Source organism: Chryseobacterium viscerum (assembly GCF_025949665.1).
GTDB classification, from domain to species: domain Bacteria; phylum Bacteroidota; class Bacteroidia; order Flavobacteriales; family Weeksellaceae; genus Chryseobacterium; species Chryseobacterium viscerum_A.
Map to the genome: position 1 here is coordinate 57672 of NZ_JAPDFT010000002.1, position 57413 is coordinate 115084.

Consider the following 57413-nt stretch of genomic DNA (forward strand, 5'->3'; position numbering starts at 1 on the left):
AAGGGATAACGTGTCATAACGTCTTTTTCTTTTCCGACTGTAAAACTTGTGATCCAGTTTTTATAGCGATAGGTAGCTTTGATCTGGCTTGTAAAGGAAGGAAGCAAATAAGGATTTCCAATCCAGTAATTTAACGGACTGAAATAAAACCGGAACGGATTAAGCTGTGAGAAAACCGGTCTTGTTATTTTTCTACTGTAAGAAAGGGAAAGTTCGCTGGACTTGTTAAAAGTATAATTTGCACTTAATGATGGCAGCCATTTCAGATACTTTCTTGCAACAACAGAATCTACAGTAATTGCATTGGAAATACTGTTTGTATTTTCAAATCTTAGGCCTGCATTGATCTGTAAGTTTCCCATTTTCTGCCTGTATGCCAGATAGCCTGCCAAAATTTTTTCTTTATATGAAAACACATTACTTCTCGTAGGATCAAAGACAAACCGGTTTCCGGCAGACAATGTATCATACCTGATATTGTTTTGGGTGTCTGAATTGCTGTATTTCACTCCCGCCTCAAGATCTGCATTATCCATTTTCTGAGAAACATCTATCTGAGCAGTATAGATATTTATTTTATTAATCAAGTCAGATTTCCAATAAGAAAGAAGATTTGCTGTAGCCTGATCTTTATTGATAAAATCATCATTCTGTTTGTTTTTAACTGAAAGATAGTTTCCTAAAAAACTGAGTTTAAATCCTTTACTTTGAAAAGAATAATCGGTGGTGATTCCATAATTATTCTGTAAATAATAGGTGGGATTTTCACTGACTGTATTCAATACTGTTTGGGTTTCACTTTTATCGGTAGTAAAAAGTGATCCGTTTCGGGCACGGTCATTGTTCCTGAAGTTACCTCTCAGATTAATCCCTAGTCTGTTTGTATCATTCAGCCTGAAATCAGCTCCCATCTGAATATTGTAGACCTTCCCGAAATCCTCCTGATAGGTATGGGTACGCATAATATTGGTATTTGCCAGCCGCTGCAAAGCCTGATAACTATAGGCTGAAATACCTTCATTATAGCCTGTCTGAAGGCTGTATGTCACTTTTCCCGTATGATAAGATGTATTGAATGTATTTTCCCTGTAGTTGAATTTATTAATATACACATTACCATTATAGCTGGCTTTCCAGCCGAGACTGGTATTCTTTTTTAATTTAATATCAATAATTCCTTTAAATTCTGCATCATATTTTGAAGAAGGATTGGTATTTACTTCCACAGATTCTACCATTTCAGGTGATAAAGACCGTAAATAGGCCTGCAGCTCCTGATTACTCATCACAACAGGTTTTCCATCAATAAGAACAGCCGGAGCAATTCTTCCGCCAATAAAAATTCCGTCTTCCTGATCTACTGTGACACCAGGTGTTTTTCTTAAAACATCAAGAAGATGGATAGAGGTTTTAAAGTCTTTGTTTCCGGCAACAGAGACAACCAGGTTTCCATTATTCAGTTTCATCCTTCGTGGAGCTGATTGAAGAATGACTTCTGAAATATTCGTGGTGGAAGATTTTGCTTGAGTCAGAGAATCCGAAACGTTGCTTTTTACAATTTCCTGTGCCTTACCAAAAATTGAGAGAAACAACAGGAGTAACAAGAGCCACAATTTGATAATCATAAATATTAAATTTTATGAAATCAAAAGTATTGGCTTGCTGCAACAGTATGGTTTTGAAATTGAAATTCCGCAGTACTGAATTATAAATTTGAACTCTGAAACCTTGGCTCAGTAAGGCTTTGAGACTGCTTATATAAAAGAGGGGTTGTATTTTTAATTTTCTTGAAGGTTGAAAAGAAAGTTGACTTGGAATTAAATCCGACTTCATACCCGATCTCTTCAATTTTCAGATAGGAACCATTTTCTATTTTTTCGCAGGCTTCATTGATCCTGTATTCATTGATGCAGGTCGCAAAACTTTTCCCCAAATTATCATTCAGCAATTGGGAAAGCTGATGGGCTGACATATTCATTCTTGAAGCAAGATCGCTCAATTTTAAATTTGGATTTTTATAGAGTTCTTCCGTATCCATTAACCTTTCTAATTTTGATACAAAACTATCCACCTGTTCTCCGGGAATCTTTTTATTGGAATATTTTTCTGTTTCTTTTACCGGAAGCTGCTGATATTTTTTATTAAATAAAATCAAAAAGTTGGCATATAGCACAAACGAGAACACAAGACTTCCACCTGCACAATAGATTTGTACCCAACCTGTAGAAATCAATTGATACGTTAAAAAGATAATCACATTACTCACCAGAACCGGAAGAACAAATTTGTTTGGACTTTTATGATTCTGTTTAACGAAAATATAATACTGATAGACCGCAAGAAACACAAATGCGGACCAAACGGTATAAATAAAAGTACCAAAATAGTGATCCCATGTAATGGGGAAGATCAGATATAATAACCCTACTACTCCTAAAATAAGGGTTAACATTCCAAACCATTTCTGACAGTTCTTCCAGTCAAACTGATCTTGTTTAAAGGAAGATTTCACGTAATAATATAAAGCTGGTCCGGTGAAAAATAGTGCAGATAGTCCTAAATGCGGAACAATTCTGGGCAGATCAGGATAAAAATAAATACATACAGAAATTCCTACCCTTGAGCTTAGCATTAAGAGAAGAAGCCCTAGAAAAAAATCGGGGAGGTATTTCAGTTTTTTAACAAACAGCAGATAAATGCCCAGCAGAAGTCCATTGAATGCTCCTACTGCACTGAAGAAAAATAACATCTGTTGTCCGAAAGTCATGATAATCCAGTTATTTATTTTTTATACAATGGGATAGTAATACTGCAGCTTCTTATAATGCCTGATTATTCAATCATTCGGCTTTGAGCTCCCAATAATTTCATAAAAGTAAAATTAATAAATTATTGAATCCAATTTCATCAATATATATTTTTTTCTAAGAAATATTGCAGATTAATATCTCTTTTCCATCTGCATATTCTTTACCCCATTCACATAAGTTTTTCAAAATCGGGATAACGTCTTGTCCTTTGTTTGTGAGTACATACTCAATTCCGGCAGGAGTAGTATCGGGAATTTCTTTTTTAATAATAATTTTATGGGTTTCCAATTCCTTTAGCTGTCTCCCCAGAACCTGTTCAGAAATATTAGGCAATTCTTTCTTTAAAAGGTGAAACCTGTTATTTCCCTCCGATATCGAATAAATAATTTGTGACTTCCAACGTCCACTGATGATACTTACTGCGGAATTCAGTTCACAAATACCAAACAAAAACTGTTCGTTTGCCGCATTGGTTGAAGTTTCTTTTCTCATAATTATCACTCACAATTTTGTTCGTCATTGTAATATACGAACAGCTTACAGAAATTTACATTAAAATTACAAAATTATGAGTACAAAAAACATCCTGTTGATTATTGGTCTTGTAATAAGCCTACAACTGCTCAAAGCGCAGGAGAAGTGGATTCTGAAATCCGAATTTATGTCAAAACCGGATACGATATTTGTTTTCAAACCTAAAACCTATAACGAGAAAGAGAAATATCCCTTAGTATATTTATTACACGGGTACAGTCAAAATTATCGTCAATGGTCACAAACAACTAATCTTCAGCAGTTGTCTGATCAATACAAAATGATCATCGTCTGCCCGGATGGGTTTACCACATGGTATATAAACAGCCCTTATGATAAAGGGGCAAGAGCTGAAGATTTCTTTTTTAAGGAACTGGTTCCCAAGGTTCATAAAAATTTCAATATTGACAAAAAAAATATTTTCATCAGCGGGTTGAGTATGGGAGGATATGGTGCTATCCGATATTTTTTGCTTCATCAGGATTATTTCAATACTGCAGGAAGCACAAGTGGCGCTTTTTCTCTGGATCCCAATATCATCAGAAATGCAAGCTTGCAATTCTTCAATACAACAAGGATTACTGATGACCTGAACAAAATATTAGGTTCACCGGAAGAATGGAGCCAGTATAATATTTCAATACTTTTGAAAACCTATAATAAAGGAAATCCTATTTTAATAGATTGTGGTTCGGAAGATATACTTTATCCTTCCACCATTGAAATCAGAGATATTGCTGATAGTCTGAAAATTCCCATTACATTTATTTCTCAACCGGGAAATCATAATACAGAATACTGGAAAAACTCCATTGAGTATCACTTTATTTATTTCAGACAACATTTTAAATAAAAAGAAACCCAAAGCAAGCTTTGGGTTTCTTTTATGGTATAAGCAAATATTATCTGCTTGCGATGTCGATGTAGTTTCTTTCCTGAGCACCTTGGTAAACCTGTCTTGGTCTTCCAATTGGGTCTCCTTTCAGTCTCATTTCTTTCCATTGAGAAATCCATCCCGGAAGTCTTCCTAATGCAAACATTACTGTAAACATTTCTGTAGGGATACCTAACGCTCTGTAGATGATACCTGAATAGAAGTCTACGTTTGGATATAGCTTTCTTTCTACGAAATATTCATCTTCAAGAGCTACTCTTTCTAACTGCATTGCAATATCAAGAGCTTTATCCTGAATTCCTAATGCTTTAAGGATATCATCAGCAGCTTTCTTGATGATTTTTGCTCTTGGGTCGAAGTTTTTGTAAACTCTGTGTCCGAATCCCATTAGACGGAAGCTATCAGATTTATCTTTAGCTTTAGCAACATATTTAGATACGTCACCACCATCTTTTTCGATCAGTTCAAGCATTTCAATTACCGCCTGGTTAGCACCACCGTGAAGTGGTCCCCAAAGTGCAGATACCCCAGCAGAGATAGAAGCGAAAAGACCTGTGTGAGCAGAACCTACCATTCTTACTGTAGAAGTAGAACAGTTTTGTTCGTGGTCTGCGTGAAGGATTAATAATTTATCTAAAGCATTTACAACTACCGGATCGATTTCGAAATCAGCGTTTGGTAATCTGAATGCCATTTTGTAGAAGTTCTCTACGTAGTTTAGGTTGTTATCCCCGTGGTTTAATGGTAAACCTTGAGTTTTTCTGTAAGTCCAAGCACAAAGGTGAGAGAACTTGGCGATCATAAGCTCTGCAGCATGATCCATTTCTTCTTTAGAGTTTACGTTAACTGCTTTTGGGTTGAAAGCTGTCAAAGCAGATGTCATAGAAGATAAAACTCCCATAGGGTGAGCAGAACGAGGAAAAACATCAATGATTTTTTTCATTTCGTCTGCGATGAAGTTATATTTTTTAATATTATTGTCGAATGAAGTAAACTGATCCTGAGTAGGTAATTCTCCATGTAATAAAAGATACATTACTTCAGTAAAGTTAGATTTTTCAGCAATCTGCTCGATTGGATAACCTCTGTAGAATAATTCTCCTTTATCTCCGTCTAAGTAAGTGATGTCGCTAATGGTAGCTCCTGTATTTTTGTAACCTAAATCCAGAGTGATCAAACCTGTCTGGTCTCTTAATTTTGAAATATCAATCCCTCTGTCTCCGATAGTACTATCCACGATAGGATATTCATATGAATTACCGTCGTAATTCAATATTACTTTGTTGTCTGACATTATTTATTTATTTTTTTTAAATATACCACTTTCCATAAAATACGGCAAACTAAAAATTTCGCTTGCCGTTATTTATAAATTCAATTAATTATCTTTTGATTTTAAAAGCTTCCAATCCTGGGAAAATCGCAGTTTCGCCTAAAGCTTCTTCGATTCTCAACAACTGGTTGTATTTTGCCATTCTGTCTGATCTTGAAGCTGAACCTGTTTTGATCTGTCCGCAGTTCATTGCTACTGCTAAATCAGCGATTGTAGAATCTTCAGTTTCTCCTGATCTGTGAGACATTACTGAAGTGAATTTGTTGTTCTGAGCCATTTGTACCGCAGCCATTGTTTCAGAAAGAGAACCAATCTGGTTTACTTTTACAAGGATTGAGTTTGCAATACCTTCTTTTACTCCTCTTGATAATCTGTCTACGTTGGTTACGAATAAATCATCACCTACCAGCTGTACTCTGTCACCGATTTTATCAGTTAACATTTTCCAACCTTCCCAGTCATCTTCCTGCATACCGTCTTCGATAGAGATGATTGGATATTTAGCAGCCAATTCTGCAAGATAAGATACCTGCTCTTCTCTTGATCTGTGAGCTCCTTTATCTCCCTCAAATTTTCTGTAATCGTAAGTTCCGTCTTTGTAGAATTCTGAAGCCGCACAGTCTAATGCCAGCATGATGTCATCACCAGGCTTGTACCCTGCTTTTTCGATCGCCTGAAGTAAAGTATCCAAAGCATCCTCAGTTCCGTTGAAAGTAGGTGCGAAACCTCCTTCATCTCCTACAGCTGTAGAAAGACCTCTTCCTTTAAGGATAGATTTCAGGTTGTGGAAAATTTCAGTTCCTTTTCTCAATGCGTGAGAGAAAGAATCTGCTTTTACCGGCATGATCATAAATTCCTGGAATGCGATAGGAGCATCTGAGTGAGATCCACCATTGATTACATTCATCATTGGAACAGGAAGCGTGTTTGCGTTTACTCCTCCTACATATTTATAAAGTGGCATTCCCAATTCTGCAGCAGCAGCTCTTGCTACGGCTAAAGAAACACCAAGAATAGCATTAGCACCAAGATTTCCTTTGTTAGCCGTTCCGTCAAGATCAATCATAATCTGATCGATATAGTTTTGTTCAAAAACTGGTTGTCCAACTAAATTCTCTGCAATTACTTCTTTTACATTTTCAACAGCTTTCAGAACTCCTTTTCCCTGATATTCTGAACCACCGTCACGTAATTCTACCGCTTCGTGTTCTCCTGTAGATGCTCCTGAAGGCACAGCAGCACGGCCCATTGCCCCACTTTCTGTAAATACATCTACTTCGATGGTAGGGTTACCTCTGGAATCTAAAATCTGTCTTGCTTCTATATAAGAAATTGCACTCATTTTTTATTTTTTTTAGTTTAGACAAATTTAATCAAAATTTAACTTTCAGGGGTATTTCGAGGGATTTTTTTGAAATAAATCCGAGTTAAATTTTAGTTAATTTATATTATGATAATTCCACAATTTCTTTGTGCTGGATTGAGGATTTAAAATAGGGAAAGAATGATAAAAAAACTCACCTCTTAAAATTTTAAAAGGTGAGTTTTTATTTAGTAATTATTACGCTATTCTTTTTTCATTGCATCAAAATTGAAACTGACATTTAAGAAACCAAAAAGATTATTGTTTTTAATGTCATATTTTAAAATCAACGGAATCCAAAGGTTTTTTAAAATTCTTATTCTTAAATCTGCATTGGCTAAGAACTGGTCATTTTTTTCATCTGTCATTATTCCTGAAACAATTCTTTTATATTCAAAATTAGGTTTAAGTTCCACAATAGATTTCTCCTTCGTTTCCCAAATTGAAATATTTAGTCCTAATTGTGACGAAAATTCTTTCCGTTTTATAACAGAAGTTGTGATACTGTCTTTTGCTTTAAACTGATTCCGGAAGTCTATTTCCAATTTACTTCCCTTCTTAGATTTTAATCCTTGCAGATAAACCAAATTGGCATCAAACTCGTCCAAGAACTTAGAATCCTTTTGAAAATTACTATGGAATCCTACAGTTAATAAAGGCCGCCTTTTTAACTTCCCTAATTCATCTTGAAAAGTATCTAAAAATTGTTTAGCATCTATTCCATCTTGCTCTTCCAGCAATATCTTTTTAAAATCTTCCGGCAAGTTATCTATTGGCAAGTAATACTGTTTTTCAATAGAAGCCTTTGCTAATTTCTCAATTTTCTGATAGTTTTCAGGAGTTGCTACATTTCTATATTTTTGTAAGGCAAAAATTAAAGCAGAACTTAATTTGGCAAAATATTTACCGGATTCATACTCTTCTCTGGCTAAACTGGCTATAGTTGTATCTCTTTTGTTAATGATTGCCCAATCGAAGCCATAATTAAATCCTTTAAATTTATAGTCATTATCGAGGTTTAATCCTATTTGTATCTGAAAATTTCTATAAAAGGTTTCTCGTTTACTTGCATAGTTATAGTCAATTAATAAAGTACTATCAACTTTTGATCTCAACGAAAAAATGTTTGCTTTAAATTGAAAAGATTTGTTTTCGCTTGTTAATCCTTTAAAAGAAGCCTGCATATAATCAGTCAATACATCTTTCCAGTTTCCCGATTTTGTTTCTTCAATCTTTTTATAAAAATCATCTGATTTTAAATCATTTTTAGTTAAGGCTCCATTCTGGGCACAAACCAATAATACATTAAAGAAAAACAGAACAATCCCTAATTTATGTATAAGTGTTTTCATGATTCCTTTTATTACTTTACTTTAAAATGATACGTCAATAAATACCCATTCCCTTTTCTATTGGCTGGATTTAAATCAGAGTCCTCACTAAGGACAATATCTCCATCAATTTTCACTCTTGTATTTCTATCTGCTGATAATGGATTCGACCCAATTATATAAAGATCATAATCTGCTCCCTCTTCTAATTCAAATTCTTCAGAAAAAGTTCCTTTTTCTGTTTGTTCAAAAAGTGGTTCTGTACTCCCTTTTTTAAAAATTTTATAGATAATTCCTAAAATTGAAGTGCCACCTGTTACTGTAATATTTAATGTTATAGTTTTCATGATATCAAGTTTTTTAAAGTTATTATTATTTATTTTCTGGGTGTAGGAGATAAAAGCCCGGCTAAAGCTCCTATGGCTCCAGATGAAATGGTAGCAAAAATAGTTACCAGCTGATTATCTTTGGGTTCTCCACCACTCCATGCAGAAATTAGAATAAGTCCTGCAATAATTCCAATAATTGCCAGACCAAGCATAATGACTATAATTCTATAGATCCAATAATCTGTACCTCTCCCATTCCGGATTTCCACATTTCTTAAGGCTTCTATGGGATTGGTTTTAAATTTCTCCTGAAGATCAGTGTTGTTTTTTAAAGCAGCTTCCAAATCTCCAATACTGTCGTTAATTAAAGTTTTCATGGCTGTTAATTTTATATATCAAATTTCCCTCTAAAAAACATACCTGTCAATTACACAAAAGGGTAATTTTTATACTATTATTTTAAAAACCAGGCAGGTTCCGGGGTTTTCAGATGAAATATGACATTCACCGGATAATTCATTCATTCTTCTTTTCATATTTCTGAGGCCATTTCCTTTTGGCAGGTCCTCCTGAATACCGATTCCGTTATCTGATATTTTCATAGAAAAGTTATTTTCTTTCTGTGAAAATGAAAGTTTCAATGTATCAGCATGGCTGTGTTTGTATACATTATTCACCGCTTCTTTTAAGCAGAGAAAAAGATTACGTCTCATTTCAGTAGAAACAGGAGTTTCCGCAGTGATATCTTCACATTCTGAAAGCAATATTATTTTTGTTTTCTTTAAAAAGTTTCCGGTATACAATATTGCATAATCAATAAAGCTTCCCAACGTATCATTTCCAGAATTCAAGCTCCAAAGCATTTCCCGCATAGAAATATTCATTTCTTCAGAGGTTTTCAAAAGTTCATCAATGTCGCTTTCCAAATCGTCATCTGTAGCTTTCTGTTTCAGAAATTCTGCCTGAAGTTTCAGGGCAGAGATTCCCGCCCCCAGATCGTCATGCATATCGTGGGAAATACGTTCGCGTTCCAGTTCGAGAACTTTTTGTTTTTCGAGTTCTTTCTGCAGGAGCTGGTTTTGGTGTTCGGCTTCTTTGAGCTGTTGTTCTTTCAGATATAAAAGCTGTTTTCGGTTGTACATTAATACGATGAAAATTGTAAAAGCAACCAAAAGCACCACTAAAAGTAATGCGATTAAAAAAATAAGTTTTATTTCTGAAGGTAAAGACTTCATTTTTTATTCATTGAGTTATATTTATGTAAAGCAATATAAAATAAACCACCGCATACAATATTGATTACATTTAATATTTGTTTCAGCAGTTTTAGAAATGGCTTATCAATTTCATTCAGCAGATACATGGGGATAATCCTGAAAAGAAAAAAACAACTCCATAAAAGTATCGAGGTTGAGATCCAAAAAACGGGATCGTCTGTAATTTTCGACTTATTAATATTATTTAATTTATAACTGCACCAATACAATACCTGTAATATATTGATAACACAATACGTAATAGCAATATTCAAATTATATTTATCAACATAAAAAAGTTCAATATTCAATATTGTTACTATTAAGACGATTGTAGATATTACAACAGCTATCTTCCTATTTTTAAAGTGTCGAAAATAAAAAATGATAAAATAGAAGCTATTGTAAAGATTCAAATAGTTATACTGAATTGATTTGGTTGAAATAATATTAATTTCTGAAAAAAAATCTACAACAAAATTTACGATGAGATATAACAAAAAATAGTCTTGAGAGGATATTTTTTTTCCTCTCAAAACTATGATTCCTTTTATCAACACCATAAAAGAAATGATATAGTAGGCTGTAATAAGCATTTTATGGCTCTAAACTTCCCTGATCATAATATGGGAAATCTGCACTAAGTAATTGTTTATTATTATCTGAAGGCATAGTTGCCAAATATATTGACTGTTTTCCTGCTCCAAAACTTACTGTCTTTTTTCTTCCAATGCATGGTATAAAGTCAAGTCTGGAAATACTTTTTTTAAGACATCCTTCCAGGTACATATGCATTCTATCAATATATTGTTTTACGAGAATCAACTCATAGCGTATAGAATTTGCTACATAAGCGTCGTTGGATGCATTAGTGAGTGTTCTCCCTAAATTCGTACTGTCAAATCTTCCTAATTGGGATGCATCTACCTCATAAAATCTATCCAGGTTAAAAACAAAATAATGTTTATCCAACTTAGTTGTATCTGATGCCTCATGGAAGGAAAGGCTTGCATATAAGTATCCTTCTATACTTTTTAGTGCTAATTGATTTTCAGGCATCATCCTAGAAAATTCACTAATTGTAGTATTTGTAAGTTCTCTAAAAGATATTTTCATTATTGTATACCCCTCATTCAAATGGTCCCTAACAAGGGTTTCAAATAATTGAAAATCTATGTACAATTCCTGGCTAATATCAGGAGCCCTCTGCTCAAACAACGCTCTATTTTTTAAGAATTCATCATCGCCTATAGGATGGGTTACGAAAAAGTCCACCCCATTCTTTGTAATATAATCCTTTATCCATTGCTCACGTTCCGTAAACTCCTTCATTTCATAGAAGTCTTTAATCGTTCCTTCCTTTTGCATCGCAATAATAGCAGCCTCCAGAGCACATTTAAAATCATGCAATTCTTTTTCCATTGTTTCTTAGTTTTTTGATTGGTTTAATTTATTAATAGCCTCCACTTTATTGTTGACGTGAAGTTTTCTGTAGATACTTCCGACGTGTTTTTTTACCGTATCAATGCTGATGCATTTTCTATCAGCAATTTCTTTGTAAAGGAGTCCTTCTGAAAGAAGTTCGAGAATTTCCTTTTCACGCTCAGTAAGCTCATCAAAACCTTTAATTTCCGGAAGTTTTCTTTCAAAATGTTTGAGCACTCTTCGGGCAATGGAAAAACTCATTGGAGCTCCGCCCTGGTATACATCGCGGATAGAAGAGAGAATTTTGTCCATACTTTCTCCTTTTACAAGATAGCCCATAGCGCCGGCTTTTAAAGAATTAAAGATTTTTTCATCATCATCAAAACTGGTACACATGATAAATTGTGTATCGGGCATCTCTTTTCGCAGCTTTTCTATGATTTCGATTCCGAGCATATCCTGCAGCTGGATATCCATCATCACAACATCCGGCGAAATGGCGGGGAGATTTTGCATAGCATCATTTCCGTCAAAGAACTGAGCAATTACCTTCATATCCTGTTGATAATTGATGACTTTCTTCAACGCGTTGTTGTAGTTTTTTTCATCTTCTACTATGGCAATGGAAATGCTCATGACTTTGTTTGTTTGTAGCAAATTTCAACAGAAAACAAATGGAAATCAATTACACCTTTGGGTAATATTAATCTTTGAGTTTGCAATGATGATTTCAGTCTTTAGTTTTTAATAAATTTAATCAATTTTTCATTTAAAAACAACATAAAGTTAATTATTAATAATAAATTAAAACAAAAAGAAAACAATTCAAATAAATAATTTAAAATTAATTATCATTTCACAATATAATCAAGAATAGGATAATCAATACTGCTTATTGTATTATGAAATTCTATTTGTTCAAATATTTGAATCAGATTTTTTCCTTTCTTCAGCCATACTCCAGGAATGTAAAGGGTTTGTTGGGGCCCAGCAGTACTCCAGTATCTGCCTGCATTTCTTCCATTGATGAAAACAATTCCTTTTCCAAATTTCCTCATATCAAGAAAAGTATCTCCCGTTTCATCAAGTGTAAATTCTGCTTCCTGAATTACGGGTGAATGATCTTCAATTTTTTTATTTTTAAAAGTATGTTCAGGAAATGTATTAAATGGTAAAGGAAGCATTTCCCAGTTTCCATAGATCTCAACCCCATCAATTTTCACAGGACTGATAATCCCTTTTAGGTTATGAACAATCTCTGCCCCGTAATTGATTCTGCCCATATTTTCAACCAGAATTTCCAACTGATCTCCGGATTTGATTTCAATATCCAGATCATACTTTTTGTTTACCCTGTTCAACTCTCCTTTCCATTTCCCATTGATGTAGATGTTTGCATAATCACGTAATCCTTTTATCTCAAGTTTTCCCTTCTGATCTTTTTCGAAATTTCTTCTGTAGAGAATATATCCGCTGCCAATATTCAGATCTTCAAAGGTGAGTGGCTGGTCACTGATAATTGGTTTTTGCCGATCAGTAAAATCAAAAAGACTATTTACTTTTGAAAATTTAATGGTGGGAATTGTGATGACTTTCATCGGCCTGGGAACATCAGGAAGTCTGCTTTTGTTTATTTTTTGAAAAACTTCTCTCAGTGCATTATATTTGGGGGTAGCCCATCCTGCTTCACTGATAGGAGCATCATAGTCATAGCTAGTAAGATCCGGTTGTATGTCATGGTCTTTATCATAATTGGCACCGCTTGTAAAACCGAAGTTGGTTCCACCATGAATCATGTAATAATTAAATGAGACTCCATTTTCCAGATAGAGTTTTGTCTGCTTTACCACCTCTTCTGTAGAAACTTTCACAAAAGGTTCTGCCCAATGATCCAGCCATCCCGGATAGTATTCAGCAACCATATAAGGACCCTTGCCTCCATTATATTCATTGATACTTTTCTTTAGAATATCAATGTCACTTTCTCCATTTGCTGTGGGTAAGGCACCTTCAATAGAGCCTCCTTTAAAAAGTGAACTCCCATCCGAGGTAAACAACGGCACTGAAATCCCGCTTTTCAAAAGCATCTCTTTTATCTTGTGGCTGTATTTTCTGTGCTCTTCCAAAGGAATATCTTTTCTCTGAGCCACATAAGACCCAAATTCATTTTCTGCCTGTACCATAATTACCGGACCACCATTATTGATCTGCAACGGTACAATTTGTTTTGCCAGCTGATTGATATATTTCCGGCATTCATCTAAAAAAGCTTGGTTATCCCTTCTTATTTCAAGGTCTTTATTTTTTTGCAGCCACCACGGATAACCTCCAAATTCCCATTCAGCACACACATAGGGCCCCGGGCGGATAATGACATATAATCCTACTTCCTGTGCCGTTTTTATAAACTTTTGTAAATTTTTTTCACCCGAAAAATTCCACTTCCCAGGAGATTCTTCATGATAATTCCAAAATACATAAGTAGTAACTGTATTTAAGCCCATTGCTTTCATCATCTCCAATCTGTGTTTCCAATATTCTGATGGAACTCTCGGATAGTGCATTTCTCCTGAATATACTGTAAATGGTTTAGCGTTTAAGAAGAAACTCCCATCTTTAATTTCAAATTTCCCTTTTTGAGAAAACATGGTATTCAAGGAGAAAAATAAAAGAATTATACATAAATAACGACTAAAATTTCTCATATTGTAAGGCATGATTTTTGTAAAAATTAAAATATAAAAATCATATTGAATATCAAATAATATAATCATGAAAAAAGGTCTTTTAGCATTAGGTGCCGTATCGGTGCTATTTGTAGTCAGCTGTAAAAAAAGTGAAAGCGGAAACAAAAGCATTATCAAAACAGACAGCTCAGAAACTGTAGTTACAGACAACAATGGAAAAATAGATTCGGTAACACAAAGTTCTTCTACTGTAGACATCAACGGAAAGAAAATTGAGAAAACAGATTTTGTTTATAAAGCTACTGATGGAACATTGGTAAAAGTAGTATTCAAAAACGATCCGAAAGAAAGTACAGTAGCCATTACCAGCAACAAGAAAACATTTACATTACCTAAGACAGAAACCAAAGGTGATGAAACGATTTACAAGAAAGATGATATGACAGCAAGGGTAAAAGGTGATAGCCTTCATCTTGAACAGGGTAATAATCTGATAGAATTGAAAAGAACAAAAATCTAAGATAGCAATGTCCCTCAATATAAAGGGACATTTTATTTTTATACATCTTAAATCTTTTTAAGCTATAATTTCTATCAACAAAATATGATTGCTTAAATTATTATAAATAAAAAAACCATCCGGAATCCGGATGGTTTTTTTTATATATCTGAATGAATATTATTCTTCAGTTTTTTCTTCAGTAGTGTCAGCTTTAGCTTCTTCTACTTTCTCTTCTACTGCAGGTGCTTCAGCTACTACAGCTTCAGCTACTACAGCTTCAGCTTTTTTAGGTGCAGCAGTTGATCTTCTGCTTCTTCTTGTAGCTTTTTTCTCTTCAGCATTAGGGTTGTAAAGCTCGTTGAAATCTACTAATTCGATAAGAGCCATATCAGCAGCATCACCTGGTCTGAAACCTGTCTTAATGATTCTTGTATAACCACCGTTTCTTTCAGCGATTTTAGGAGCTACAGTTCTGAATAATTCAGCAACCGCAAATTTATTTTGAAGGTAAGAGAATACTATTCTTCTGTTGTGTGTAGTATCTTCTTTTGCTTTTGTTAATAGAGGCTCAACATATACTCTTAAAGCTTTAGCTTTAGCTACAGTAGTGTTGATTCTTTTATGCTCAATTAGAGAACAAGCCATATTAGAAAGTAAAGCGCTTCTGTGAGAAGCTGTTCTTCCTAAGTGATTGAATTTTTTACCGTGTCTCATTATTAATTATTTATCAGCGTCTAACTTATATTTTGCAACGTCGAAACCGAAGTTAAGACCTTTTGAATGCACTAATTCTTCTAGTTCTGTCAAAGATTTTTTACCAAAATTTCTGAATTTCATCAAATCAGACTTACTGTAAGAAACCAATTCTCCAAGAGTTTCTACTTCAGCTGCTTTTAGACAGTTAAGGGCTCTTACTGAAAGATCCATATCTGCTAATTTAGACTTAAGAAGTTGTCTTGTGTGAAGAGTTTCTTCATCATATTGGATAGATGCTTTTACAGCTTCCGTTTCAAGCGTGATTCTCTCATCAGAGAATAGCATGAAGTGATAAATTAATATCTTAGAAGCTTCTGTTAAAGCATTCTGAGGGCTGATAGACCCATCAGTTTCTATATCTAATACAAGTTTTTCGTAGTCTGTTTTTTGCTCTACACGATAATTTTCAATGCTATATTGTACTTTCTTGATCGGCGTAAAAATAGAGTCGATAGCAATAGTTCCTACAGGAGCATTGTTTGACTTATTTTGTTCAGAAGGTACATACCCTCTACCTTTTTCAATATTGAAAGTAATTTCGAAAGTTACATCACTGTTTAGGTTGCAAATCACTAAATCTGGGTTTAAAACATCAAATCCATTGATAGACTTTCCTAAATCACCAGCAGTAATAACCGTCTGACCTGAAACTTTAGCAACAACCTGCTCGTTAGCCTGGCCTTCTGCTGCAGCTTTTAATCTTACCTGCTTAAGGTTAAGAATAATTTCGGTAACATCTTCGATTACTCCTGGAATAGTTGAAAATTCGTGCTCTACACCTTCTATTTTGATAGATGAAATAGCGTATCCTTCCAGAGAAGAAAGCAACACTCTTCTCAAAGCATTACCGATTGTAAGCCCGAAACCTGGTTCTAAAGGTCTGAATTCGAATTGACCTTTAAATTCATCAGAGTTAAGTAAAATTACTTTATCGGGTTTTATGAATTGTAAAATTGCCATATTATTGGGTTGAGCAAAAATTTGATTAAAAAATTATTTAGAGTAAAGTTCCACGATAAGGTTCTCCTTAATGTCCTCCGGAATCTGGATTCTTTCAGGAGCAGAAATGAAAGTACCTTCTTTCTTCTCATCGTTGAATTGTAACCACTCATAGTTTGACTTAGAAGCCAATGCATTGGTAACAACTTCAAGAGACTTAGACTTTTCTCTTACAGTGATTACATCACCAGCTTTTACCAAGTAAGAAGGGATATTAAGAATTTCTCCGTTCACAGTGATGTGTCTGTGAGAAACTAATTGTCTTGCACCAGATCTAGTTTTAGCAAAACCTAATCTGTACACTACGTTATCCAATCTTGATTCACAAAGTTGTAATAGAACTTCACCTGTTACTCCTTTGCTTCTGTGTGCTTTTTCAAATAAATTAGCAAACTGTCTTTCTAAAATACCGTAAGTATATTTAGCTTTTTGTTTTTCAGCTAACTGAACTGCATATTCTGATTTTTTAGCACCTCTTCTTTTATTAGGACCATGTTGTCCTGGCGGTTGGTTTTTTCTTTTCTCGAAGTTTTTATCATCTCCGTAGATTGCAGCACCAAACTTTCTAGCAATCTTAGTTTTAGGTCCAATATATCTTGCCATAATGGGTAAATTCTAAAAATTAAACTCTTCTTCTTTTTGGTGGTCTACATCCATTGTGCGGCATTGGAGTCACATCAATGATTTCGCTAACTTCAATTCCTGAATTGTGAATAGATCTGATTGCAGATTCTCTACCTGCACCTGGACCTTTCACAAACACCTTTACTCTTCTTAATCCAGCTTCGTGAGCTACAGCAGAGCAATTTTCAGCTGCCATTTGAGCAGCAAAAGGAGTGTTCTTTTTAGAACCTCTGAATCCCATTTTACCGGCAGATGCCCAAGAGATAACCTCTCCACTTTTATTTGTTAAAGAAATGATGATGTTATTGAAAGAAGCTTGAATATGTGCTTCACCAATAGCTTCAACTTTTACTTTTCTTTTTTTAACTACTTTACTTTGTTTTGCCATAATTCCTAACGATTATTTACTTGCCTTTTTCTTGTTAGCAACTGTTTTTCTCTTTCCTTTACGGGTTCTAGAGTTGTTTTTCGTTCTCTGGCCTCTTAAAGGTAATCCTAGTCTGTGACGTATTCCTCGTTGGCATCCTATGTCCATCAATCTCTTGATGTTCAATTGCACTTCAGATCTTAACTCTCCTTCTACTTTAACGTTTTCAGAGATATATGTTCTGATTGCAGCCAATTCATCGTCATTCCATTCGTTGACTTTCTTGTCTTCGCTGATACCGGCAGCTTTAAGGATTTCAGAAGAAGTACTTCTTCCTACTCCATAGATGTAAGTTAAACCGATAACACCTCTTTTGTTTTTTGGTAAATCAATACCTGCAATTCTCGCCATAATTTAATGTTAGCCTTGTCTTTGTTTAAATTTTGGGTTCTTCTTGTTGATTACGAATAGTACACCTTTTCTGCGTACGATTTTGCAATCAGCGCTTCTTTTTTTAATTGATGCTCTTACTTTCATTTTGATAGTATTTATTTTTTACAAATGCCAAATGGAAAGTGTTTTCCATTTGGCTAATTGTTTTAATATCTAAATGTGATCCTCCCTTTCGTTAAATCATAGGGAGACATTTCTAGTTTTACCTTATCACCAGGTAAAAGTTTAATATAGTGCATTCGCATTTTACCAGAAATATGAGCGATAAGGATATGCCCATTTTCAAGTTCTACACGGAACTGAGCGTTCGAAAGTGCTTCCGTTATAACGCCATCTTGTTCAATATGTTTTTGTTTTGCCATAAATTAATATCCAGTCGTTCTAGACAGTTTAGACTGCATTAAGCCATCATAATGATGATTCAGCAGATATGTATTAATCTGTTGAACGGTATCTAAAATTACACCTACCATAATTAATAGTGACGTTCCCCCGAAAAATAGGGCAAACGCATCTGTCTGAACAAAGCTTCCATGCACAATTGCTGGAAGGACTGCAAAGATAGATAAAAAAATTGCACCTGGCAAGGTAATTTTTGATAAAATATCATCTAAGTAATCTGCTGTCTCTTTCCCCGGTCTTACTTTCGGTACTAAACCTCCATTTCTCTTCAAATCATCAGCCATCTGGTTCACCGGAATTGTAATTGCAGTATAGAAAAACGAGAAGATAATAATTAATAGCGCAAACAATACATTGTACTGCCAGCTAAAAACATTCTTGAAACCTGCAAGAAAAGTGTTAGACTCATCGAATTTTGTTAATAATCCTGGTACGAACATCAATGCCTGAGCAAAGATAATTGGCATTACACCAGCAGCATTTACTTTCAATGGAATCCATTGTCTTGCGCCCTGCATAAGATTCTTGTTTACACCTCCTCTTGCTTGAGCTCTGCTTACATACTGAATTGGAATTTTTCTAACAGCCACAGATAAAATCACGGCTAGAAGAACAACTACCATCCAGAATAATACTTCAATAAGGATCATGATAGATCCCATTCCTCCTTTTCCGTTCTGCACGGCCATCTCCTGTACGAATGCTTCAGGTAGTCTTGAAAGAATACCTACCATAATAAGGATGGAAATACCATTTCCGATTCCTTTGTCGGTAATCTTTTCACCTAACCACATTGCGAATACTGAACCAGCAACCAAGATTACAATACTTGGCAACCAGAACATGATAGAATTTGGCTCTACAAAATATGCAGATTGGAACTGAGCATATGGTAAGAATAATTGAGTAATAGAAGTTAAATAAGAAGGTGCCTGTACCAGACAAACTCCAATTGTTAACCATCTTGTAATTTGGTTCAATGTATTTCTACCTGACTCTCCATCTTTCTGAAGCTTCTGAAGATAAGGAATAGCCATTCCCATCAACTGAACAATAATAGAAGCAGAAATATAAGGCATGATACCCAACGCCATTACGGAAGCGTGGCTGAAAGCTCCCCCCGTAAACGACGAAAGCAAGCCAAGGAGACCTGCTCCTTGCTTGTTACCGCCTTGATTTTTATAATGCTCTAAGAGATCTCCCACCTCTGCAAGGTTAATTGCAGGAAGTGAGATATAAGATGCGAATCTATACACAAGGATAATACCTAACGTAAAGAGAATTTTATCTCTTAACTCCTTTAGGCTCCATATATTTTTAAGTGTTTGTATAAATTCTTTCATTAGTAAGTATTATAAGGTAATTGCTTTTCCACCTGCCTTAGCAATAAGCTCTTCAGCAGATTTAGTGAATTTGTCAGCAGAGATTGAAACCGCTGATTTCAATTCTCCTCTACCCATAATTTTCACTAATTCGTTTTTAGAAACTATCCCGTTTGCTACTAAAACTTCTTTCGTGATATCTCCAGTGATGGATTTGTTCTCGATTAAAGTTTGAATAGTATCAAGGTTAATTCCTCTAAACTCTTTTCTATTTACGTTTTTGAATCCGAATTTAGGTAATCTTCTTTGTAAAGGCATCTGTCCACCTTCGAAACCGATTTTCTGAGAATAACCAGCTCTAGCTTTCTGACCTTTGTGTCCTTTTGTTGAAGTACCTCCTTTTCCACTACCTTGACCTCTACCAATTCTTTTTGAGTTGAAAGTAGATCCTGCAGCAGGTTGTATATTGTTTAAATTCATTTTAATTCTCTTTTATAAAATTATTTTTGAACTTCAAGTAAGTGGCTTACTGCAGCTACCATTCCTAAGATAGAAGGAGTAGCTTCATGTTCTACAACTTGGTGAAGTTTTTTTAATCCTAATGCTTCAAGCGTTCTCTTTTGGGTTTTTGTTCTACCAATAGCGCTTCTTACTTGTTTTACTTTAATTGTTGCCATTGTTTTAATATTAACCGTTAAACACTTTACTTAGAGAAATTCCTCTCATTCTTGCGATCTCTTCAGGTCTTCTGATATCCAATAACGCTTTGAAAGTAGCTTTCACCACGTTGTGAGGGTTAGAAGATCCTTTAGATTTTGAAAGGATATCGTGAATACCAGCAGATTCCAATACCGCTCTTACCGCACCACCGGCGATAAGTCCTGTACCGTGAGAAGCAGGTCTTAAGAAGATATCTGCACCACCGTATCTAGCAGTAGTTTGGTGAGGGATAGTGTGGTTCATTACAGGAACTTTCACAAGGTTTTTCTTAGCGTCTTCAACTGCTTTAGCAATTGCAGAAGCAACCTCTTTAGATTTTCCTAAACCAAAACCGATAATACCTTCTTCATTACCTACTACAACAATAGCAGAAAATCCGAAAGCTCTACCTCCTTTAGTTACTTTTGTTACTCTGTTAACAGCTACGAGACGATCTTTTAATTCTAATCCTCCCGGTTTTACTCTTTCTATATTATCTAGTCCTAACATATTTTCCGAAATTTAATGATTAGAATTTAAGTCCACCTTCTCTCGCACCATCAGCTAGAGCTTTTACTCTACCGTGATATACGAAACCGTTTCTGTCAAATACAATACTTTCGATTCCTGCAGCGATAGCTTTAGCAGCGATAGCTTTACCAACAGCAGCAGAAACTTCAGTCTTAGTACCTTTAGCGTCTACACCTTTTTCTCTAGAAGAAGCTGATGCTAAAGTTTTACCATTTTTATCGTCGATTAACTGAGCGTAAATTTCCTTATTACTTTTATATACAGATAATCTTGGCAATTCAGAAGATCCAGAGATTTTCCCTCTTACTCTTCTTTTGATTCTTATTCTTTTTTCTAATTTACTTAATGCCATAATACTTATAATTTATTAAGCAGATTTACCAGCTTTACGTCTAACAATTTCTCCTACGAATCTTACACCTTTTCCTTTGTATGGCTCAGGCTTTCTGAAAGAACGGATCTTTGCAGTAACCATTCCTAGAAGTTGCTTGTCGTGAGACGCTAAAGTAATAATTGGGTTTTTACCTTTTTCAGTCAATGTATCAACTTTTACTTCACTTGGAAGTTCTAATACGATACCGTGAGAGAATCCTAAAGCTAACTCAAGTTTTTGACCTGCGTGAGAAGCTCTGTATCCTACCCCTACTAGTTCTAGTTTCTTTTCGAAACCTTCTGATACACCAACGATCATGTTGGCGATCAACGCTCTGTATAAACCGTGAAGCGCTTTGTGTTGTTTAGAATCAGATGGTCTGTTTACATTAAGCTCACCATCTTTTTGTTCTAAAGTAATTCCTGCTGTAAGCTCCTGAGAAAGTTCTCCTTTCGCTCCTTTTACAGTTACTACACCGTTGTTTTCAGTGATTGTAACTCCAGCTGGAATTGTTATAATTGCTTTACCAATTCTTGACATTTTCCTCTGATTAAAAATTAATAAACATAGCAGATTACTTCACCGCCTACTTTCTCTTCTCTAGCTTTCTTGTCAGTCATTACTCCTTTAGAAGTAGAGATGATAGAAATACCCAAACCGTTTAGTACTCTTGGAAGTTCAGTAGAACCTTTGTACTGTCTCAAACCTGGTCTAGAAGCTCTTTGAATAGACTTAATAGCAGGTTTGTTAGTTTGCTTATCGTACTTTAAAGCGATTTTGATCACTCCTTGAACAGCGTTATCTTCAAACTTGAAGTTTAAGATATACCCTTGATCAAATAGGATCTTAGTAATCTCCTTTTTGATTTTCGATGCAGGAATTTCCACCACTTTGTGGCCTGCGCTTTGTGCGTTCCTTACTCTTGTTAGGAAATCTGAAATTGGATCTGTTACCATTTTTCTTTTATAAATTATTGGTTAAAGACAATCAGTATTGAAAAGACTTGAAGAGAAAAATATCAGACTTCAGAAAACTTCAGTCTGATATTATTGTTCTTTAGTATCCTGACAACTTAATTGTCCCGATTTTTAATTAGTAATTATTACCAACTAGCTTTTCTTACACCTGGGATAAGACCGTTGTTAGCCATTTCTCTGAAAGTTACTCTGGAAATACCAAACGTTCTCATGTATCCTCTTGGTCTACCTGTTAGTTTACATCTGTTGTGTAATCTTACAGGAGAAGCATTTTTAGGCAATTTTTGAAGTCCTTCGTAATCACCAGCTTCTTTTAAAGCTTTTCTTTTGTCAGCGTATTTAGCAACTAGTGCTTCTCTTTTGCGCTCACGCGCTTTCATTGATTCTTTAGCCATTTCTTAGTTCTTTTTAAATGGTAAACCGAAGTGAGTTAATAATGCTTTAGCTTCTTTATCTGTCTTCGCAGTTGTAACGAAAGTGATGTCCATCCCTTGGATTTTTTTCACTTTGTCAATTACGATTTCAGGGAAGATAATTTGCTCAGTAATACCTAAGTTGTAGTTACCTCTACCATCGAAACCATCTGCTTTGATACCAGAGAAATCTCTGATACGTGGTAAAGCAGAAGAAGTAAGTCTGTCTAAGAACTCATACATTCTGTGAGCTCTCAATGTTACTTTTGCTCCTACAGGCATTCCTTTTCTTAGTTTGAATGCAGCTTCATCTTTCTTAGAGATTGTACCTACTGCTTTCTGACCTGTAATGTTTGTCAATTCTTCTACAGCATAATCAATGATTTTCTTATCTGCAGTAGCATCTCCTAAACCTTGTGATACAACAATTTTCTCTAATCTAGGTACTTGCATGATAGACTTGTACCCAAATTCTTCCATCATTGCAGGAACAATTTGCTCTTTGTATATTTTTTTGGGTCTTGCTATAAATTCCATGTTAATTCAAATTATAAAGTTTCACCCGTTTTTTTGTTAACTCTCACTTTCTTATCTCCTTCGATTTTGTAACCGATTTTGATAGCTTTTCCGTCTTTACCAACTAAAGCTACGTTTGAGATATGAATAGAAGCTTCCTTTTCAGTAATTCCTCCTTGAGGATTTGAAGCTGAAGGCTTAACGTGTTTTTTAACGATGTTAAGTCCTGCAACGATTACTCTAGGGTCTTTTCCTTCTTTCTTAATCACTTCAATAACTTCACCAGTCTTACCTTTGATATCTTTCTTACCAGTAGTAATGATTACGTTATCTCCTCTTTTTATTTTTAACTTTGACATTTCTTTTAAAAATTTTAAAAATTAAAGTACTTCAGGAGCTAATGAAATGATTTTCATATATTCTTTGTCTCTCAACTCACGAGCAACCGGTCCGAAAACACGTGTTCCTCTCATTTCTCCCGCTGCGTTTAGTAATACACAAGCATTGTCGTCGAATTTGATGTATGAACCATCTTTTCTTCTTACTGCTTTTTTAGTTCTTACTACTACAGCTTTAGATACCTGACCTTTTTTAGCGTTTCCTGATGGTGTAGAATCCTTGATAGTAACAACGATTTTATCACCAACTGAAGCATATCTTCTTCTGGTTCCTCCCAGAACTCTAATAACTAGTACTTCTTTAGCACCTGTGTTATCAGCAACTTTTAATCTTGATTCTGTTTGTAACATTATTACTTAGCTTTTTCAATGATTCTTACTAATCTCCATCTCTTGCTCTTGCTCAAAGGTCTAGTTTCTTGGATCAAAACTGTATCACCTTCTGTGCATTCGTTGTTCTCGTCGTGTGCAGTATATTTTTTCGTTTTCAAAACGAATTTACCGTACATCGGGTGCTTTACTCTTGTAGTTTCACTAACAACAATAGTTTTTTCCATTTTATTGCTGGAAACCACTCCGATTCTTTCTTTTCTTAAATTTCTATCCATTGTAAAATGAAATTATTGTTTGTTAGTTAACTCAGTGTTTAGTCTTGCGATTGTTTTTCTCAAATCTCTGATTTGAATCGGGTTTTCAATTGGGCTGATTGCATGAGCTAATTTCAATTTAGAATATTGAGCTTTTGCTTCAGTTAATTGAGCTTGAATATCACCCGCGCTTAAATTTTTAATATCAGCATTTTTCATTGTATTCAAAGATTATAGAGGTTTAACAAAATCGTTAGCAACGATGAATTTAGTAACTACTGGTAATTTTTGTGCAGCAAGTCTTAAAGCTTCCTTAGCGATATCGTAAGGTACACCTCCGATTTCAAACATAATCTTACCTGGTTTTACTACAGCTACCCAGTATTCAACAGCACCCTTACCTTTACCCATACGTACTTCCGCTGGTTTCTTAGTAATTGGCTTATCTGGGAAGATTTTGATCCATAGTTGACCTTCTCTCTTCATATATCTTGTCGCAGCAATACGAGCTGCTTCAATCTGTCTTGCAGTGATCCAAGCTCCTTCCGTTGCTTTGATCCCAAAAGTTCCGTAAGCAAGTTGACTACCTCTCTGGGCATTCCCCTTCATCTTCATCTTGTGAACTCTACGGAATTTGGTTCTTTTTGGTTGTAACATAATTTCTAAATTTTAGATTTTAGATTTTAGATTTTAGATTTTTTTTAATTTTAAAAAAGTAACGGTAATTTAAAATTCAAAATTTCTAATCTAAAATTTTAATTATTATTGTTATTGTTGTTGTTTTTTCTAGGTCTTCTGTTGTCTCTGTCTCCTCCTCTGTTTCCTCTGTCTGACTGACCTCCTTTTTTCTGTTGTCCCACTAGTGGAGAAAGTTCTCTTTTACCGTAAACTTCACCTTTCATGATCCAAACTTTTACACCTAGTCTACCGTAAGTAGTGTGAGCTTCTGCCCAGTGGTAATCGATATCAGCTCTGAAAGTTGACAATGGAATTCTTCCTTCTTTGAAAGATTCTGATCTTGCCATTTCAGCACCATTCAATCTACCAGAGATTTGAACTTTGATACCTTCAGCACCCATTCTCATAGTACTTGCCATTGCCATTTTAACAGCTCTTCTGTAAGAAATTCTGTTTTCAATTTGCTTAGAAATACTATCAGCAACTAATACAGCATCTAATTCAGGTCTTTTGATTTCGAAGATGTTGATTTGAATATCCTTACCTGTAAGTTTCTTCAATTCTTCTTTCAATTTATCAACTTCCTGACCTCCTTTACCGATGATAAGTCCCGGTCTAGCAGTAGTAATTGTAACTGTTACTAATTTTAGTGTTCTTTCAATATAGATTTTTGAAATACCACCTTTAGATAATCTAGCCTCAAGGTATCTTCTGATTTTGTAGTCTTCAGCGATTCTGTCTCCATAATCGTTTCCACCAAACCAGTTAGAATCCCATCCTCTGATGATACCTAATCTATTACCAATTGGATTTGTCTTCTGTCCCATACCTTGATTAATTTTCTTTGTTACCTAAGATTAATGTAACGTGGTTAGATCTTTTTCTGATTCTATACCCTCTACCTTGTGGAGCTGGTCTTAGTCTCTTCAATTGTCTTGCACTATCCACGAAGATTTCTTTAACGATAAGGTTTGCTTCTTCAATATCAGCACCTTCGTTTTTAGTCTGCCAGTTTGCCATAGCAGAAAGAAGTAATTTTTCTAACTTGTTAGAAGCATCCTTCTTAGAATATTTTAGGATATAAAGTGCTTTGTCTACCTGCTCTCCTCTAATGATATCAGCAACTAATCTCATTTTTCTTGGAGAAGACGGGCAATTATTTAATGAAGCTTTTACAACGTCTTTGTTAGCTTCTTTTCTTGCGATTGAACTATCTTGTTTTCTTGATCCCATGATTATCTGCTTCCTTTATTTTTGTTACCACCATGACCTCTGAAAGATCTTGTTGGAGAAAATTCGCCTAACTTGTGACCAACCATGTTTTCTGTAACGTAAACCGGGATAAAAGATTTCCCATTGTGTACAGCAATAGTTTGTCCTACGAAGTCCGGAGAGATCATCGATGCTCTAGACCAAGTTTTGATAACAGTTTTCTTGTTAGCTTCTATATTTGCCTGAACCTTCTTATCTAAAGTATGATGAATGAACGGTCCTTTCTTAAGTGATCTTGCCATAATTATTTTCTTTTAGATACGATGTAACGGTTAGACACTTTGTTTTTCTTTCTAGTTTTGTAACCTTTAGACGGCATACCGTTTCTAGATCTTGGGTGACCTCCAGAAGAACGTCCTTCACCACCACCCATTGGGTGATCTACTGGGTTCATTACAACCGCTCTTGTTCTTGGTCTTCTACCTAACCATCTGCTTCTACCAGCCTTACCTGATACAGTTAATTGGTGATCTGAGTTGGAAACTGAACCAATCATTGCCATACACTCAGTAAGGATCATTCTTGATTCTCCTGAAGGCAACTTGATGATTGCATATTTACCATCTCTAGAAGTTAATTGAGCTGAAGAACCAGCACTTCTTGCTAAAATTGCACCTTGACCAGGCTTCATTTCAACACAAGAGATTACAGTACCCAATGGAATGTTTTTCAATTTCATTGCGTTACCTACGTTTGGTTCAACGCTTTCTCCTGAAACTACTTTCTGATCAACTTTGATACCGTTTGGAGCGATGATATATCTCTTCTCTCCATCTGCGTACTCTAATAAAGCGATAAATGCAGTTCTGTTTGGATCGTATTCTACAGATTTTACAGTTGCTTCAACGTTTGCTTTGTTTCTTTTGAAGTCAATAATTCTGTATTTCTTTTTGTGTCCACCTCCGGTGTAACGCATGGTCATTTTACCTGTTTGGTTACGTCCACCTGACTTTTTAATACCAACTGTTAGAGATTTCTCTGGTTTGTTGGTAGTAATTTCCTCAAAATTGTTTACAATTCTGAATCTCTGTCCCGGGGTGATAGGTTTTAATTTTCTAACAGACATTACTATTATTTATAATTAATAATTAATTTACAGCAAAAATATCGATAACCTCACCTTCAGCAAGTTTGATTACCGCTTTTTTCAATTTGTTTGTCTTTCCTACTTGAAGACCTTTTTTAGTGTACTTTGAAGAAACCTTCGGAGCATAAATCATTGTGTTAACGTCTGCTACTTTTACACCGTAAGCTGCTTCAACAGCTTTTTTAATCTGGATTTTATTCGCCTTAGGATCAACTAAGAAAGAATAAGAACCTCTTAAATCTGTAAGGTAATTAGCCTTTTCTGAAATAACTGGTTTAATAATAATAGACATGACTTATTTCTTTAAATTTTCCTGGAATTTTTCAACTGCACCTTCGAAGAAAATAATTTCACCTGCATTTACTAAATCGTAAGAACTGATCTCGTTGAAGTTCATTACTTTAGTTTTAGGTAAGTTTCTTGAAGATAAATATACATTCTTGTTAGCTTCAGGAAGAACGAATAAAGATTTTTTACCGTTAAGTTCCAATGCATTTAATACATTGATGAAATCTTTAGTCTTAGGAGCAGCAAAGCTCACATCTTCTAAAACTTTAATGCTGTTGTCTCTCATTTTTTGAGATAAAACAGATTTTTTAGCTAATCTCTTAAGAGCTTTGTTCAATTTGAATCTGTAGTCTCTTGGTTTTGGTCCGAATACTCTACCTCCACCTCTGAAAGTTGGAGATTTGATATCCCCGTATCTAGCAGATCCAGATCCTTTTTGCTTCTTAAGCTTCTTAGTAGAAGCAGTAATTTCGCTTCTTTCTTTCGATTTATGAGTACCTTGTCTTTGTGCAGCAAGATACTGTTTAACTTCTAAGTAAACCGCGTGCTGATTTGGCTCAATTCCGAATACTGTTTCGTCTAGAGTTACTTTTCTTCCGGTCTCTTTTCCTGATGTATTTAATACTACTAGTTCCATTTTCTGATAATTACATAAGAATTTTTAGCTCCCGGAACAGCACCTTTTACTACTAAAAGATTTTGTTCTTGATCAACTTTTAACACTTGAAGGTTTTGAACAGTTACCTGCTCACCTCCCATTCTTCCAGCCATTCTCATCCCTTTGAATACTCTTGAAGGGTCTGAACCAGCACCGATAGAACCTGGAGCTCTAAGTCTGTTGTGCTGACCATGAGTTGCCTGCATTACACCTCCAAATCCGTGTCTTTTAACAACACCCTGGAAGCCTTTACCTTTTGAAGTTCCTGTTACATCTACATACTCACCTTCGATGAATAGATCAACACTTACTACCTCTCCTACTTTTGCTTCAGTAAATCCATCGTGGAATTCTACTAATTTAGCTTTAGGAGTAGAACCAGCCTTTTTAAAATGACCAGCTAACGCTTTACCAACGTTCTTCTCACTCTTGTCATCGAAACCTAATTGAACAGCTGTATAACCGTCTTTTTCTAAGGTTCTGACCTGTAAAATCGAGCATGGACCAGCTTGAATAACTGTACAAGGAATGTTTTTTCCTTCTTCGTTAAACAAAGACGTCATACCGATTTTTTTACCAATAATACCTGACATTGTTTATATTATAATAAAATTTATCCTTTATTTATCACCATTTTTGGGAAGTCTGAAGTAATTTCTACTTTTGATATAGGCATACTACGCTCCTAAAATGAGTGTGCAAATTTATGAATAATTTTATAACTGACAAATATTTTGAGTAAAATATTTTGATTTTTAATCGATTAGGTGATTTTGAAAAAATCCAGAACAGATTTCTCAAAGATTTATTTTGATTTTTAAAAAGAAATCAAGATGAAGACCTTATTGAGCCATCACTTTTACCCCAACTTCTTCCAGCCCAGCCCTATCTTCAGCACAAATTCCATTATCAGTAATCAGATAATCCACCTGATCCAATCCTGAAATCTTTCCAAATCCTTTTTTATTCAGTTTGGAGGAATCTGCAAGAATTACAGTTTGATCCGCACATTCCATCATAATCTGATTCAGGTGAGCTTCCGCAGCATTGGAAGTACTAATTCCAAACTCCGAATCAATACCGTCTACTCCCAGAAAAAGCTTATTGCAGGAAAACTGTTTTAGAATTCCTTCAGAAATAGATCCCACTATAGAAGTAGAGCTTTTTCGCACTTCTCCACCCAGCTGTATAATATTAATATTAGGATTATTACAAAGCTCAATTGCTACCCTCAAAGAAGATGTGAGTACCGTAAGCGGCCCAAAGTTCACCAGCATTCTGGCAAGATAATGCATTGTTGTCCCGGAAGCTAATATAATACAGTCATTTTCCTGAATCAATGATAAAGCAGCTTTTGCAATAGCCTGTTTGGCTTCCACATTGATATTTTCTTTTTCACCAACATTTTTTTCATAAGCATATCTTACCTGCTTACTTGCTCCTCCATGATTTCTGAAAAGAAGCCCAAGACTTTCGAGATAATTCAGATCCTTTCGGATCGTAACTGAAGAAACATTGAGCTTCTCACACAGATCCTGCACAAGTACATGTCCTTTCTCATCAAGCTCTTTCAGTATTTCATCCTGCCTTGGTAATAGCTTTTCCATTTTATTCGTTTCATCAAAAATACCGTTTTTTTTTCACATCTTAAAATTTCATTTATTTTCTTTTTGCTTTCATTTTTAATTTATATATTTGAAAACGAAACATAAACGAAACATTTATGAAACGAAACGAAGAACTCAGTAAGTTAACCCAAGTAAAAGAATGGGACTTTATTGTCATAGGAGGAGGAGCCAGTGGTTTAGGTTCGGCATTAGACGCAGTAAGCAGAGGATTCAAAACTTTATTGCTTGAATCTCATGACTTTGCAAAAGCAACATCCAGCAGAAGCACCAAATTGGTACACGGTGGAGTTAGATATCTTGCCCAGGGAGATGTCGGATTGGTAAAAGAAGCATTAAAGGAAAGAGGACTCTTAGCAAAAAATGCAGCACATATCGTAAAAAATCAGTCTTTCATTATTCCAAATTACACATGGTGGGGAGGAATCTACTATAAAATAGGACTGTCCATTTATGATTTCCTTGCCGGAAAATTGAGTCTGGGTAAAACGAAGTATATCAGCAAATCAAAAACCGTTGAAAAACTTCCGACTATTGAACAAAATCACTTGATGAGTGGCGTTGTTTACCAGGACGGACAATTTGATGATGCCAGACTTGCGATCAACCTTACCCAAACTATCATTGAAAAAGGCGGAAGTGCGGTTAATTATGTAAAAGTAGTCAACCTTTTGAAAGATGCTTCTGATAAGGTAATCGGTGTGGTTGCAGAAGATCAGTTTTCTAAACAGCAATATCAGATTCATGGTAAAGTAGTCATTAACGCAACCGGAGTCTTTACGAATGATATCCTTAATATGAACAATCCTAAGCATGGTAAACTCGTTGTACCAAGCCAGGGAATTCATCTTGTATTAGACAAGTCTTTCCTGAAAAGTGATGATGCAATTATGATTCCTAAAACCTCAGACGGCAGGGTTTTATTTGTTGTTCCGTGGCATGACAGGGCTTTAGTAGGAACTACAGACACTCTTTTAAAGGATGAAAGCTTTGAACCTCGTGCATTGGAAGAAGAAATTAGCTTTGTTCTAAATACAGCAAGACAATATTTAGCTAAAAAACCTACTCGTGAAGACGTAAAATCTGTTTTCGCAGGACTACGGCCTCTTGCCGCTCCTAAAGATGGCAGCAAAAACACAAAAGAGGTTTCCCGAAGTCATAAGGTTATTACTTCAGAAACAGGATTGATTTCTATTATCGGAGGAAAATGGACTACCTACCGTAAAATGGCAGAAGATACCGTAGATGAAGCTATGAAAATTCACAGGTTGGGAAATAGCCAATCCAAAACCGAACATCTTTCCATTCATGGAAATGTAAAGCCAGAACAGGTAGACAGAACAAATCACCTATACGTTTACGGATCTGATATTCCTGCTATCAAAGCATTGCAGCAAAGCAATCCGCGTTATGCTCAGAAAATCCACCCAGATCACCCTTTCACAGTAGCAGAAATAGTATGGGCCGTAAGAACGGAGATGGCAGAAACTATTGAAGACATCCTGGCAAGAAGAGTACGCTTACTGTTCCTTGATGCAAGAGCTGCTATAGACAGCGCTCATAACGTAGCAAGAATCATTGCTGAAGAAAAAGGATATTCTGAAGAATGGGCTCAGCAGCAAGAAAATGAATTTATTGAATTAGCAAGAGGGTATTTATTAACACCCTATTCACCTAAAGTTATCAACCTAAATTAGCATTATATACATGAATGAAAAACTAATTCTCGCTCTAGATCAGGGGACAACTTCCTCCAGAGCGATTCTCTTCAACCACAGTGGAGAAATCAAATATGTATCGCAAAAAGATTTCGAACAGATATTCCCTACTCCAGGCTGGGTAGAGCACGATCCCAACGAAATCTGGTCATCACAAATCTCTGTAGCCGCAGAAAGTATAGCGAAAGCAGGTATTTCCGGACTGGAAGTTGCCGCGATCGGTATTACGAATCAACGTGAAACTACAATCGTTTGGGACAAAGAAACCGGGGAGCCTATTTACAACGCTATCGTATGGCAAGACCGCAGAACCTCAAAATACTGCGATGAACTGAAAGAACAGGGACACGCGGAAATGATCAAAGAAAAAACCGGACTTGTTCTGGATGCTTACTTTTCAGCGACCAAACTAAAATGGATTCTTGATAATGTAGAAGGAGCCAGACAAAAGGCGGAAGAAGGAAAATTATGTTTCGGAACTGTTGATACCTGGCTTGTCTGGAAACTTACCCGCGGAAAAATGTTTATCACGGATGTTTCCAATGCCAGCAGAACAATGCTTCTCAACATTCATACTTTAGAATGGGATCATGATTTATTAGAATTATTCAACATTCCGAAAACTATTCTTCCTACAGTAAAACAAAGCAGTGAAATATATGGTGAAACTGCTACGACCCTATTCTCTACCAAAATCCCGATTGCCGGAATTGCAGGTGACCAACAGGCTGCTTTATTCGGACAAATGTGTACCACTCCGGGAATGGTAAAAAACACTTATGGAACAGGATGTTTCTTATTAATGAATACAGGGACTGAAGCAGTTTCTTCTAAAAATAATCTTCTTACTACAGTAGCCTGGAAAATCAATGGAGAAGTTAATTATGCACTAGAAGGAAGTGTATTTGTAGGAGGTGCAGCTATTCAATGGCTGAGAGATGGTCTTAAAATTATTCATTCTTCTGATCAGGTGAACGAACTGGCTGCTTCTGTAGAAGATAACGGCGGTGTTTATTTCGTCCCTGCATTAACGGGGCTTGGGGCTCCTCACTGGGACCAATATGCTCGTGGTACTATTGTAGGAATCACCCGCGGTACCACTGACGGACATATCGCCAGAGCAACACTGGAAGGAATTGCATTTCAGGTTTATGATATTGTAAAAGCTATGGAAGCAGATTCCGGAAGAGCAAGCCTTGAATTAAGAGTAGACGGTGGCGCTTCTGCAAGTGATCTTCTGATGCAGATACAGTCTGACCTATTCGGTTTTAAAATCATACGCCCTAAAACACTTGAAACAACAGCATTAGGAGCAGCCTACCTTGCCGGCCTTGCTGTAGGATACTGGAAAGATGTAGCTGAAATTCAGTCTCAATGGATTGTTGATAAAGATTTCCATCCTCAGTTGGAAAAAGAACATGTTGATAAAATGGTACACTCATGGAGAAGAGCTGTATCACGTTCTCAAAGCTGGATAGAAGATTAATTAACTTATCAAAAAAAACTTATATGACCCCATTTATCGCAGAAGTTATCGGGACGATGCTTCTTATATTATTAGGCAACGGTGTTGTAGCCAATGTTGTCTTGAAAGATACGAAAGGAAATAATTCCGGATGGATTGTTATTACTACTGCATGGGCACTGGCCGTATTTGTGGGAGTAACCGTTGCAGGGCCAATAAGCGGGGCCCATCTGAATCCGGCTGTAACCATTGGTCTTGCGGCTGCCGGAAAATTTTCGTGGGATTTGGTTCCATCTTATATCGCAGCTCAAATGATAGGAGGAATGCTGGGTGCATTTTTAGTATGGCTGTTCCACAAAGATCATTTTGCGATTACTGAAGATGAGGGAGCTAAACTGGCATGCTTCAGTACAGGTCCTGCTATCAGAAAAACATCCTCCAACCTTATCAGTGAGATTATCGGAACGTTTGTACTGGTATTCTGTGTCTTTTACTTTGCAGACCCTAGTATTTCTTTACAGGCAGACCCTACAGCCAAAGTAGGCCTTGGTTCTATTGGAGCAATCCCTGTTACATTTGTAGTTTGGGCGATTGGTTTATCCCTGGGAGGAACTACAGGATATGCCATCAACCCTGCAAGAGATCTTGCCCCAAGAATCATGCACGCCATCTTACCTGTAAAAGGAAGCAGTGATTGGGGATATGCCTGGATTCCTGTTATAGGCCCAATTACAGGTGCTATTATTGCAGCAGTTATATATGGATTTTTAAAATAAAACAAATGATGAAAAAAATCTTAAAGGGAATCTTTCTTCTTGCTATAGGCACAGGAAGATTATTTTCACAGGAAAATGGTGAAACCAAGGAAACCAAAGAAGGAAGGCTTGATTTTACAGCCAACATTCAGAACAATCACTTATGGAGAGGGCTTATTATTACAGACAAGCCTGTTGTGATGGGAAATCTTTCATATGCTTTGGATGCGGAGAAGAAATGGAAAGTGGGAATATGGGGAGCTTCTGCATTAGCGGATGATAAGGACAACACTCATTATAAGGAGATCAATTACTATGTTCAGTATTCTGACGGGCGTTTTTATATTGGATTATGGGATCTTTATAACTCCAGAAACATCAATACTGCTGTGGCCGCTGATGATATCTTCAGCTATTCACAGAGAAGAACAGCCCATATTATTGATTTAAGAACAAATTATACTTTCGGACCTTCTTTTCCAATCAATATTGAAGCTGACATTATGCTGTATGGAGGAGCCAATGCGGGAGAAGTCATTTTGGAAGCTGATGGAAGTTATAAGAAAAACAGATATTCTACGTATGTTCAGGCAAGTTATCCTGTCATCAGTGGTCAGAAAGTAAACCTGGATGCTTTTGTAGGAGCCGGATTTGCTCTTAACGACAAAACCTTTTTGTATGGTAACGGCAAGAACAGCTTCGACATTGTCAATATAGGTGTAAAAGCAGGTAAGGTAGTTAAGATTACAGATCACTACAGTCTTCCTGTATCAATGATGGCCATGTGGAATCCTTCTAACAAATACGCCAGAATTCAGCTTGCAGCAACCGTTTTTTAATCTGAATGAAACTAAATTATAGAAAAACCACTCCTTTTGGGGTGGTTTTGTGTTACACTGCTCTTCCTCATTATATGAATTTAAAATAGGGTAAAAAAACCACCAATAACCGGGTTTTTACGGAGAACATTTTGCATAAATATCTTTATTTTTGAAAAAAAATTAATGAAAAAGATTTTCAGTTTAATGATCCTGTGCATCAGTATTTTTACGTTGGCACAACAGGTAAAAGTCCCTTTTACCGGACACAGAAGCTTTGATATTATGAAAGGTTATAGTGGCACCGGTACTCCCCACTATTATCTGGATATAAAATCGAATGGCGATGTTCATTTTGGATATGTTCAGGTGAATCAGGCTGACGGAGAAAAGACAGAAGAGGAAGTAAATGCCGGAAAATACGCCCCCAATAAAGTAATGAAAGTAGTTTTCAAGAAATATGAAGAGACTTTTCTTGTGAAATTCGACAAAGACAAGATTTATCTTACCGATGAAAGGGGAAATATTTTACATCTTGATGGCTGCTGCTCTTCCAGGGAGAGCATCGATAAAGAGACCTGCAAATGTGAAAGTGAACTTTACAAGTAGTAAAATAATATATAGAGAGAGTCGCTCCATCCGGGGCGGCTTTCTTGTTATGAAAAGCAATCCCGTCAAATTAATCACCGGGATTTTACGGTTTATATTCTCCTTAAATATCTTTATTTTTGAAAAAACATATAGCTACAATGAATTGTCGCTTCAAGAGTGATTCGTATCAATGAGACATTTTAAAATTTTATTCCTATTCCTTCTTTTTCTCGTTGTATCATGCAGCAGGAAAGAGGATCATCCTTACACATTTTATTACTGGAAAACCAATCTGAAGCTGGACCGCGAAGAAAAGAAAACATTAGATCAGGCAACCGTTCCTTATTTGTACACAAGATTTTTTGATGTAGATAAAGTGAACAGAAAATTTCAGCCGGTGGCTGCCATCACAAAAGACAAAAGTTTTCAAACGGATAAGCAGATTGTTCCCACGGTTTTCATTACCAATCAAATATTTCTTGGTATTTCTGCAGAAGAGATAAGGTTTCTTGCGGAAAGCGTCCATCTCTTAATTCAAAAGAAATCGAAAGAACACCATTTGAAAACCAACAATGAAATTCAGATCGACTGTGACTGGACAGCCGGAACCAGAAATGATTATTTTAAATTTCTGAAAGAGCTCAAAAAGGTCTCCGGAAAGGAAGTCACCTGTACACTTCGCCTTCATCAGGTGAAAGATAAAAAGCAGACCGGAATTCCTCCCGTGGAAAAAGTGTATCTCATGTGCTACTCCACTTCGTCGCCACTGGAAAATTCTGATAAGAACTCAATTCTGGATGTAAATATCCTAAAAAGCTATCTTTCAAAAATGGAAGACTACCCTATCAAAAAGATTGAAGTAGCACTTCCTATTTATTCCTGGGGAATTGTGACCAATCATTTGGGTAAGCATAAACTCATCAATGCTTTATCCAAAAGAGATCTTGAAAACCCAAATTTCAAAAAGATATCCGATCATGAGATTCAGATTTTGAAAGACGGATTTTACTTTGGTAGTTATTTAAACAAAGGTTTCAAAATAAAGGTAGAAGAAATCTCCGAAGAACAGCTTGAAGAGGTTATCGCTTTTTTACAGAAAAAAATCCCACATTTTAATATTATTTATTATCAATTAGATAGTAAATTTGTGTTAGATCGAAAATTTTAATCTCTCAGAGATAGAGGCACACCAACTGTCAAGACCAAACCATAAACTATTATAAAAAATCAAAAAAACACTGCGAATCCTATGAAAAAGTATATTCTTTCACTTGCGGTTGTATCACTTTTCTATACAAAATCTGACGCCTGTGCGTGGTCAGATCCTGATTATGATTACTTCAACCTTTTTACACAAAGCATTATCAAGGATAAGGCCTACCTTCCTTTTCTGCACAGTTATTCGAGCAGGTTCTATGGGGGGTACAACCCCTCTTTGATTCCTGATGATAATATTGAAACATGGAGAAAGTTCTTTAACAATCAGCTTAGCTATACCGAAACTCAGAATCTGGTATATAAAGTGAGCATGAACGACCTGAATGCCTTAAAGAATGGAAGCCCGACAAATCCACTCCTACAAAAGCTAGGAACAGGATTCTACCAAAAATATAAGGAAGGCCTTGATTATTTGATTGAAGCCAAGTATCTGGAACCTTATATGAGCATCAATTATGTTGAAAATGAGAATTCATTTTATTATGACAGAGATGCCAACAGGAAAAACGCCACAGCTCTTGATTATAATAAAACCATTGCTGCTTTAACTTCTTTGTACAATGCCGCGAGAAACCCGGAAATCAAACAACGTTACGGATATCAGCTGGTACGTCTGAATCATTATACAAGAAATTATGATTCTGCAGTGCAGGCTTTTAAAACCTATGTTGCTCCAATTAAATTGAAAGGTACAGTTTATTTCATGTCTCTGGACCAATTAGCAGGTGCACAAAGAGGACTGGAAATGAACAGTGATGCCAATTGGAATTTCTTTCAGGTATTCATGAACAGCAAAGACCGTAAGGAATCTGCATTTGTTTCGATGAAACTGTCTGATACGGCATCTTTCAGTAATATCATGAAAAGAGCCAATACCAACGAAGAAAAGAATATGGCTTATTTTCTTTTAGGATATGAAGATTTCAACAATCCTATTCCTACGATGGAAAAGATGTATGAAATTAATCCTGATTCTGAAATTCTGAAGGTCATGGCAGCCAGGAGCATCAATGAACTGGAAAGAAGCTATCTGCCTACTTATTATTATACGTCAGATGCAGCCAATAATCCATATATACAAAGAGGAAAAGCTGATAGCAATGCTGCTTCAAAAGATGCCAATACCACGACAAAAACTGAAGTAAAAGAGGAAAAACTTTCTTTCTGGCAAAAAATAGTAAGGTTCTTTAAAAATCTTTTCGGAGGTTCAAAATCTAAAGAATCTGCGGATGGAAAGAAAACAGATCAAAGCGATGATGAATTGCTGGACAATCCAAACAGGATTCCGTTCTATACTACTTCTGGCTATGGATACGATGATAAGATGAAGGACTATCTTGACGATCTTCAGAAGTTCACCGACAAAACCAAAGAAAAGTCTAAGGATGAATATTGGCAGATCGCAGATGCTTATCTTAAATTCCTGAAAAAAGATTACAAAGGAAGTACAGAAATCCTGGAAGACATCAAAACAACAAACCCTGAATATCTGGAAGAGATCAAAAGAATGAAAGTTCTGAATGACATTGTTTCCCAGCCAAGAATTGATGCTGCCTATGAAGATCACCTGATGAAAGATTATGCTGAATATTTCGTGGAGAAAAAGGTAGAGAAAGACACAGCCACTACTGATAATTTCGATTATTATGGTGAAGTGCCGTCTACTGCCGATTTTCTAAAGGATGTTATGGCAAACCGTTATTTCCTTCAGGGAGAAGATGGAAAATCATTCCTGATGAACAATAAGCTTTCGGATCTTCAGTACAACCCGAATTCTGGCCTTGTAAAAAGTGTGGAAGAATTTTACAGAAAGCCTAATAAAACTCAGTTTGAACAGCAGATTATTGTCAAAAACATGGACAGCGTAGGTAATATCGATGCCTTCTTCAGTACCATTTATGGGGACAGAGCAATGAGACTTGCCGATTTTGAAAAGGCGAAATCTTATTATGAAAAAGCAAAAAACTTTGCTGGTATCCCAAGACAGAATTATGAATGGACAGAAAAGAATGGACAGACCATCACAGCCAAACAATATGCTCCTGCTGAATACGACGGGTTCAAAAATATTTCAGATCTTGTATTCGGGCATAATGTTTGGGAAAGCTTCGGAAGTCCGGATACAGAAAGTATGAAAGCTGAGAGCTATACTGATTTCCCTTTCATTAAAACCAGCATGGACAAACTTGAATTAGCAGACGCATTGATTCAGCTGAAAAAGATAGGAAACGGAACGGGTGAAAAGGCAGCAAAAGCCAACCAGCTTATCGGAAACCTATTGTACAACACCTCTATTTTAGGATATTACCGTGAATTGTTTGTAATGGATATCGACAACAGCAACGGAGGTAAATATGACTTCTGGAGCACAGACAGAAAGAATCCTTACAAGTATTATTATAAGAATTTCCTTGACACTTCTTATATTGAACCTGATAATTTTGATCTGTCAATCAACTATTATCAAAAGGCGCTTAAACTTTCCACCAATAAGGAAGAAAAAGCAAGAATCTTATTCCAGATGGCAAGCGCTGAACAGGGTAAATACTATCAGTACGAAGCGAAGGCCCCAAAAGATTTTGATTATTCCGATCCTAAGTGGTCTGAAAAAGAAGATGCCCGCCAAAAGGAAATGGACAATCTTAAAAACCAGAAATACAGAACCTATTTTGCTCAGTTGAAAGCTCAGTATTCTGATACTGAAACAACGAAAAACCTGATGGGAAGCTGTAGTTATTTCAGCTATTTTATGAAATAATACAAACCAAAAAAAACCTCTGATGACTCAGAGGTTTTTTATTTGTATTTTGTTCAATTATTTTTTAACAAATTTAGTGGTAGTCTTTTCTTCTTTATCATTGTTGATTGTAATAAAGTATACACCTTTTACAAGCGTACTGACATTAATTTTACCATCACCTATATTTCCATTTGAAACCAACTGCCCCGGAGCATTGAAGATTTCGTAAGATGAATTTGCAGATACATTCAGAACATTTAATACATCTTCTACAGGGTTTGGATAAATCTTAACGGATTTCACATCACTTTTTGCTTCAGAAACAGCCATTGTACCGGATACTGTAGCTTGTTTCACTGCATAAAATACATTTCCAATAGCCGACACTCTCAAGTGAATCGTCTTGCCTGCCAATGATGCCGGGATGAAAACACCCGCCGATCCGTTATTCGGAACTGATGCTGCAAGAGTATTCCAAGTGGCTCCACTATCTTCTGTATAATCAATTTTAACATTGGCTGCATTGTATGGAGCGACTGCAGTTCCGGAAACCGTCCATGTAATAGTAGAGTTCACATTCGGGTTAAGTGATGTTGTATTGACAGTAAATGCTGCTGCAGATCCTACTACAATAGTTTGTTCCGCATAAGCAGTTTGTGCCTGTCCTCCAGGTTTATTATCCCTTACTGTAACACGGAATTTTGTAGTTCTTGCCACAGTACTTGCTGCTTCAAAATCTGTTGTATTTTTTACCGCACCTCCTAACACTGTTTCCAGTTTAGGGAAATATCTTGTAGGAGTTGCTGTTGCAGGCCAAGATCTGAAACTTGCCCCAGATGTTGTATTACCTATAGCTGCTGCTCCATCTCCAGTACCTGATGCTTTACCGATACCATAACCTAATGAACTTGAATTAACTTGTTCCCAGTTGTATGACAAGACATCTCCATCAGGATCCGTAGCTGAAGCTGTTAAAACAAAAGCAGTCGATCTCGGAATAGTATACGTTGTTCCCATTGGCGTTACAACCGGTGCATTATTTGTGATTGGCGTTTCTACATCGGCTGTTACTGTTACAAGATTGGTCTGTACCTGATCAATACTTACGGAATGGAAATAAACATCAGAATGCTTTTGAACATCCGTATTTGGACTAGTAATTCCTGCATATCCCATAATGGTAGATCCAGATCCCGGTTCTACACAAACACCTGTTCCTTCATTATAACTGTATGTATGATTGTCTCCTAACTGATGCCCCATCTCGTGAGCTACAAAGTCAATATCAAAAGCATCTCCGCTCGGTGGTAATTGAACCGTACTATTCAGAACCCATGTTCCACTAGCATAATGATCAACTCCCGGAGAAGTATATCCGCTACCTTTATAATTTTGGGGAGAGTTCCCACAGCTAGGATCATTAAGCGTAGATACATCATTACTTCCTATACAACCAATACAGCCAGCATTCCCGCCGCCGCCTGAGGCACCAAATAAATGTCCGATATCAAAATCTGCATCCGTAACACCATAAGCTCCCCCATGTAATGTATTCATCAGCTCATAATTCCACTTACACATAAGATCGGAAATACTATAAGGATCAGTAGCAGCATTGGTAAAAATAAGATTAGGAGCATTAATTGCGTTAAGATGCACATTAAATTCTTTTTCAAATACACCATTTACTCTGGATAAGGTAGCATTGATTTGCGTTAAAGCACCTGATACCCCACCAAAATAAGCCGTATACTCTCCTGTTACAGACATTGCCAATCTAAGGGTATGAAAAGTTTTGTTACCTGATTTTGCTGCAGCTCCGGAATTCATCAGCTTCTGAATATTAGCAACAGCTTCTTTATCCTCTTTTGTACTACATACAAATGCATGCCCATTTTTGCTTGTCTTTCCATGTACAGAATAATAAGATTTGTCAGCGGTTGCTGGTTCTATAAATTCATATTTCCCATCAGCACCAATGATCATAGATTGGAAATCATTTGGAGCAACACTAAATCTGATATACTTGCCAGGGTCATCAGTTCCTACTCCTACATAAGATCCAAGCTGATATTTGTTAGCCAAGGTTTCATCCATGACAGGAAAACTGTTTACTGTAAATTTTTCAATTTTCCCGTCCAGAGTAGGAATACTAACCGTTATGGGAGTACCTTCACCTATTTTAGGTGCTCTAAGAAGTTGAGTTCTTATCTGATCTATATCAAGTTTATAATAAACTGAGTGATCACTTCTCTTAATGACTTTCTGCTCTGGCAGCCCTCTGCTCCATTGTGCATTTGCTGATATTGCTAAAAATAATACCGGCAAACAAAATAATTTTGTTTTCATTTAATATTTTTTAACAAATTTAAATATTCGCTAAATAAAACACTAAAAAACAAACAAAAAATCAAATAAAACAGCAATAAAGCAATTAGAAAAGAAATAATATTGAAAAAATATTATAATTATTAAATTTTAAGAAATTTTTTCAATCAAAGTCCATTTACTTTTTTTGTTCCTGTTTCTGCATCCATTCTTCATGTCTTCTTTTAAAAAACTCATATTTATAATCCTGATTTCTCTGTGCAGCGTCAATAGAATGAGACATATGAATATCTGTATCTTTTTTGGCAAGCTGACCAAGTTTTTCATAGTAGATATGCAGCTGATCAAGTTCTGCCTCTGTAAGATCTTCAATATCCACAATGCGGTTACTGGCTTTTTCGTGGGAGGCCAAAAGCTCATTCAGCTTGATCTGTATTGCTTTTGAATCTTTATTCTGAGCTTTCTGAATCAGGAATACCATTAGAAAGGTAATGATTGTAGTTCCGGTATTGATTACCAGCTGCCAGGTTTCTGAATAGTCAAAAAAAGGGCCGGAAACCGCCCATATCACCACGATAATGAAAGCCCCCATAAAAGCATATGGACTCCCTGTAAATTTTACAGCCCAGTTTGAAAATTTCTCAAAAAAGTGATGATCTTTATGACCCATAGCTTCTGTTTTTAGAATAATAAATGTATAAAAATTAATCTGAAAACAGGAAAAGATAATGAATATGAGGTATATAAATATTTCGGATTGATTTCACCTCCATTCTCTTATTTCATTTTTCTGAATCTATGCCACCAGATCAGAAACCCCGTTACCGGCAATGAACAACCGATAAGAGAAACTATAAAGTAGAGAATAATACTTGGTAGTCCCATAATTTCTCCTGTATGTAATGGTTTTGCCAAAGCTGTAAACTGTTTGTTCAAAGGCTTGTCCGAAAACAGTTCTTTTGTTTTGAAAACTCCGGTTTTATCAAATGTCACTTCATCCGGGAACATTATTCCCAGAGAGTTTTGTCTATTGATTTTGATAACTACATATCTCGGATTTTCTTTATTAGGAAGCTCTATACTTGTAACAGCAGTATAAGGAAGATGATAGTCTGCCAGCTTCAAAATTTTATCTACAGAAGCGGAAGGAATGTCTTTCAGGTTTTTCTTTTCGTCCTGTTTCTGAAGCATATCTTCCAGAAGCCCTCCGAAAGCATCATCTCCACTGTCTTTTTCTTTTGAAATATTATCTATTGAGGATCCTCCCATACTTATGATAAGAGCATTCTTCACCCAGGGATAGGTCACATACAATCCGGTAATGGCAATAAAGAACAGTATCAGAAAGGTATAGAATCCCAATGTATTGTGCAGATCATAATTAACCCTTTGAAATTTTGCTTTGAACATGACGGTCAGCCCCTGTTTCAAAAACTTCAGTTTCTTCGGGAGCCAAAGAATCAATCCTGAAATCAGCAGAACACAAAACATAAGAACTGAAGCTCCTACAACCTGTCTTCCTGCATTTCCCATCATCAGATTTCTATGAAGATCAAGAACTATTTCAAAGAATTGATCCGAACTAGTATTGGGCTGCCCCAGAAGTTGTCCCGTGTATTGATTATAGTAAGTACTTTTATCCAGGTTATTTTCACGGTAACCAACCACATAGCTTTTCCCTTTATCGTCTGGAATCATCAGGGAAGTAAGTTCTTTATTCTGTTTTAATAATTCTGCCTGAATCAAGTCTGGATTCATAGCTATTCCTGAGCCTGGACTGATATAAATTTTATCTCTGTTGCTAAAATCACTGATCTGATTTTTGAAAGCATAAAGACAGCCGGTGAGACACATCACAAAAACAACACTACTTGATAAAAGTCCCAGCCAGAGATGAGTGATCCACATCAGGTATTTTATAACTGATTCGTTTTTTCTTCTTTTCCTGTAAAGACTTTTCAATAATACTTTCATTGTTTAACAGCAAAAACATTAAGACAGTATGACCGTCTTAATGTTTTAAATTAAAATTGATATGAATAAATTAAAAAAGTTAATACAAATTCGGGCAAGGAAGCATGAAGCTTATGATGGAAGTTATTGAGTCTAAAAGATTACTGGTTTAACTTTAATCTACATTCACCAAATTGAATAAGTTTTCTTAAAAGTAGTAAGAACTTTTGGCCCAATATCATATCTCTCTCCTTCTCCTGCTTCCAGCCCTCACTGGTATCAATGTCGTTTATTTTCTTCCTTTGAACTGAACTTCTTTTACGATTTCTTCAAACTTCGTAAAATGTTCAGGACTTAGTGCTTTCTGAATTGCAGCCTTTCTCTGGGTATCAAATCTCTCCCAGTATTCTTTGGCCAAATCGTTATTTCCGTGATATACATCATGAGCATCATTAAATGCTTTTTCAAAAGCATCATTCGCTGCATTTACTACTTTGAACTCATCTTCAGAAAGCTGTGCTTCCGTTTTGATTTTTTCTAACAATGCATTGTCATATCTCGGTCTCTTTCTGGAATTTTCATCCACAAACTTATTGAACTTTTCCATCTGAGGAGCATCCAAAACGGTAGCCATTTCAATAGACTGCTGTGCTCTCAGTTCTTCATTTTTTATACCTAAAGCTACGCGGTCCATATTACCACCCTGAGCTTTTGCCGCCTGGAAGTTCTGCTCCTGAAGCTGCTGATATTTTGCAGTGATCTCATTGAAGTTCTTTTCCTGTTCAGCAGTAAGCTTCACTTCTGTTTTAAACTGGTTATAGTCTATTCCTTTCTTTTTATCTCCTGAGCATGACATTGCAATGGCACTAAGAGCTAAAGCAAAGAATATTGTTTTGATACTTTTCATAATGAATGATTTTGTTGATTAGAATTTATAGTTTACCTGTACAGCAAAGTTTCTAGGCTGAATCTGATCGATATATCCACCTCTGAAATAAGAGCTATACCCTACACTATCAAAAATATTATTAAAGAATACTCTTACTCCCATTCCATTTTTTAGGGTATATCCTGCCTGAGCATCTACTGTAGTGTATTCCGGCATATCGAAAGGTTTGTCTCCAGGTTTCACACTGTTCAGGTGACCTGCTGTAAATGTTTTCTGAGTCCATTCGTCAACCGGTCTTTTTCCAACATAATAAATTCCTGCTCCTACATCAAGTCCTGATAAAGTACCTTTATTGAATTTATAATTCAGCCAACCGTTTGCAGTATGTTTAGGCGCGTTCATTGGTGCAGATCCGTTCATGTAAGCAGGACTGTCCTGATACTGAGCATCCAGATATGCCCATCCGGACATTACCTGAAGGTTCGGCAGAATTCGTCCGATCAATTCTACTTCCACTCCTTTTCTTCTAAGGTTTCCTGCAAGACCGTACATTGTTTGTTTGTCTATCACAACAGGGTTGTAATTTTCATCAAGAATAGTGAAAGAAAGGTGATCTGTTTTGATGTCAAATACTGTTACGTTAAATCTTAAACGCTCATTAAACCAGTCTGATTTAATACCAGCTTCCCATTGTTTAGTCATTGACGGGCCTACTCTTCCACCGTCTAAAAGGAAATTATTAGAGGATCTTAAAGATGTTGTTGTTGTATATGATCCAAATACATTAACATTTGGAAGCGGAGAAACAATCAATCCAAAATTAGGATTCCATGTATCTACAGATTCATTGGCAGAACCATTAAGTCTGCTGTAACGAAGTCCCAAATGAGCTTTCACATATTTCCCGATCGTCATCACATCCTGAGCCATTGCACCGATACTTGGTGTCAATACTGCGTTTGATCTTCCCAGATTTTTATAGATGACATTTACAGGAAGTTGGTTCGGAATGTTTCCGTTCACTACGTCTACAATATCAAGAGGGTTGGCCGCATAAGTTGTATTTCCGATTTTTGTAGCACGTGCAGTAATTAAATTCCCTGGTGCAATAGAGTTTTTGTATGCTTCAAATGTTGTAGAAGAAGTTTCTGTTTCTCTCCAGTCAAAACCAACCTGGAATGTGTGTTTAATAAATCCTGTCTTTATCTGCTCTCCAATAAAGTCTAACTGTAATACTTTGTTGATATCTTCTCCCTGTGATTTTCCTATAGTACGCTGTCTGATATTATAGTTGGTTTCACCAGCCGGCAGTGACACAGATGAAGCTTCAGAGTCTGTATTGCTTACGGAATTCACGAAAGCTGCTCTAACTTTTAATTTATCCGTAAGGTTACGTACAATTGTGGTCGCAAAATTGTATGTTTCAGTTTTTGAATAATCAGATGTATATCCTAAAAACTTACCTTTTGGCATATGATAGAGTGCTTCAACAGTTCCCGGTGCAAGGTTTATTGTTCCTCTGTCCGGTGTTCTTTTATCATGAAGATAATCCATTTCCACATTGATTAATGTTTTATCATCCGGACGGAAAGCGATGGATGGGTTTACATAAATCCTTTCTCCCTGTACATGACTTCTGAATGAATTATTATTCTGGTATGCTCCATTGAATCTCACAGCTACTTTTCCCTGAGAATCTAATACTCTCTGGAAGTCTACTGTAGGTCTGTAAAAATCCCAGCTTCCGTAACGGAATCCTACATTCGTCTGATCAATAAACTGAGGTCTTTTTGTTACAACATTGATCACTCCTCCTGCAGATCCCAAACCATTTCCTATTCCCTGACCAATAGCAGCAGATCCTTTAATAACCTGAATACTTTCTACTCCCTGCATATCAGTGATCATCCCTGCAGTACGGAAATCTGAATCCAGCTGAACTCCGTTTTTCAGTACAGGAACTCCACGATATCCTCTGATGGACATACTTTCGTTTCCTCCGCCATAGCTTGAAAATAGGGTTACCCCAGGAACGTTTTTGGCAACATCAGTGACTGTAAGTGCTCCTAATTCTTCAATTGCTTTATGAGAAATCACAGAAATACTCTGAATCTGATCTCTGGTTTTCAATGGCAATCTGGTAATTGCGTCCAGACCTTGCGGCTGTTTCTTTTTTTCACCAAACAGTTCTACTTCTTCAATTTTCTTGTGTTTAACTGAATCATTTACTTTCTGCGCATTGGCCAGAACTCCACCCAACAATAGCAGAGAAAAGGATACTACTTTATTCATCTGATAATTTTTAGCAAAATTATTATTTTTATTAATTCTAAATAAATAAACAAGCGTGACATATGTCACCTGAAAAAGAACTATTAATATCAGATCATTAATCATATCCAGCGACCCTTTGCAATCTCCAAACAGATCTATAGCATCATTAAGGGTTGTCCTCCCAAGGCCTTTTATGGTTACAGAAAGTACAATCAAAAAAAAGCAGATTTGTATATCGACAAATCTGCTTTTCTTCTCTTGATTGAACATTTTAGGTTTTATGCATAAAAAAATCCGTCCCTTAAAAAGGAACGGATTTGTATAATCATTGCAAAGTATGCAGTTATCACACTTTAATTTCAACGTCTACTCCTGAAGGAAGTTCTAATTTCATTAGAGCATCAACAGTTTTAGAAGAAGAAGAGTAGATATCCATTAGTCTCTTGTGAGCTGATAATTGGAACTGCTCTCTTGCTTTTTTGTTTACGTGCGGAGATCTCAACACTGTGAAGATTCTCTTATTTGTTGGCAATGGAATTGGACCGTTTACAACAGCACCAGTAGCCTTTACCGTTTTTACGATTTTCTCAGCAGACTTGTCTACCAAGTTGTAATCGTAAGATTTTAGTTTTATTCTGATTCTTTGTGACATTTCTTTAATTTAAAAATTAACCTTTTGCTTTAGCTATGATTTCTTCAGCAACGTTTTGTGGAGTAGCTTGGTATTTCTCTAATTCCATAGAAGAAGTAGCTCTTCCTGATGAAAGTGTTCTTAGAGTTGTTACATATCCAAACATTTCAGAAAGTGGAACAGAACCTTTGATTACAACAGCACCGTTTTTCTCTTCCTGACCACTGATAGTACCTCTTCTTTTGTTAAGGTCACCAATGATGTTACCCATATATTCTTCCGGAGTTACAACTTCCAGTTTCATAATTGGCTCCATAATTACTGGCTTAGCAGCACGTCCCGCTTCTTTAAATCCTAATTTAGCAGCCATTTCAAATGAAAGAGCATCAGAATCCACCGCGTGGAAAGATCCGTCTTTAAGAACAACTTTAATACCTTCAACTTCGAAACCAGCCAAAGGACCGTTCTTCATTGCAGCTTTAAAGCCTTTTTCAATTGCAGGAACAAATTCTCTAGGAACGTTACCACCTTTGATCTCATTGATGAATTCTAAACCAATTTTACCTTCTTCAGCAGGTCCTAATTCAAATACAATATCAGCAAATTTACCTTTACCACCAGATTGTTTTTTGTAAACTTCTCTGTGTTGAGCAACTTTTGTTAAGTTTTCTTTGTATTCTACCTGAGGCTGTCCTTGGTTAACTTCAACTTTGAATTCTCTCTTCATACGGTCTACAATGATATCCAAGTGAAGCTCACCCATACCAGAGATAATCGTTTGTCCAGAAGCTTCGTCAGTTCTAACCGTAAACGTAGGATCTTCTTCAGCCAATTTAGCTAAAGCGTTACCCATTTTATCCTGGTCAGCTTTAGTTTTAGGCTCAACAGCAATACCAATTACCGGATCAGGGAAAACCATCGATTCAAGAACGATTGGGTTTTTCTCATCACACATTGTATCACCAGTTTTGATAGACTTGAATCCTACCGCTGCACCAATATCACCAGCTTCAATATATTCTACTGGGTTTTGCTTGTTAGCGTGCATCTGATAGATTCTAGAGATTCTTTCTTTATCTCCTGAACGAGTGTTCAAGATATAAGAACCAGCATCTAGTCTTCCTGAGTAAGCTCTGAAGAATGCTAATCTTCCCACGAATGGGTCAGTAGCAATCTTAAATGCTAATGCGGAGAAAGGCTCGTCTACAGACGGCTTTCTTGTAATTTCAGCGTCAGTTCTTGGGTCAGTACCTTTGATATCATCTTTATCCAATGGAGAAGGCAAGTATTTACATACTGCATCCAACATAAACTGTACTCCTTTATTCTTGAATGAAGAACCACAAGTCATTGGGATAATAGATAAATCGATAGTAGCAGCTCTCAATGCAGCATTGATTTCTTCTTCTGTAATTGAATCCGGATCTTCGAAGAATTTCTCCATCAAAGTTTCGTCATATTCAGAAACAGCTTCTACTAATTTCTCTCTATATTCAAGAACTTCATCTTTCATATCTTCAGGAATTGGCACTACTTCGAAAGTAGCTCCTTGTCCTGCTTCATCCCAGATGATAGCTCTGTTTTTAATTAAGTCAACAACTCCTTTGAAATCTTCTTCAGCACCGATTGGTAAAACGATTGGAACTGCGTTAGATCCTAACATTTCTTTAACCTGGTTTACCACGTTAAGGAAGTCAGCACCTTGTCTGTCCATTTTGTTTACAAATCCCATTCTAGCAACTTTGTAGTTGTCAGCAAGTCTCCAGTTTGTTTCAGACTGAGGCTCTACTCCATCTACTGCAGAGAATAAGAATACCAATCCATCCAATACTCTTAAAGATCTGTTTACTTCTACAGTGAAGTCAACGTGTCCCGGTGTATCAATGATGTTGAAGTGGTAAGGCTTAGTTTCAGGTAAAGCTTTTCCTTGATCTGTTGGAAAGTTCCAAGAACAAGTGGTAGCTGCAGAAGTAATGGTAATACCTCTTTCTGCTTCCTGCTCCATCCAGTCCATTGTAGAAGCACCATCGTGAACTTCTCCAATTTTGTGGTTTACCCCTGTATAGAATAGAATCCTTTCTGTAGTGGTAGTCTTACCTGCATCAATGTGAGCAGCGATACCAATATTTCTTGTAAATTTAAGATCTCTTCCCATTTCAGATTAGAATTTGAAGTGTGAGAAAGCCTTGTTAGCTTCCGCCATTTTGTGAGTATCAGATTTCTTTTTGAAAGCAGCACCTTCTTCTCTTGAAGCCGCTACAACTTCGTTAGCTAATTTCAAAGCCATAGACTTATCATTTCTAGCTTTAGAATATTTGATTAACCATTTCATTGCCATAGAAATTTTTCTATCAGCTCTGATTGGCATAGGGATTTGGAAGTTAGCTCCACCTACTCTTCTAGAACGTACTTCTACGTGAGGCATTACATTTGTAAGTGCATCTTTCCAGATTTCAAGTGCAGTTTTTTCGTTATCTCCTTTTTTAGTTTCTACGATCTCTAATGCATCATAGAAAATTTTGAATGCGATTGACTTCTTACCGTCAAGCATTAAGTTGTTTACGAATCTCGTTACCAATTGATCATTAAATTTCGGATCTGGTAACAACGGTCTTTTTTTCGCTTTTGTCTTTCTCATTGCTTTTGTACCTTATTTAATGATTATTTTTTCTTTCCTTTTGCAGGAGCAGCAGCTGCTTGTCCTGGTTTAGGTCTCTTAGCTCCGTACTTAGATCTTCTCTGAGTTCTTCCATTTACACCAGCGGTGTCTAATGCACCTCTTACGATGTGGTAACGTACTCCCGGTAGGTCTTTCACCCTTCCGCCTCTAACCAATACTATCGAGTGCTCCTGTAGATTATGTCCTTCGCCCGGGATATAGGCATTCACTTCTTTACCGTTAGAAAGTCTTACCCTTGCAACTTTTCTAAGTGCAGAGTTAGGTTTCTTAGGTGTAGTTGTATATACTCTCGTACATACACCACGTCTTTGTGGACAAGAATCAAGGGCAGCCGATTTGCTCTTCTTGGCAAGCGTGGCTCTTCCTTTTCTTACTAATTGTTGAATAGTAGGCATTTAATTGCTTTTTATTTTAGGGTGCAAAAATAGTAATATTTTTTTAATCTGCAAACACTTATATAAAAATTAAAATCAAATACTTACAGGAAAATACAACCCGTTTCAGTACAACAATCAAAGAAACTTAATATATAAAAGGAAAAGGGTTTGAAAAAATAGATTTCACATTTTAAAAAAACTGTATTAAATAATTATGAAATTTACCTTATTAAAAAATTATCTATAAATTTTTAATCCAAAACAGATTCCGAAAACCTCATCCGATATATCCAAACTATATTTAAAAACTTTCTTATAGTTATGATCTATTAATAATCAGAGGAGTTAGGCACGATATTTCGTAAATTTGGGATATACAAAATGATAAACTTATCAATCACCATAACAAGTCTTCATACCACTGAAGCAGTGATTGTATCTGATCTTAAAAAAAATAAATATATACATATGAAAAATGCTAGTATTATTGGCCTTAAAGAAGCCGATTGCAAAAAAATCTCAGAAAAATTAAATGCACTTTTAGCTAATTATTCCGTATTCTATCAGAATACAAGAGGTTCTCACTGGAACATTAAAGGAGAACAGTTCTTCACCCTTCATCCAAAATTTGAAGAGTTGTACAACAGTCTTGTTTTAAAGATTGATGAAATTGCAGAAAGAATCCTGACATTAGGAGCTACTCCAGCACACAATTACTCAGATTATTTAAAGATAGCAACTATTAAAGAGAGTAAAGAAGTAACTGACGGTACCAAGAGCGTTGAACAGATTCTAAGTTCATTCAAAGTAGTCATTGATCTGCAGAGAGAACTTTTAGATATTACGGATGAAGCAGGAGATGAAGGTACTAATTCGCAAATGAGCGATTATATTACCGAACAGGAGAAAGAAGTTTGGATGTACAATTCTTACCTTGGAAAATAACTCCATCAAAAGCATTGAAATATTTCAAAAAAATCGCCTTACATTTAGGCGATTTTATTTTTTATTTTTATATTTGCGTTAAAATTACACATATTATGAACGACGTAAGACTGAACTCTATCCTGGATAATGATTTTTATAAAATAACCATGCAGAATGCAGTGGTAAAACTATTCCCAAGTTCTATTGTAAAATATGAATTTATCAACAGGGGGAAGCACCACTTTCCGGAAGGATTTGACGTTGCTTTAAGAGAAGCTGTTAATAAAATGGCTGAACTTAAACTTACGAAAGACGAAAAAAAGTTCATGGCAAGAACATGTCCTTATATAGATCTTCCTTATCTCGATTTTTTAGAAGGGTATCATTATGATCCGTCTGAAGTAAAAATTCATCAGGAGGGAGGCGACCTATCCGTAATTGTAGAAGGGCTTTGGTACAGAACGATTCTTTGGGAAGTTCCATTGCTGGCATTGATCAGTGAACTGCATTATGAAATGAACCACATGGAAAGAGATTCCAATGAAGTGGTAATGAGTAAAACAATAGAAAAAGCTGATTCATTAGGCAGACTAGGAGTAACTTTTGCAGAATTTGGAACGAGAAGAAGACATTCTTATAAAGTACAGAATCTGGTAATGGAGGCTTTGACTCAAAAAAGGGACTCAACTTTCATCGGAAGTTCTAATGTTCATTTTGCTATGAAGTATGGTGTAAAGCCCATCGGAACCCATGCTCATGAATGGTTTATGTTCCATGCTGCCGAATATGGATTCAAAATGGCCAATGAAATGGCTCTGGAACATTGGGTAGACGTTTATAGAGGTGATCTTGGAGTTGCTTTGTCTGATACATACACCACAGATGTTTTCTTCCAGCAGTTTGACAAAAAATTTGCAAAACTTTTTGACGGTGTACGTCATGACAGTGGTGATGCTTTAGAATTTGCAGACAAAACCATTGCTCATTACCAAAGGAATGGTATCAACCCTATGTTTAAATACATTATTTTTTCAGATGCATTAAATCTTGAAAAAGTAGAGGAAATTACGAATTACTGCAAAGGAAAAATTGGTATCTCATTCGGAATAGGGACCAACCTTACGAATGATGTAGGACTAAAACCAATGAACATTGTAATGAAGCTTATCGGGGTACAGGCTCCAAACAAAGAATGGATTCCTACGGTAAAACTTTCTGATGAACACGGTAAATATACAGGAGATCCAAAGATGATTGAACTGGCAAAAGAATTTTTAAGAATAAAAGATTAGTAACCTCATCAAAACAAATAGATAATAACCTCGTAACTATCGAGGTTTTTTTGTACGATATTATCATTTGAAATTCAATTTTCAGAAATCTAAGGTTTTATTATATTTATCAAAATAAAACAAGATGAAATCAAGAACATTACTAACCGCATGCCTTCTCATATCAGCATTATCCTTTGCTCAGGAAAAGAAAGCAGAAAAAACAAAATTCAATCAGGAACTGGCAACTTCTTTAGGAGCTGACAAATATGGAATGAAGCCTTATACCATTGTTATGCTAACAACAGGTTCTGCTAAAATTGAAGACAAAGCCAAAATGGGTGAACTTATGAAAGGCCACATGACCAATATCGGTAAACTGGCAGATGAAGGTAAAATTGTAGTTGCCGGACCTTTCCTTGAAAAGAATAAGGAAAACTACCGTGGTATGTTTATCTTCAATACCAAGTCTAAAGAAGAAGCTGAACAATGGGTAAAAACAGATCCCGCAGTACAGGCTGGTATTTTTAGTTATGAAATTTTCCCTTGGTATGGCTCAGCAGCTCTGCCTTTGTATCTTAAGCATCATGATGAGATCTCAAAAGAAAATCCTTAAACAAAATAAAGTACCAATTCTACTTGTGCTTTTCTCTCTATTGGCAATGGCGAGCTGTGCAAAACAGCAGTCCTTTTTTCAGTTTACAACTGAAAAGGTGGACAGAGATATTGTTGATGATCTGAAAAGATTAAAAGCCCCTCCCCCTCCTGGATTACTTTATAATGATACAACATATGAAGTATGGAAAACCTGTTCCGGAGAATGGGGAGGAACAGTTTATTTTAAAAATAAAAAAACAGGAAAAATATATTGCGCAGAAGCAACCTGCCCAGTTTCTGTAAATAAAATTAATAATAACTATTATATCTCCAATTCTCTCTCACACCTCTTCGGAAGTTCGGATATTCTAGAAATTACCGATCCTGAAACAATGGAACAGGTTACTAAAATCCCTGTCTCCCCTTCTGACATCATTATGAGAAAAGAATCTCACTCCTCAAAAGGAACAAAAAAACTGATAGATACCAGTGGAGTTATTATTATGTCAAGTTTTGTATATAAACAAAAGCTATATTCAATCTTATTAAACCACAGAACTAAGCAAGCTACAATTTCAGAGCTCCGGGACAATAAATTCTATACAATACAGGAAATTGATAAAGATTTTTTTTCTGATAATCCATTTATTATAAAGGAATCAGAAACTTATCAGAAGATTTATCTTCAACAACCTAAACCAGCTATTATTGAAATTAAAAATAACAAGATCAGAATTATATTATACAGCCAAAAAAAATAAAGAGGTAACCTTCATATAATCTCCAGGAAACCTCTTACATATTTCTCTTTACATGGAAATAAATATACAATTTATTTTTTAATCCATTACATTTCAAATAATTATCTATAAACAATAAGAAAATTTAAATCAATATCTCTTGTTTCAATGAATTAATTTAATTACTTTAGCTTATTAACAACGCAACTTATTTATCTAATTATAAGTGAGTTATCAACAAACCAATACCGTAATTAAAAATTAATCTCATGAAAAAAATGAATTTTACAAAACTTTCGAGAACAAAACTCAAAGATGTATTTGGAGGAACCCTTTATCCGGCAGAATGTCCTGGTGGATGCCATGGTGAAGGTATGATCAGATGTCCTGACGGCACTACCACAATGACTAATTTTATATGCATGGGAGGCACCTGCCAGCCGGCAGCAATGTGTAAACCACTGGTTCTTGAACCTTTTCCAGATCCGATTATAATCACTCCATAATCTGAATGAACAATACATAAAGTGAGCTTTCCGGCTCACTTTTTTATTATCTTTAAATAAACAAAAACTATCATGAAAACCATTGAGGAAGTTCTAAAAAAACTGGATGAAATTATCATCTGGTGCAAAGAAAACAAAAGCCCGGCAGGATATTTTGCCTGTACGTATCGGATCATGACTGCGCAGGTTCTGAAAGGAATTCAGCAGAAAAAATTTGAAGATAATCCAAGAATGACATTACTGGATCTTGCTTTTGCTCAAAGATATCTTCAGGCATGGGAAAATTATAGCAAAGGAGAAAAATGTACAAACTCATGGTATATTGCCTTTGAAGCTGCCAAAAATAAAAATCTCCTGATATTACAGCATATTTTCCTCGGCATGAATGCTCACATTAATCTGGATCTCGGGATCTCTGCGGCATCTGTTATGCCTTACCGGAAGATAAATCCGTTGAAAAAAGATTTTGAAAACATTAATAATGTCATTGCTTCCATTAATCAGAATGTACAGGATTCTCTGAACAAAATCTGTTATCCCGTAGATCTTATTGACAAACTTTCTAACGGAAAAGATAATGCTGTGCTAGATTTTGCCATTTCCAAAGCAAGAGACACTTCCTGGGCAACGGCAGTCATTGCTTCCAACACGCCTAATTTCTTAAGAGAGTCTGTAATCGGCATTGTGGATTATGCAGCCGCTAAAGTCGCTACCCAGATTCTGAATCCAAAGATTCTCACTCCTGCCCTTTTGAAACAACTTAAAAACTGTGAAAGCAGTGATGTGGTAAAGAATATTGAAATTTTAGAATCTACAAAAAACTCATAAAAAAAGGCCGGGATCTTCCTCACGGATCCCGGCCTCATAATGAACAAAATAAAAGAAACTATATTGCTTCCTTATGCTTTTTGCGATAGGCATAATGGAAAATAATTGGCAGTATTGTAAATGACAGCAGCATACAGACAATCAATCCTCCAACAATCATAATGGCTAAAGGTTTCTGAATTTCAGAGCCCATTCCGTTTGACATCGCTGCAGGAAGAAGTCCCATAGATCCCATTAAGGCAATCATTACTACCGGACGGATTCTGCTTTTGACTCCCAGAGAAATAGATTCTTTGAGTGACATTCTGTTTTGCAGATTCTCTTTCATTACCCCAATCAGAACGATACCGTCTATGGTGGCGACTCCGAAAAGGATGATGAAACCGATTCCCGCTGAAATTCCGAAGATGGTTCCCGTAAACCAAAGGGATAAAAATCCTCCGATGAATGCAAATGCCAGTGTAATGGAAGAAATTAACGTGTCTTTTATGTTCCCGAAATTGAAGTACAACAGCATTAGAATAAGCACTAAAGAAATCGGTACAACCATAGCCAGCTGTTTGGCGGCTCTTTCTTTACTTTCAAATTCTCCGGCCCATGTCATTTTATGATTTTTCGGAAGCTTTACTTCTTTATCTACTTTCGCTTTTGCTTCTTTGATGGTACTTCCAAGATCACGCCCTTCAATATTGAACCCAACTCCGATATATCTGCCGTTTCCTTCACGGTAAATAAATGATGGACCAGTGTGATAATCAATGGTTGCAATTTCTTTCAGCGGAACTTTTTTATTATCCTGAGTTGGGATGAGAATATTTCCCATCTTTTCAGGTGTATCCCTGTATTGTTTCTCAAACCTAAGCATTACGTCAAACATTCTTTCTTCTTCGTAAAACTTCGTGGCAGCCTGCCCTCCGATTGTCATTTCGATGACAGCCTGTGCATCAGCTGTGGACACTCCATATTTTGCCATTTTGGAATCGTGAAGTTGTATTCTCAACTCCGGAAGCCCGATATTTTTGAAAACATTCACATCTGATATTCCGGGAACTGTTCTGATGGAATTGGCTACTTTATTAGCGTAATTTTCAAGTTCAAAAAGATCATTTCCAAAAATTTTAATGACCAGCGGAGCTTTTACTCCTGCTACATATTCTTCCACATTATCCTGAATCGGCTGGCTGAATCCGAAGTTGATTCCCGGATATTTTTCAAGGGAAACCCTCATTTCTTCAAGAAGTTCTTCTTTGGATATTTTTTTCTTCCATTCATTTTCAGGTTTCAGCTGGATATTAAATTCAATATTAAAAAATCCGGTGGGATCGGTTCCGTCATTGGGACGGCCTGTCTGGGTCATGACAAATTTTACTTCATCATACTTCATGAGAATCTCCTTCATTTCCTTAGTTAACCTTACAGATTCATCCAGATTGACACTGTTTGGAAGTGTTGCCCTTACATAGATTGCTCCTTCGTTCAGTTTAGGTAAGAATTCGGATCCATAATTGGAAAATCTCCAGCCACAAATGGCAAGCAAGGCAACGAACCCAATGATAAATCCTTTTTTGTGACGGTCACTGAATTCATAAATTCTATAAATATTGACTCTGAAGAATCTTGAAATAAAGTTTTCTTTCTCTTCAATATTTTTCGTCAACAAAAGTTTACACATGGCCGGAACGTAGGTCAAGCTTAAGATCAATGATCCTAACAATGCATATCCCAGCGTAAATGCTAATGGAGAGAACATTTTTCCTTCTACTTTCTGGAAAGAAAAAATCGGCATCAGGGCAACAATAAGAATCAACAGGGCAAAGAAAATATAACTTGCCACACTTCCTGCGCTTTTCTTGATTATTCCCAATTTTGAAATCTTATTGAATCTCCGCACTCCTATCGCCCTGGCTTTGAGTTCGAGGGCAACAAAGACATGTTCTACAATCACCAGTGTTCCTTCCAGAAGCAATCCGAAATCCAGTGCTCCCATGGAAATCAGGTTGGCTGGAAGTCCTTGGATTTTCAACATAATAATTGCAAACAGGAAAGCCAATGGAATTACTGACGCTACAATGAAAGTTGTTCTCCAGTTGTAAAGAAATATAAATACAATGATGGAAACAAGAATAACTCCTTCAATAAGGTTTTTGGAAACGGTATGAACGGTAGTATTCACAAGCTCTGTACGGTCGATGATCGGAACAATCTGTACGTCACCGGGAAGTTCTCCCCCATTCAGTTCTTCTATTCTGTCTTTCAGCCTTGCAATCACTTCACTTGGGTTTTCACCACGAAGCATGATCACAATTCCTTCTACAACATCATTTTCTTTGTTATATCCTACCTGTCCTAGTCTTGGTTTCGCGGAAACTTTTACTTCTGCAACATGTTTCACCAGAATAGGCGTAGAACCTTTTACCTCGATCTGAATATTCTCAATATCTTCTTTTTTCTCTAAAAGACCAATCCCCCGCACTACATAAGCCTGATCACCTTTTGCTACAACATCTCCTCCTACATTGATATTACTCTTTGAAACTGCTTCATACACATCCAGGGGGGAAAGGTCGTAATTGTGTAATTCCGTAGGATTAATTTTTATTTCATAGGTTTTCTCTTC

Annotated in this window: 66 protein-coding genes (2 of these 66 cut by a window edge); 15 read left to right on the forward strand and 51 right to left on the reverse strand. The window is 36.1% G+C overall.

Annotated elements, in window-relative coordinates; translation table 11 throughout:
- From OL225_RS14385 to OL225_RS14395, 3 genes are all read right to left on the reverse strand, one after another.
- On the reverse strand, positions 1 to 1625 hold the 5' portion of the coding sequence (locus OL225_RS14385) for a TonB-dependent receptor domain-containing protein (protein WP_264518734.1). 550 nt of this gene lie to the left of the window's left edge; only the first 1625 of its 2175 coding nucleotides appear in the window; the start codon lies at positions 1623 to 1625; its stop codon lies off the left edge, out of view.
- Between the two features lie 80 nt (positions 1626 to 1705).
- A complete protein-coding gene (locus tag OL225_RS14390; RefSeq protein ID WP_264518735.1) occupies positions 1706 to 2767 on the reverse strand; it encodes a helix-turn-helix domain-containing protein in 1062 nt (353 codons plus the stop codon).
- Between the two features lie 157 nt (positions 2768 to 2924).
- Positions 2925 to 3302, reverse strand: a complete 378-nt coding sequence (locus OL225_RS14395; protein WP_047376594.1) for a winged helix-turn-helix transcriptional regulator — start codon at positions 3300 to 3302, stop codon at positions 2925 to 2927.
- Positions 3303 to 3378: 76 nt separating this feature from the next.
- On the opposite strand from OL225_RS14395, the gene OL225_RS14400 reads away from it, so the two are divergent.
- Positions 3379 to 4197: an alpha/beta hydrolase gene (locus OL225_RS14400; RefSeq protein ID WP_047376593.1), complete on the forward strand. Its 819-nt coding sequence runs from the start codon at positions 3379 to 3381 to the stop codon at positions 4195 to 4197.
- Between the two features lie 49 nt (positions 4198 to 4246).
- On the opposite strand, the gene OL225_RS14405 is transcribed toward OL225_RS14400, so the two are convergent.
- The 9 genes from OL225_RS14405 to OL225_RS14445 form a co-directional block, all read right to left on the reverse strand.
- Positions 4247 to 5533 (reverse strand): citrate synthase, encoded by a 1287-nt coding sequence (locus tag OL225_RS14405; protein ID WP_264518736.1) that lies wholly within the window; start codon positions 5531 to 5533, stop codon positions 4247 to 4249.
- 88 nt (positions 5534 to 5621) lie between these two features.
- On the reverse strand, positions 5622 to 6914 hold the full coding sequence (eno, locus tag OL225_RS14410) for a phosphopyruvate hydratase (protein WP_047376592.1): 1293 nt from the start codon (positions 6912 to 6914) through the stop codon (positions 5622 to 5624).
- A gap of 224 nt (positions 6915 to 7138) precedes the next feature.
- The gene (locus OL225_RS14415) at positions 7139 to 8287 is read right to left on the reverse strand and encodes a hypothetical protein (RefSeq protein ID WP_264518737.1); all 1149 of its coding nucleotides are present in this window, start codon (positions 8285 to 8287) and stop codon (positions 7139 to 7141) included.
- Between the two features lie 11 nt (positions 8288 to 8298).
- Positions 8299 to 8613: a hypothetical protein gene (locus OL225_RS14420; protein WP_047376590.1), complete on the reverse strand. Its 315-nt coding sequence runs from the start codon at positions 8611 to 8613 to the stop codon at positions 8299 to 8301.
- Between the two features lie 29 nt (positions 8614 to 8642).
- Positions 8643 to 8972: a hypothetical protein gene (locus OL225_RS14425; protein ID WP_264518738.1), complete on the reverse strand. Its 330-nt coding sequence runs from the start codon at positions 8970 to 8972 to the stop codon at positions 8643 to 8645.
- Between the two features lie 69 nt (positions 8973 to 9041).
- Entirely contained in the window at positions 9042 to 9830 is a 789-nt protein-coding gene (locus OL225_RS14430; RefSeq protein ID WP_047376588.1) for a sensor histidine kinase, read from the reverse strand.
- A 618-nt stretch (positions 9831 to 10448) separates the two neighbouring features.
- Positions 10449 to 11273: a hypothetical protein gene (locus OL225_RS14435; RefSeq protein ID WP_047376586.1), complete on the reverse strand. Its 825-nt coding sequence runs from the start codon at positions 11271 to 11273 to the stop codon at positions 10449 to 10451.
- A 6-nt stretch (positions 11274 to 11279) separates the two neighbouring features.
- The gene (locus OL225_RS14440; RefSeq protein ID WP_264518739.1) at positions 11280 to 11912 is read right to left on the reverse strand and encodes a response regulator; all 633 of its coding nucleotides are present in this window, start codon (positions 11910 to 11912) and stop codon (positions 11280 to 11282) included.
- A 215-nt stretch (positions 11913 to 12127) separates the two neighbouring features.
- Positions 12128 to 13981, reverse strand: coding sequence for a glycoside hydrolase family 35 protein (locus OL225_RS14445; protein WP_264518740.1), 1854 nt, complete (start codon positions 13979 to 13981; stop codon positions 12128 to 12130).
- Between the two features lie 67 nt (positions 13982 to 14048).
- Here OL225_RS14445 and OL225_RS14450 point away from each other — a divergent pair, with 67 nt between their 5' ends.
- Positions 14049 to 14483, forward strand: coding sequence for a hypothetical protein (locus OL225_RS14450; RefSeq protein WP_264518741.1), 435 nt, complete (start codon positions 14049 to 14051; stop codon positions 14481 to 14483).
- 159 nt (positions 14484 to 14642) lie between these two features.
- Here OL225_RS14450 and rplQ read toward each other — a convergent pair whose 3' ends face one another.
- The 29 genes from rplQ to OL225_RS14595 form a co-directional block, all read right to left on the reverse strand.
- Positions 14643 to 15179, reverse strand: coding sequence for a 50S ribosomal protein L17 (rplQ, locus tag OL225_RS14455; protein ID WP_264518742.1), 537 nt, complete (start codon positions 15177 to 15179; stop codon positions 14643 to 14645).
- A 6-nt stretch (positions 15180 to 15185) separates the two neighbouring features.
- Positions 15186 to 16181, reverse strand: coding sequence for a DNA-directed RNA polymerase subunit alpha (locus tag OL225_RS14460; RefSeq protein WP_264518743.1), 996 nt, complete (start codon positions 16179 to 16181; stop codon positions 15186 to 15188).
- 33 nt (positions 16182 to 16214) lie between these two features.
- Positions 16215 to 16823, reverse strand: coding sequence for a 30S ribosomal protein S4 (gene rpsD, locus OL225_RS14465; RefSeq protein ID WP_047096812.1), 609 nt, complete (start codon positions 16821 to 16823; stop codon positions 16215 to 16217).
- Positions 16824 to 16842: 19 nt separating this feature from the next.
- The gene (gene rpsK, locus OL225_RS14470) at positions 16843 to 17232 is read right to left on the reverse strand and encodes a 30S ribosomal protein S11 (RefSeq protein WP_047376581.1); all 390 of its coding nucleotides are present in this window, start codon (positions 17230 to 17232) and stop codon (positions 16843 to 16845) included.
- Positions 17233 to 17244: 12 nt separating this feature from the next.
- Complete coding sequence (gene rpsM / locus OL225_RS14475; RefSeq protein ID WP_002983260.1) at positions 17245 to 17622, reverse strand: 30S ribosomal protein S13; 378 nt, start codon at positions 17620 to 17622, stop codon at positions 17245 to 17247.
- Positions 17623 to 17631: 9 nt separating this feature from the next.
- The gene (gene rpmJ, locus OL225_RS14480) at positions 17632 to 17748 is read right to left on the reverse strand and encodes a 50S ribosomal protein L36 (RefSeq protein WP_007839480.1); all 117 of its coding nucleotides are present in this window, start codon (positions 17746 to 17748) and stop codon (positions 17632 to 17634) included.
- A gap of 62 nt (positions 17749 to 17810) precedes the next feature.
- Positions 17811 to 18026, reverse strand: coding sequence for a translation initiation factor IF-1 (gene infA / locus OL225_RS14485; protein WP_034684855.1), 216 nt, complete (start codon positions 18024 to 18026; stop codon positions 17811 to 17813).
- A gap of 3 nt (positions 18027 to 18029) precedes the next feature.
- Complete coding sequence (secY, locus tag OL225_RS14490; protein WP_047376580.1) at positions 18030 to 19409, reverse strand: preprotein translocase subunit SecY; 1380 nt, start codon at positions 19407 to 19409, stop codon at positions 18030 to 18032.
- A 9-nt stretch (positions 19410 to 19418) separates the two neighbouring features.
- On the reverse strand, positions 19419 to 19868 hold the full coding sequence (gene rplO, locus OL225_RS14495; protein WP_047376579.1) for a 50S ribosomal protein L15: 450 nt from the start codon (positions 19866 to 19868) through the stop codon (positions 19419 to 19421).
- Between the two features lie 20 nt (positions 19869 to 19888).
- Entirely contained in the window at positions 19889 to 20065 is a 177-nt protein-coding gene (rpmD, locus tag OL225_RS14500; protein ID WP_047376578.1) for a 50S ribosomal protein L30, read from the reverse strand.
- A 10-nt stretch (positions 20066 to 20075) separates the two neighbouring features.
- The gene (gene rpsE, locus OL225_RS14505; RefSeq protein ID WP_047376577.1) at positions 20076 to 20597 is read right to left on the reverse strand and encodes a 30S ribosomal protein S5; all 522 of its coding nucleotides are present in this window, start codon (positions 20595 to 20597) and stop codon (positions 20076 to 20078) included.
- Positions 20598 to 20616: 19 nt separating this feature from the next.
- Positions 20617 to 20970, reverse strand: a complete 354-nt coding sequence (gene rplR / locus OL225_RS14510) for a 50S ribosomal protein L18 (protein WP_034694689.1) — start codon at positions 20968 to 20970, stop codon at positions 20617 to 20619.
- 15 nt (positions 20971 to 20985) lie between these two features.
- Positions 20986 to 21531 carry a 50S ribosomal protein L6 gene (gene rplF / locus OL225_RS14515; protein ID WP_047376576.1) on the reverse strand — a complete coding sequence of 182 codons (546 nt, stop codon included), beginning with the start codon at positions 21529 to 21531 and terminating at the stop codon, positions 20986 to 20988.
- A 17-nt stretch (positions 21532 to 21548) separates the two neighbouring features.
- On the reverse strand, positions 21549 to 21947 hold the full coding sequence (gene rpsH / locus OL225_RS14520) for a 30S ribosomal protein S8 (RefSeq protein WP_047376575.1): 399 nt from the start codon (positions 21945 to 21947) through the stop codon (positions 21549 to 21551).
- A gap of 146 nt (positions 21948 to 22093) precedes the next feature.
- Positions 22094 to 22363 (reverse strand): 30S ribosomal protein S14, encoded by a 270-nt coding sequence (rpsN, locus tag OL225_RS14525; protein WP_047376574.1) that lies wholly within the window; start codon positions 22361 to 22363, stop codon positions 22094 to 22096.
- Positions 22364 to 22366: 3 nt separating this feature from the next.
- Entirely contained in the window at positions 22367 to 22918 is a 552-nt protein-coding gene (gene rplE / locus OL225_RS14530) for a 50S ribosomal protein L5 (RefSeq protein ID WP_047376573.1), read from the reverse strand.
- A gap of 11 nt (positions 22919 to 22929) precedes the next feature.
- The gene (gene rplX / locus OL225_RS14535) at positions 22930 to 23256 is read right to left on the reverse strand and encodes a 50S ribosomal protein L24 (protein WP_047376572.1); all 327 of its coding nucleotides are present in this window, start codon (positions 23254 to 23256) and stop codon (positions 22930 to 22932) included.
- Positions 23257 to 23277: 21 nt separating this feature from the next.
- On the reverse strand, positions 23278 to 23646 hold the full coding sequence (rplN, locus tag OL225_RS14540) for a 50S ribosomal protein L14 (protein WP_002983226.1): 369 nt from the start codon (positions 23644 to 23646) through the stop codon (positions 23278 to 23280).
- A gap of 2 nt (positions 23647 to 23648) precedes the next feature.
- Positions 23649 to 23903 carry a 30S ribosomal protein S17 gene (gene rpsQ, locus OL225_RS14545; protein ID WP_027371715.1) on the reverse strand — a complete coding sequence of 85 codons (255 nt, stop codon included), beginning with the start codon at positions 23901 to 23903 and terminating at the stop codon, positions 23649 to 23651.
- A gap of 12 nt (positions 23904 to 23915) precedes the next feature.
- On the reverse strand, positions 23916 to 24101 hold the full coding sequence (gene rpmC, locus OL225_RS14550) for a 50S ribosomal protein L29 (RefSeq protein WP_034694678.1): 186 nt from the start codon (positions 24099 to 24101) through the stop codon (positions 23916 to 23918).
- 12 nt (positions 24102 to 24113) lie between these two features.
- Complete coding sequence (gene rplP, locus OL225_RS14555; RefSeq protein WP_029297776.1) at positions 24114 to 24539, reverse strand: 50S ribosomal protein L16; 426 nt, start codon at positions 24537 to 24539, stop codon at positions 24114 to 24116.
- Positions 24540 to 24637: 98 nt separating this feature from the next.
- Entirely contained in the window at positions 24638 to 25387 is a 750-nt protein-coding gene (gene rpsC / locus OL225_RS14560) for a 30S ribosomal protein S3 (RefSeq protein WP_034694675.1), read from the reverse strand.
- A gap of 7 nt (positions 25388 to 25394) precedes the next feature.
- Positions 25395 to 25793, reverse strand: a complete 399-nt coding sequence (rplV, locus tag OL225_RS14565; protein WP_047096818.1) for a 50S ribosomal protein L22 — start codon at positions 25791 to 25793, stop codon at positions 25395 to 25397.
- Positions 25794 to 25795: 2 nt separating this feature from the next.
- The gene (gene rpsS / locus OL225_RS14570) at positions 25796 to 26074 is read right to left on the reverse strand and encodes a 30S ribosomal protein S19 (RefSeq protein WP_034678015.1); all 279 of its coding nucleotides are present in this window, start codon (positions 26072 to 26074) and stop codon (positions 25796 to 25798) included.
- Between the two features lie 2 nt (positions 26075 to 26076).
- The gene (gene rplB / locus OL225_RS14575; protein ID WP_034678013.1) at positions 26077 to 26898 is read right to left on the reverse strand and encodes a 50S ribosomal protein L2; all 822 of its coding nucleotides are present in this window, start codon (positions 26896 to 26898) and stop codon (positions 26077 to 26079) included.
- 22 nt (positions 26899 to 26920) lie between these two features.
- Complete coding sequence (gene rplW / locus OL225_RS14580) at positions 26921 to 27211, reverse strand: 50S ribosomal protein L23 (RefSeq protein ID WP_047376571.1); 291 nt, start codon at positions 27209 to 27211, stop codon at positions 26921 to 26923.
- Between the two features lie 3 nt (positions 27212 to 27214).
- On the reverse strand, positions 27215 to 27844 hold the full coding sequence (gene rplD / locus OL225_RS14585) for a 50S ribosomal protein L4 (RefSeq protein WP_047376570.1): 630 nt from the start codon (positions 27842 to 27844) through the stop codon (positions 27215 to 27217).
- A complete protein-coding gene (gene rplC, locus OL225_RS14590; RefSeq protein WP_047376569.1) occupies positions 27835 to 28458 on the reverse strand; it encodes a 50S ribosomal protein L3 in 624 nt (207 codons plus the stop codon). The genes rplD and rplC overlap by 10 nt, the downstream gene beginning before the upstream one ends.
- Positions 28459 to 28707: 249 nt before the next feature.
- Positions 28708 to 29472, reverse strand: a complete 765-nt coding sequence (locus OL225_RS14595; protein WP_047376568.1) for a DeoR/GlpR family DNA-binding transcription regulator — start codon at positions 29470 to 29472, stop codon at positions 28708 to 28710.
- A gap of 116 nt (positions 29473 to 29588) precedes the next feature.
- Between OL225_RS14595 and OL225_RS14600 the strand changes: the two genes are divergently transcribed.
- The 7 genes from OL225_RS14600 (at position 29589) to OL225_RS14630 (ending at position 38813) form a co-directional block, all read left to right on the forward strand.
- Positions 29589 to 31187 (forward strand): glycerol-3-phosphate dehydrogenase/oxidase, encoded by a 1599-nt coding sequence (locus OL225_RS14600; RefSeq protein WP_264518744.1) that lies wholly within the window; start codon positions 29589 to 29591, stop codon positions 31185 to 31187.
- A 10-nt stretch (positions 31188 to 31197) separates the two neighbouring features.
- Positions 31198 to 32694: a glycerol kinase GlpK gene (glpK, locus tag OL225_RS14605; RefSeq protein WP_047376566.1), complete on the forward strand. Its 1497-nt coding sequence runs from the start codon at positions 31198 to 31200 to the stop codon at positions 32692 to 32694.
- Positions 32649 to 33449 (forward strand): MIP/aquaporin family protein, encoded by an 801-nt coding sequence (locus tag OL225_RS14610; protein WP_319800590.1) that lies wholly within the window; start codon positions 32649 to 32651, stop codon positions 33447 to 33449. Before glpK ends, OL225_RS14610 begins: the two co-directional genes overlap by 46 nt.
- Positions 33450 to 33454: 5 nt before the next feature.
- Positions 33455 to 34267, forward strand: a complete 813-nt coding sequence (locus tag OL225_RS14615) for a hypothetical protein (RefSeq protein WP_407294646.1) — start codon at positions 33455 to 33457, stop codon at positions 34265 to 34267.
- 165 nt (positions 34268 to 34432) lie between these two features.
- Positions 34433 to 34855: a hypothetical protein gene (locus OL225_RS14620; RefSeq protein ID WP_264518745.1), complete on the forward strand. Its 423-nt coding sequence runs from the start codon at positions 34433 to 34435 to the stop codon at positions 34853 to 34855.
- 172 nt (positions 34856 to 35027) lie between these two features.
- The gene (locus OL225_RS14625) at positions 35028 to 36005 is read left to right on the forward strand and encodes a hypothetical protein (protein ID WP_264518746.1); all 978 of its coding nucleotides are present in this window, start codon (positions 35028 to 35030) and stop codon (positions 36003 to 36005) included.
- Positions 36006 to 36086: 81 nt separating this feature from the next.
- A complete protein-coding gene (locus OL225_RS14630; RefSeq protein WP_264518747.1) occupies positions 36087 to 38813 on the forward strand; it encodes a hypothetical protein in 2727 nt (908 codons plus the stop codon).
- 57 nt (positions 38814 to 38870) lie between these two features.
- Here the strand turns inward: OL225_RS14630 and OL225_RS14635 are convergent, their stop codons facing one another.
- The 9 genes from OL225_RS14635 to rpsL all read right to left on the reverse strand — a co-directional run bounded on the left by OL225_RS14635 (position 38871) and on the right by rpsL (position 49945).
- Positions 38871 to 41144: a zinc-dependent metalloprotease gene (locus tag OL225_RS14635; protein ID WP_264518748.1), complete on the reverse strand. Its 2274-nt coding sequence runs from the start codon at positions 41142 to 41144 to the stop codon at positions 38871 to 38873.
- 157 nt (positions 41145 to 41301) lie between these two features.
- Complete coding sequence (locus OL225_RS14640; protein ID WP_047376561.1) at positions 41302 to 41793, reverse strand: low affinity iron permease family protein; 492 nt, start codon at positions 41791 to 41793, stop codon at positions 41302 to 41304.
- 107 nt (positions 41794 to 41900) lie between these two features.
- On the reverse strand, positions 41901 to 43097 hold the full coding sequence (locus OL225_RS14645) for a PepSY-associated TM helix domain-containing protein (protein ID WP_264518749.1): 1197 nt from the start codon (positions 43095 to 43097) through the stop codon (positions 41901 to 41903).
- 268 nt (positions 43098 to 43365) lie between these two features.
- A complete protein-coding gene (locus OL225_RS14650) occupies positions 43366 to 43983 on the reverse strand; it encodes a hypothetical protein (RefSeq protein ID WP_264518750.1) in 618 nt (205 codons plus the stop codon).
- A gap of 18 nt (positions 43984 to 44001) precedes the next feature.
- On the reverse strand, positions 44002 to 46257 hold the full coding sequence (locus tag OL225_RS14655; RefSeq protein WP_047376697.1) for a TonB-dependent siderophore receptor: 2256 nt from the start codon (positions 46255 to 46257) through the stop codon (positions 44002 to 44004).
- A 328-nt stretch (positions 46258 to 46585) separates the two neighbouring features.
- Entirely contained in the window at positions 46586 to 46891 is a 306-nt protein-coding gene (rpsJ, locus tag OL225_RS14660; RefSeq protein WP_002661363.1) for a 30S ribosomal protein S10, read from the reverse strand.
- Between the two features lie 16 nt (positions 46892 to 46907).
- Positions 46908 to 49025 carry an elongation factor G gene (fusA, locus tag OL225_RS14665; RefSeq protein WP_047376558.1) on the reverse strand — a complete coding sequence of 706 codons (2118 nt, stop codon included), beginning with the start codon at positions 49023 to 49025 and terminating at the stop codon, positions 46908 to 46910.
- 6 nt (positions 49026 to 49031) lie between these two features.
- Positions 49032 to 49508 carry a 30S ribosomal protein S7 gene (rpsG, locus tag OL225_RS14670; RefSeq protein WP_034694654.1) on the reverse strand — a complete coding sequence of 159 codons (477 nt, stop codon included), beginning with the start codon at positions 49506 to 49508 and terminating at the stop codon, positions 49032 to 49034.
- Between the two features lie 23 nt (positions 49509 to 49531).
- Positions 49532 to 49945 (reverse strand): 30S ribosomal protein S12, encoded by a 414-nt coding sequence (gene rpsL / locus OL225_RS14675; RefSeq protein WP_002983146.1) that lies wholly within the window; start codon positions 49943 to 49945, stop codon positions 49532 to 49534.
- Between the two features lie 450 nt (positions 49946 to 50395).
- Between rpsL and OL225_RS14680 the strand changes: the two genes are divergently transcribed.
- The 6 genes from OL225_RS14680 (at position 50396) to OL225_RS14705 (ending at position 54796) form a co-directional block, all read left to right on the forward strand.
- Positions 50396 to 50872, forward strand: coding sequence for a Dps family protein (locus tag OL225_RS14680; protein ID WP_047376557.1), 477 nt, complete (start codon positions 50396 to 50398; stop codon positions 50870 to 50872).
- 95 nt (positions 50873 to 50967) lie between these two features.
- Positions 50968 to 52146, forward strand: coding sequence for a nicotinate phosphoribosyltransferase (gene pncB / locus OL225_RS14685; protein WP_264518751.1), 1179 nt, complete (start codon positions 50968 to 50970; stop codon positions 52144 to 52146).
- A gap of 124 nt (positions 52147 to 52270) precedes the next feature.
- A complete protein-coding gene (locus OL225_RS14690; protein WP_264518752.1) occupies positions 52271 to 52741 on the forward strand; it encodes a YciI family protein in 471 nt (156 codons plus the stop codon).
- Positions 52677 to 53483: a hypothetical protein gene (locus OL225_RS14695; protein WP_264518753.1), complete on the forward strand. Its 807-nt coding sequence runs from the start codon at positions 52677 to 52679 to the stop codon at positions 53481 to 53483. The genes OL225_RS14690 and OL225_RS14695 overlap by 65 nt, the downstream gene beginning before the upstream one ends.
- Positions 53484 to 53731: 248 nt before the next feature.
- Positions 53732 to 53968, forward strand: a complete 237-nt coding sequence (locus tag OL225_RS14700) for a hypothetical protein (RefSeq protein ID WP_264518754.1) — start codon at positions 53732 to 53734, stop codon at positions 53966 to 53968.
- A gap of 72 nt (positions 53969 to 54040) precedes the next feature.
- Entirely contained in the window at positions 54041 to 54796 is a 756-nt protein-coding gene (locus tag OL225_RS14705; protein WP_264518755.1) for a DUF5995 family protein, read from the forward strand.
- A 58-nt stretch (positions 54797 to 54854) separates the two neighbouring features.
- Here the strand turns inward: OL225_RS14705 and OL225_RS14710 are convergent, their stop codons facing one another.
- Positions 54855 to 57413, reverse strand: the 3' portion of a protein-coding gene (locus tag OL225_RS14710) for an efflux RND transporter permease subunit (RefSeq protein ID WP_264518756.1). It continues 540 nt past the right edge of the window; 2559 of the gene's 3099 nt are visible here — the last part of the coding sequence; its start codon lies beyond the right edge, outside the window — the gene reads right to left on this strand; the stop codon is at positions 54855 to 54857.

Coding starts and splice junctions, on each gene's coding strand:
- OL225_RS14390 (WP_264518735.1), bottom strand. CDS start 2,767: ATGACTTTCGGACAACAGATGTTATTTTTCTTCAGTGCAGTAGGAGCA.
- OL225_RS14395 (WP_047376594.1), bottom strand. CDS start 3,302: ATGAGAAAAGAAACTTCAACCAATGCGGCAAACGAACAGTTTTTGTTT.
- OL225_RS14400 (WP_047376593.1), top strand. CDS start 3,379: ATGAGTACAAAAAACATCCTGTTGATTATTGGTCTTGTAATAAGCCTA.
- OL225_RS14405 (WP_264518736.1), bottom strand. CDS start 5,533: ATGTCAGACAACAAAGTAATATTGAATTACGACGGTAATTCATATGAA.
- eno (WP_047376592.1), bottom strand. CDS start 6,914: ATGAGTGCAATTTCTTATATAGAAGCAAGACAGATTTTAGATTCCAGA.
- OL225_RS14415 (WP_264518737.1), bottom strand. CDS start 8,287: ATGAAAACACTTATACATAAATTAGGGATTGTTCTGTTTTTCTTTAAT.
- OL225_RS14420 (WP_047376590.1), bottom strand. CDS start 8,613: ATGAAAACTATAACATTAAATATTACAGTAACAGGTGGCACTTCAATT.
- OL225_RS14425 (WP_264518738.1), bottom strand. CDS start 8,972: ATGAAAACTTTAATTAACGACAGTATTGGAGATTTGGAAGCTGCTTTA.
- OL225_RS14430 (WP_047376588.1), bottom strand. CDS start 9,830: ATGAAGTCTTTACCTTCAGAAATAAAACTTATTTTTTTAATCGCATTA.
- OL225_RS14435 (WP_047376586.1), bottom strand. CDS start 11,273: ATGGAAAAAGAATTGCATGATTTTAAATGTGCTCTGGAGGCTGCTATT.
- OL225_RS14440 (WP_264518739.1), bottom strand. CDS start 11,912: ATGAGCATTTCCATTGCCATAGTAGAAGATGAAAAAAACTACAACAAC.
- OL225_RS14445 (WP_264518740.1), bottom strand. CDS start 13,981: ATGAGAAATTTTAGTCGTTATTTATGTATAATTCTTTTATTTTTCTCC.
- OL225_RS14450 (WP_264518741.1), top strand. CDS start 14,049: ATGAAAAAAGGTCTTTTAGCATTAGGTGCCGTATCGGTGCTATTTGTA.
- rplQ (WP_264518742.1), bottom strand. CDS start 15,179: ATGAGACACGGTAAAAAATTCAATCACTTAGGAAGAACAGCTTCTCAC.
- OL225_RS14460 (WP_264518743.1), bottom strand. CDS start 16,181: ATGGCAATTTTACAATTCATAAAACCCGATAAAGTAATTTTACTTAAC.
- rpsD (WP_047096812.1), bottom strand. CDS start 16,823: ATGGCAAGATATATTGGACCTAAAACTAAGATTGCTAGAAAGTTTGGT.
- rpsK (WP_047376581.1), bottom strand. CDS start 17,232: ATGGCAAAACAAAGTAAAGTAGTTAAAAAAAGAAAAGTAAAAGTTGAA.
- rpsM (WP_002983260.1), bottom strand. CDS start 17,622: ATGGCGAGAATTGCAGGTATTGATTTACCAAAAAACAAAAGAGGTGTT.
- rpmJ (WP_007839480.1), bottom strand. CDS start 17,748: ATGAAAGTAAGAGCATCAATTAAAAAAAGAAGCGCTGATTGCAAAATC.
- infA (WP_034684855.1), bottom strand. CDS start 18,026: ATGGCAAAACAAAAACATATTGAACAAGATGGCGTTATAACGGAAGCA.
- secY (WP_047376580.1), bottom strand. CDS start 19,409: ATGAAAGAATTTATACAAACACTTAAAAATATATGGAGCCTAAAGGAG.
- rplO (WP_047376579.1), bottom strand. CDS start 19,868: ATGAATTTAAACAATATACAACCTGCTGCAGGATCTACTTTCAACTCA.
- rpmD (WP_047376578.1), bottom strand. CDS start 20,065: ATGGCAACAATTAAAGTAAAACAAGTAAGAAGCGCTATTGGTAGAACA.
- rpsE (WP_047376577.1), bottom strand. CDS start 20,597: ATGTTAGGACTAGATAATATAGAAAGAGTAAAACCGGGAGGATTAGAA.
- rplR (WP_034694689.1), bottom strand. CDS start 20,970: ATGGCATTAAGTAAATTAGAAAAAAGAATAAGAATCAAAAGAAGAGTA.
- rplF (WP_047376576.1), bottom strand. CDS start 21,531: ATGTCAAGAATTGGTAAAGCAATTATAACAATTCCAGCTGGAGTTACA.
- rpsH (WP_047376575.1), bottom strand. CDS start 21,947: ATGGTAACAGATCCAATTTCAGATTTCCTAACAAGAGTAAGGAACGCA.
- rpsN (WP_047376574.1), bottom strand. CDS start 22,363: ATGGCTAAAGAATCAATGAAAGCGCGTGAGCGCAAAAGAGAAGCACTA.
- rplE (WP_047376573.1), bottom strand. CDS start 22,918: ATGGAATTTATAGCAAGACCCAAAAAAATATACAAAGAGCAAATTGTT.
- rplX (WP_047376572.1), bottom strand. CDS start 23,256: ATGTCAAAGTTAAAAATAAAAAGAGGAGATAACGTAATCATTACTACT.
- rplN (WP_002983226.1), bottom strand. CDS start 23,646: ATGTTACAAACAGAATCAAGATTAAAAGTTGCTGATAACACAGGTGCT.
- rpsQ (WP_027371715.1), bottom strand. CDS start 23,903: ATGGATAGAAATTTAAGAAAAGAAAGAATCGGAGTGGTTTCCAGCAAT.
- rpmC (WP_034694678.1), bottom strand. CDS start 24,101: ATGAAAAATGCTGATATTAAAAATTTAAGCGCGGGTGATATTCAAGCT.
- rplP (WP_029297776.1), bottom strand. CDS start 24,539: ATGTTACAACCAAAAAGAACCAAATTCCGTAGAGTTCACAAGATGAAG.
- rpsC (WP_034694675.1), bottom strand. CDS start 25,387: ATGGGACAGAAGACAAATCCAATTGGTAATAGATTAGGTATCATCAGA.
- rplV (WP_047096818.1), bottom strand. CDS start 25,793: ATGGGATCAAGAAAACAAGATAGTTCAATCGCAAGAAAAGAAGCTAAC.
- rpsS (WP_034678015.1), bottom strand. CDS start 26,074: ATGGCAAGATCACTTAAGAAAGGACCGTTCATTCATCATACTTTAGAT.
- rplB (WP_034678013.1), bottom strand. CDS start 26,898: ATGTCTGTTAGAAAATTAAAACCTATCACCCCGGGACAGAGATTCAGA.
- rplW (WP_047376571.1), bottom strand. CDS start 27,211: ATGTCTATTATTATTAAACCAGTTATTTCAGAAAAGGCTAATTACCTT.
- rplD (WP_047376570.1), bottom strand. CDS start 27,844: ATGGAACTAGTAGTATTAAATACATCAGGAAAAGAGACCGGAAGAAAA.
- rplC (WP_047376569.1), bottom strand. CDS start 28,458: ATGTCAGGTATTATTGGTAAAAAAATCGGTATGACGTCTTTGTTTAAC.
- OL225_RS14595 (WP_047376568.1), bottom strand. CDS start 29,472: ATGGAAAAGCTATTACCAAGGCAGGATGAAATACTGAAAGAGCTTGAT.
- OL225_RS14600 (WP_264518744.1), top strand. CDS start 29,589: ATGAAACGAAACGAAGAACTCAGTAAGTTAACCCAAGTAAAAGAATGG.
- glpK (WP_047376566.1), top strand. CDS start 31,198: ATGAATGAAAAACTAATTCTCGCTCTAGATCAGGGGACAACTTCCTCC.
- OL225_RS14610 (WP_319800590.1), top strand. CDS start 32,649: ATGGAGAAGAGCTGTATCACGTTCTCAAAGCTGGATAGAAGATTAATT.
- OL225_RS14615 (WP_407294646.1), top strand. CDS start 33,455: ATGATGAAAAAAATCTTAAAGGGAATCTTTCTTCTTGCTATAGGCACA.
- OL225_RS14620 (WP_264518745.1), top strand. CDS start 34,433: ATGAAAAAGATTTTCAGTTTAATGATCCTGTGCATCAGTATTTTTACG.
- OL225_RS14625 (WP_264518746.1), top strand. CDS start 35,028: ATGAGACATTTTAAAATTTTATTCCTATTCCTTCTTTTTCTCGTTGTA.
- OL225_RS14630 (WP_264518747.1), top strand. CDS start 36,087: ATGAAAAAGTATATTCTTTCACTTGCGGTTGTATCACTTTTCTATACA.
- OL225_RS14635 (WP_264518748.1), bottom strand. CDS start 41,144: ATGAAAACAAAATTATTTTGTTTGCCGGTATTATTTTTAGCAATATCA.
- OL225_RS14640 (WP_047376561.1), bottom strand. CDS start 41,793: ATGGGTCATAAAGATCATCACTTTTTTGAGAAATTTTCAAACTGGGCT.
- OL225_RS14645 (WP_264518749.1), bottom strand. CDS start 43,097: ATGAAAGTATTATTGAAAAGTCTTTACAGGAAAAGAAGAAAAAACGAA.
- OL225_RS14650 (WP_264518750.1), bottom strand. CDS start 43,983: ATGAAAAGTATCAAAACAATATTCTTTGCTTTAGCTCTTAGTGCCATT.
- OL225_RS14655 (WP_047376697.1), bottom strand. CDS start 46,257: ATGAATAAAGTAGTATCCTTTTCTCTGCTATTGTTGGGTGGAGTTCTG.
- rpsJ (WP_002661363.1), bottom strand. CDS start 46,891: ATGTCACAAAGAATCAGAATAAAACTAAAATCTTACGATTACAACTTG.
- fusA (WP_047376558.1), bottom strand. CDS start 49,025: ATGGGAAGAGATCTTAAATTTACAAGAAATATTGGTATCGCTGCTCAC.
- rpsG (WP_034694654.1), bottom strand. CDS start 49,508: ATGAGAAAGACAAAAGCGAAAAAAAGACCGTTGTTACCAGATCCGAAA.
- rpsL (WP_002983146.1), bottom strand. CDS start 49,945: ATGCCTACTATTCAACAATTAGTAAGAAAAGGAAGAGCCACGCTTGCC.
- OL225_RS14680 (WP_047376557.1), top strand. CDS start 50,396: ATGAAAAATGCTAGTATTATTGGCCTTAAAGAAGCCGATTGCAAAAAA.
- pncB (WP_264518751.1), top strand. CDS start 50,968: ATGAACGACGTAAGACTGAACTCTATCCTGGATAATGATTTTTATAAA.
- OL225_RS14690 (WP_264518752.1), top strand. CDS start 52,271: ATGAAATCAAGAACATTACTAACCGCATGCCTTCTCATATCAGCATTA.
- OL225_RS14695 (WP_264518753.1), top strand. CDS start 52,677: ATGGCTCAGCAGCTCTGCCTTTGTATCTTAAGCATCATGATGAGATCT.
- OL225_RS14700 (WP_264518754.1), top strand. CDS start 53,732: ATGAAAAAAATGAATTTTACAAAACTTTCGAGAACAAAACTCAAAGAT.
- OL225_RS14705 (WP_264518755.1), top strand. CDS start 54,041: ATGAAAACCATTGAGGAAGTTCTAAAAAAACTGGATGAAATTATCATC.